This window comes from Bartonella sp. CR84HXZ, from assembly GCF_042194535.1.
In the GTDB taxonomy this organism is placed as follows: domain Bacteria; phylum Pseudomonadota; class Alphaproteobacteria; order Rhizobiales; family Rhizobiaceae; genus Bartonella; species Bartonella grahamii.
In genome coordinates, this window is sequence record NZ_JBHIMY010000007.1 from 1 (window position 1) to 57,671 (window position 57,671).

The 57,671-nt window shown below is 38.9% G+C and carries 38 protein-coding genes and 1 pseudogene; 24 read left to right on the top strand and 15 right to left on the bottom strand.

The genetic code is table 11. The features are described from left to right. The 4 genes from trwL (ACFIKD_RS04575) to ACFIKD_RS04590 form a co-directional block, all read right to left on the bottom strand. A partial coding sequence (trwL, locus tag ACFIKD_RS04575) for a VirB2 family type IV secretion system major pilin TrwL (protein ID WP_375647333.1) occupies window positions 1–296 on the bottom strand: 296 nt, incomplete at its 3' end. Between the two features lie 81 nt (window positions 297–377). After that, window positions 378–701, bottom strand: a complete 324-nt coding sequence (gene trwL, locus ACFIKD_RS04580; RefSeq protein ID WP_375644426.1) for a VirB2 family type IV secretion system major pilin TrwL — start codon at window positions 699–701, stop codon at window positions 378–380. Next, window positions 664–963, bottom strand: coding sequence for a KorA family transcriptional regulator (gene korA, locus ACFIKD_RS04585; protein WP_375647334.1), 300 nt, complete (start codon window positions 961–963; stop codon window positions 664–666). The genes trwL (ACFIKD_RS04580) and korA overlap by 38 nt, the downstream gene beginning before the upstream one ends. Window positions 964–1,087: 124 nt before the next feature. Continuing rightward, window positions 1,088–1,720 (bottom strand): TrwN protein, encoded by a 633-nt coding sequence (locus tag ACFIKD_RS04590; RefSeq protein WP_375647336.1) that lies wholly within the window; start codon window positions 1,718–1,720, stop codon window positions 1,088–1,090. A gap of 742 nt (window positions 1,721–2,462) precedes the next feature. On the opposite strand from ACFIKD_RS04590, the gene ACFIKD_RS04595 reads away from it, so the two are divergent. Further along, window positions 2,463–2,750, top strand: a complete 288-nt coding sequence (locus tag ACFIKD_RS04595) for an H-NS family nucleoid-associated regulatory protein (protein ID WP_375635480.1) — start codon at window positions 2,463–2,465, stop codon at window positions 2,748–2,750. A 1,537-nt stretch (window positions 2,751–4,287) separates the two neighbouring features. Here the strand turns inward: ACFIKD_RS04595 and ACFIKD_RS04600 are convergent. Then, window positions 4,288–5,565 carry a ubiquinone biosynthesis hydroxylase gene (locus ACFIKD_RS04600; RefSeq protein ID WP_375647337.1) on the bottom strand — a complete coding sequence of 426 codons (1,278 nt, stop codon included), beginning with the start codon at window positions 5,563–5,565 and terminating at the stop codon, window positions 4,288–4,290. 733 nt (window positions 5,566–6,298) lie between these two features. Here ACFIKD_RS04600 and ACFIKD_RS04605 point away from each other — a divergent pair. The 9 genes and pseudogenes from ACFIKD_RS04605 (at window position 6,299) to ACFIKD_RS04645 (ending at window position 22,891) form a co-directional block, all read left to right on the top strand. Then, window positions 6,299–8,740, top strand: coding sequence for a DNA translocase FtsK 4TM domain-containing protein (locus tag ACFIKD_RS04605; protein ID WP_375635482.1), 2,442 nt, complete (start codon window positions 6,299–6,301; stop codon window positions 8,738–8,740). A 715-nt stretch (window positions 8,741–9,455) separates the two neighbouring features. Beyond that, window positions 9,456–9,720 (top strand): annotated as a pseudogene (locus tag ACFIKD_RS04610) (DNA translocase FtsK); the annotation flags it as partial. Window positions 9,721–9,842: 122 nt separating this feature from the next. Then, a complete protein-coding gene (locus tag ACFIKD_RS04615; protein ID WP_375635483.1) occupies window positions 9,843–10,451 on the top strand; it encodes an outer membrane lipoprotein carrier protein LolA in 609 nt (202 codons plus the stop codon). 30 nt (window positions 10,452–10,481) lie between these two features. Next, window positions 10,482–11,291 (top strand): exodeoxyribonuclease III, encoded by an 810-nt coding sequence (locus tag ACFIKD_RS04620; protein ID WP_375635484.1) that lies wholly within the window; start codon window positions 10,482–10,484, stop codon window positions 11,289–11,291. A 67-nt stretch (window positions 11,292–11,358) separates the two neighbouring features. Then, on the top strand, window positions 11,359–12,840 hold the full coding sequence (locus ACFIKD_RS04625; RefSeq protein ID WP_375644432.1) for an efflux transporter outer membrane subunit: 1,482 nt from the start codon (window positions 11,359–11,361) through the stop codon (window positions 12,838–12,840). Continuing rightward, entirely contained in the window at window positions 12,837–14,063 is a 1,227-nt protein-coding gene (locus ACFIKD_RS04630; RefSeq protein WP_375647339.1) for an efflux RND transporter periplasmic adaptor subunit, read from the top strand. Before ACFIKD_RS04625 ends, ACFIKD_RS04630 begins: the two co-directional genes overlap by 4 nt. Before the next feature lie 3 nt (window positions 14,064–14,066). After that, on the top strand, window positions 14,067–16,076 hold the full coding sequence (locus ACFIKD_RS04635) for a MacB family efflux pump subunit (RefSeq protein ID WP_375635487.1): 2,010 nt from the start codon (window positions 14,067–14,069) through the stop codon (window positions 16,074–16,076). Window positions 16,077–17,045: 969 nt separating this feature from the next. Then, window positions 17,046–22,004: a DEAD/DEAH box helicase gene (locus tag ACFIKD_RS04640; RefSeq protein ID WP_375647340.1), complete on the top strand. Its 4,959-nt coding sequence runs from the start codon at window positions 17,046–17,048 to the stop codon at window positions 22,002–22,004. Between the two features lie 653 nt (window positions 22,005–22,657). Next, window positions 22,658–22,891, top strand: a complete 234-nt coding sequence (locus ACFIKD_RS04645) for a hypothetical protein (protein ID WP_375647341.1) — start codon at window positions 22,658–22,660, stop codon at window positions 22,889–22,891. A 420-nt stretch (window positions 22,892–23,311) separates the two neighbouring features. Here ACFIKD_RS04645 and ACFIKD_RS04650 read toward each other — a convergent pair whose 3' ends face one another. The 6 genes from ACFIKD_RS04650 to ACFIKD_RS04675 form a co-directional block, all read right to left on the bottom strand. Next, window positions 23,312–24,001, bottom strand: a complete 690-nt coding sequence (locus ACFIKD_RS04650; RefSeq protein ID WP_375647343.1) for a YdcF family protein — start codon at window positions 23,999–24,001, stop codon at window positions 23,312–23,314. Next, window positions 23,988–24,941, bottom strand: a complete 954-nt coding sequence (locus ACFIKD_RS04655) for a cell division protein FtsX (RefSeq protein ID WP_375647345.1) — start codon at window positions 24,939–24,941, stop codon at window positions 23,988–23,990. The genes ACFIKD_RS04650 and ACFIKD_RS04655 overlap by 14 nt, the downstream gene beginning before the upstream one ends. After that, window positions 24,934–25,593: a cell division ATP-binding protein FtsE gene (gene ftsE / locus ACFIKD_RS04660; protein ID WP_015856996.1), complete on the bottom strand. Its 660-nt coding sequence runs from the start codon at window positions 25,591–25,593 to the stop codon at window positions 24,934–24,936. Before ftsE ends, ACFIKD_RS04655 begins: the two co-directional genes overlap by 8 nt. Window positions 25,594–26,151: 558 nt before the next feature. Continuing rightward, a complete protein-coding gene (gene acs, locus ACFIKD_RS04665) occupies window positions 26,152–28,095 on the bottom strand; it encodes an acetate--CoA ligase (protein WP_375635489.1) in 1,944 nt (647 codons plus the stop codon). A 1,767-nt stretch (window positions 28,096–29,862) separates the two neighbouring features. Next, window positions 29,863–30,156 (bottom strand): hypothetical protein, encoded by a 294-nt coding sequence (locus tag ACFIKD_RS04670; protein ID WP_375635490.1) that lies wholly within the window; start codon window positions 30,154–30,156, stop codon window positions 29,863–29,865. A gap of 1,118 nt (window positions 30,157–31,274) precedes the next feature. Continuing rightward, window positions 31,275–31,964 carry a YggS family pyridoxal phosphate-dependent enzyme gene (locus ACFIKD_RS04675; RefSeq protein ID WP_375644436.1) on the bottom strand — a complete coding sequence of 230 codons (690 nt, stop codon included), beginning with the start codon at window positions 31,962–31,964 and terminating at the stop codon, window positions 31,275–31,277. Between the two features lie 165 nt (window positions 31,965–32,129). Here ACFIKD_RS04675 and leuS point away from each other — a divergent pair, with 165 nt between their 5' ends. Both leuS and lptE read left to right on the top strand, forming a co-directional pair. Next, window positions 32,130–34,790, top strand: coding sequence for a leucine--tRNA ligase (gene leuS, locus ACFIKD_RS04680; protein WP_375644536.1), 2,661 nt, complete (start codon window positions 32,130–32,132; stop codon window positions 34,788–34,790). Further along, window positions 34,777–35,373, top strand: coding sequence for an LPS assembly lipoprotein LptE (lptE, locus tag ACFIKD_RS04685; protein ID WP_375635492.1), 597 nt, complete (start codon window positions 34,777–34,779; stop codon window positions 35,371–35,373). The genes leuS and lptE overlap by 14 nt, the downstream gene beginning before the upstream one ends. Here the strand turns inward: lptE and fsa are convergent. Then, window positions 35,370–36,023, bottom strand: a complete 654-nt coding sequence (fsa, locus tag ACFIKD_RS04690) for a fructose-6-phosphate aldolase (protein ID WP_375620026.1) — start codon at window positions 36,021–36,023, stop codon at window positions 35,370–35,372. The genes lptE and fsa overlap by 4 nt on opposite strands. 465 nt (window positions 36,024–36,488) lie before the next feature. Further along, entirely contained in the window at window positions 36,489–36,671 is a 183-nt protein-coding gene (locus ACFIKD_RS04695) for a hypothetical protein (protein WP_375647346.1), read from the bottom strand. A 139-nt stretch (window positions 36,672–36,810) separates the two neighbouring features. Here ACFIKD_RS04695 and ACFIKD_RS04700 point away from each other — a divergent pair, with 139 nt between their 5' ends. The 9 genes from ACFIKD_RS04700 to ACFIKD_RS04740 all read left to right on the top strand — a co-directional run bounded on the left by ACFIKD_RS04700 (window position 36,811) and on the right by ACFIKD_RS04740 (window position 49,291). Further along, window positions 36,811–37,026 (top strand): hypothetical protein, encoded by a 216-nt coding sequence (locus ACFIKD_RS04700; protein ID WP_375644438.1) that lies wholly within the window; start codon window positions 36,811–36,813, stop codon window positions 37,024–37,026. Window positions 37,027–37,161: 135 nt separating this feature from the next. Next, on the top strand, window positions 37,162–39,369 hold the full coding sequence (locus tag ACFIKD_RS04705; RefSeq protein ID WP_375635495.1) for a primosomal protein N': 2,208 nt from the start codon (window positions 37,162–37,164) through the stop codon (window positions 39,367–39,369). A 1,992-nt stretch (window positions 39,370–41,361) separates the two neighbouring features. After that, window positions 41,362–41,946 (top strand): ATP synthase F1 subunit delta, encoded by a 585-nt coding sequence (gene atpH / locus ACFIKD_RS04710; RefSeq protein ID WP_375635496.1) that lies wholly within the window; start codon window positions 41,362–41,364, stop codon window positions 41,944–41,946. After that, a complete protein-coding gene (gene atpA / locus ACFIKD_RS04715) occupies window positions 41,946–43,481 on the top strand; it encodes a F0F1 ATP synthase subunit alpha (protein WP_026500438.1) in 1,536 nt (511 codons plus the stop codon). The genes atpH and atpA overlap by 1 nt, the downstream gene beginning before the upstream one ends. Window positions 43,482–43,501: 20 nt before the next feature. Continuing rightward, on the top strand, window positions 43,502–44,413 hold the full coding sequence (locus ACFIKD_RS04720; protein ID WP_375647347.1) for a F0F1 ATP synthase subunit gamma: 912 nt from the start codon (window positions 43,502–43,504) through the stop codon (window positions 44,411–44,413). Window positions 44,414–44,432: 19 nt separating this feature from the next. Beyond that, window positions 44,433–46,079, top strand: coding sequence for a F0F1 ATP synthase subunit beta (atpD, locus tag ACFIKD_RS04725; RefSeq protein WP_375647348.1), 1,647 nt, complete (start codon window positions 44,433–44,435; stop codon window positions 46,077–46,079). A gap of 105 nt (window positions 46,080–46,184) precedes the next feature. Next, window positions 46,185–46,601, top strand: a complete 417-nt coding sequence (gene atpC, locus ACFIKD_RS04730) for an ATP synthase F1 subunit epsilon (RefSeq protein ID WP_015856985.1) — start codon at window positions 46,185–46,187, stop codon at window positions 46,599–46,601. A 24-nt stretch (window positions 46,602–46,625) separates the two neighbouring features. Then, on the top strand, window positions 46,626–48,254 hold the full coding sequence (locus ACFIKD_RS04735; protein ID WP_375647350.1) for an MFS transporter: 1,629 nt from the start codon (window positions 46,626–46,628) through the stop codon (window positions 48,252–48,254). Between the two features lie 29 nt (window positions 48,255–48,283). Then, window positions 48,284–49,291 carry an HlyD family secretion protein gene (locus tag ACFIKD_RS04740; protein ID WP_375647351.1) on the top strand — a complete coding sequence of 336 codons (1,008 nt, stop codon included), beginning with the start codon at window positions 48,284–48,286 and terminating at the stop codon, window positions 49,289–49,291. 474 nt (window positions 49,292–49,765) lie between these two features. Here ACFIKD_RS04740 and ACFIKD_RS04745 read toward each other — a convergent pair whose 3' ends face one another. Next, window positions 49,766–50,050 (bottom strand): hypothetical protein, encoded by a 285-nt coding sequence (locus ACFIKD_RS04745; RefSeq protein ID WP_375635500.1) that lies wholly within the window; start codon window positions 50,048–50,050, stop codon window positions 49,766–49,768. Window positions 50,051–50,920: 870 nt separating this feature from the next. On the opposite strand from ACFIKD_RS04745, the gene ispG reads away from it, so the two are divergent. From ispG to ACFIKD_RS04760, 3 genes are all read left to right on the top strand, one after another. After that, window positions 50,921–52,162 carry a flavodoxin-dependent (E)-4-hydroxy-3-methylbut-2-enyl-diphosphate synthase gene (ispG, locus tag ACFIKD_RS04750; RefSeq protein WP_375635501.1) on the top strand — a complete coding sequence of 414 codons (1,242 nt, stop codon included), beginning with the start codon at window positions 50,921–50,923 and terminating at the stop codon, window positions 52,160–52,162. Window positions 52,163–52,500: 338 nt separating this feature from the next. Next, window positions 52,501–53,652: an MFS transporter gene (locus ACFIKD_RS04755; RefSeq protein ID WP_375647352.1), complete on the top strand. Its 1,152-nt coding sequence runs from the start codon at window positions 52,501–52,503 to the stop codon at window positions 53,650–53,652. An 806-nt stretch (window positions 53,653–54,458) separates the two neighbouring features. Further along, a complete protein-coding gene (locus ACFIKD_RS04760) occupies window positions 54,459–54,746 on the top strand; it encodes a hypothetical protein (protein WP_375647353.1) in 288 nt (95 codons plus the stop codon). A gap of 1,678 nt (window positions 54,747–56,424) precedes the next feature. Here the strand turns inward: ACFIKD_RS04760 and ACFIKD_RS04765 are convergent. Next, window positions 56,425–57,327, bottom strand: coding sequence for a polyprenyl synthetase family protein (locus tag ACFIKD_RS04765; RefSeq protein ID WP_375635505.1), 903 nt, complete (start codon window positions 57,325–57,327; stop codon window positions 56,425–56,427). Window positions 57,328–57,671: the final 344 nt, after the last annotated feature.

Here is a 57,671-nt window from a genome sequence, read left to right on the forward strand (position 1 = left end):
ACAAGTTGGGTTGCAGAACCTGCGATGACAACCCCGATTGCCCACCGTACAAATGTGTCTTTTCCGATGTAGCGTCCTGCATAACCAATTGCTAAACATAAAAGTATAACGGCAGCAGCGATAGGTATAATCACTTTTAAGTCTGTCTGTAACTCTGTTAGAGCAGTCGATGCATTTTTTAAAACGGCTGCTTGTTGTGCATAAGCAGAACTATTCATAAAGAACGCAGCCATAGCTGCAGAAATTGTGATGATTTTGTTGTTACTTTTCGATTGAACACTAATTAACTTTTGCATATTTCACTCTTATTAAAATCTAGATAATATTTTTATATAAATAAACATATTGTGTTTTATAATTTGTAATTAACGCCATTATTACGTTGTTTTAAATAGCAGTGTAACAAGTTGGGTTGCAGAACCTGCGATGACAACCCCGATTGCCCACCGTACAAATGTGTCTTTTCCGATGTAGCGTCCCGCATAACCAATTGCTAAGCACAAGAGGATAACGGCAGCAGCAACAGGGATAATCACTTTTAAATCTGTCTGTAAATCCGTTAGAGCTTTCGATGCATTTGTTAAAGTGTTTGCTTGGGCTTGTGCATGAGCTGAACTACCCATAAAAAACACAGTTAAAGCTGCAGACAATGCAGCAATTTTATTACGAGCTGTTGTGTGAAGAATATTTAATTGTTTCATGTTCTTTATCCTGATTAAGATTAAAACTCCCACAAATGACCCCTCGTTCATGAAGAAACTTAAAGAGATATTTTGGATCAGCCCAAGTTCTTAGTTTTCCTCTTTGTGTAAGTAACGTATATTTATTTGGCTTTCCGGTGATTGGATCATCGGAAATAAACGTAAAATACCATTCTCTTTCTGAAAGCATCACGACTGTAATCTCACGTGCTGCTTTTTGATTAAATGCTATATCAACGCTGTTTTGTTCTATCATTTTCATTATCTTTGCCCTCAATTAGAAGAGATTTTGTCCAATCTTACTAATTAGAGCTTTAACATTTTCTTATCTACCTTTCATTATAATATCCTATCAAAATTCTAGGGTTTCGTGAAAATATCAGTTGTCACTCTAGCGAGCCTCTCGATGAAGAAGAATTTTCAGCCGAAAAAGCATCGCTGGTGCCACTTTCTTTATGTGTAAATGCATCTTCCTCTCCTCTTGAAGAGGGAGGAAGAGAATCTACGTTAGTTGTCTGTTCTGGTTCTTCTTTTTTAAGCTTTACAGGCTCCTGCAAATCTTCATTTCCTCGTACAGCAGCTTTTACTCCAATATATGAAGTAACTTTCTGTATAGAGGTGTGGTTTGAGTTTTCTGTGTTGTAAAAATTTAGCACAGATTGCAAAGTCGCTTTTTCAAAGATGCACTTTGATGTTGTTCGTTCATAGCAGTAAGTTAAAGCGCTTTGTACAGCTGTAAGATTTCTGCAAAAACCAAATGCATCAAAAAGAGAAAACAATTTCACATTTCCAACACCAATTTGCCCTAAAATTATGTTAAAATTATGTTTGCTCTGTCTAAACTGTTCAGTTGTTGCGATTGTTTCCTTAAGCTGAGATGATTGATAGAAGAAGTTATCTTTATCATCTGTTACATAGACATTGTCTCGCGCTTCTTGTTCGGCGATAACTGAAAATGTTATGGGAGGCGTATTGGATATATATGCAGCAGCAAAAAATGTGAAATCTGGAACAATCATTAGCAATACACCTTATTATGAAAAATTTTATTAATACAAATGCTAATTCTTTGTGGTGCGTTTTTTCGTTGTCTTTTGATTTTATAAATTTGCAGAACGAAATTGTTTAGCGTAGAATATTCCCTGTGATTACTGTTTTGTTCTCTTCTAAGAATATTTCTAATATATGCGAATATCCAACCAACAAGATAAAAGTGTGGAATAAAATAGAGCACATTACGCCAACCAATATTATTGGAATCACGAAAAAATGCGCTGCTTTTAAAAAATAATAATCTTTGATACTGTATTGAAGCTGCTTGTTTTATATAATTTTCTAGTTGCAAAAATCTTTTCAAAAAAAATTTATACGAAGTAAAAATCCGTTGTGTATGAGGGGAGGTTTTATTGTCATAATGAACCACACTATCATTATACAGAGAGGGCTTGTTCTTTGTTGCGTATTGCCATAACTTATAGAGTGACGATTTATATTTACTTTTGACTACTGATTCATGAGAGTCAGAGAGGTGTGATGGTGTTTGAGCACTACATTTAGTAGTTCCAGCGATTGAACTGAAAAAAGATGCAGTGGTGGTAATTGATGTACCAATAAACAGTTCTTTGTGGTCCAAAGCACATCTCCGTCAAAGTGATATATGTATCGTAATTTTAATTTCGATAATAAATAGACAAAAATTGTCTATAATTGTGTTTAAAATATGGCAAGAAAAAATTCTTTTTTGCAAGGGGAGTAATTAAGGTGAATGATCTCAAAAATATGAATTTTGATGAACTACAAGAGATGCGTACACAAATCGATATGGAATTAAAAAAACGGCAAGCAAAGGAAAAGCAAAATGCGCGACGAAAAATTCTTGAAATTGCTAATGCCCATGGAATTGATATCGCTGATCTTGTGAGCAAAGAGCGCCATTATAGAAATCCCAATAACCAATGGGAATTATGGAATGGGCGTGGACGTAGGCCTAAGTGGATTAAAGAGTGGTTGGAGAATGGGTATACACTTGATGAACTTGAAGTAACATAACACGTGTGCGATATTTACAAGATAAGGGAATACCAAGGAATGTAAATGTAAGAAGTATGCTCTTTTGGGTAATTTGATTGTATAGATATACTGAACGAATATATTAAAGTATTGAGTGATCAAATAAAATGATAGGGGGCATGAATAAATGTATTTAAATGAAAAAGGTCTTGTTGTTATAATCTGGCAAGCATAATGATGATGCCAGATTATAATATTGTAATTGCTTTTGGCATTTGAGAGAGGGGGATATTTTACTTCTTTTTATAGTTTTATTGACTCTTTACAAAAGTGGTCGAAATGAGAATAATTTATTGCATGGGGATTTTCACTTAATATGTAAAATGATAATTTTATCAATTAATAAGTTAATAAATTAGCATACTTATATTTTTGAAATATTGTTCTGTAGAACAAGCCTGATGTTATAGATTTTGTTTGGTCTTTTTTCTGTAAGAATATATATGAGGCATTTACTTTATTTATCGTTCGTTTTGTTGAGATGAGTGAGTGTGTAGGAAATGAAAAATTTTTATGGCTGTTATGGGGTTTATAGAATTTATGACATATTTCTGAGCGTTTGTGATTAAAATTCATTTATGAGCATTTATGAATAATGAATAAAGAGCTTATTTGAAAATAAAAGGATTGAGTCATTTCTATTGCGGTTTATCTTCTTTTATGGTGTGAAATAGGGGGGGGGTGATATGCAAGTTTACAATTGTGTGTGATGGTATAGAGTACGGAACACTTTGTTATATATTAGAATATTTTTTCTAAAATCGTGTGGTATTCCACAATAAGTTAAAGGGTTAGTCTGAGGAACAGAATACCTCAAACAGAATACAGTTGTGTTACCAATTTACGTGCTTTTTTTAAAAGAAAAATTTTTCAATGCAACTAAGCTTATTTTATGGTGCTTCTCGTGAATAGTATAACGTAAAAGTCCCTATGATTACATAAAATCCATTTTGTACACCACCATTTTTATTTCAATAAAAAATATAAGCCGGCGCCATTATACACTTTACTCACCTCCAATGTTACTAAAGCCCTTAGTACTTGAGAGGGTAAGGATTTTTATTGCTGTTTTATTTATACGACACTCCTGCTTGTGATGTGCAAGTGAATGATTTTGATTGCTTCAACATGAGAGAGATTTGAATTAAGGGTATTTTATGATCGTTAGATTTATCACTCAATATGAGAACAATGAATTTATTATTATAAATAAAATGTTGTGTGCTAAAAGGTCTTGTTTATTTCGTTATGACGTGAAATGGCTTCTTTTAAGGTGTGGTGATATAAGGCAACCTCTTTGAGACATTAAATGTTTTTTTTCAGTGCGTGGTGAATATTCTTAGAATGTATCTCGCTTGTCGAGTCTTATATTAAGTGAAATATGGCAGGAGGAAGTCAAGAGAAAATTACTCGACAGGAATCTGGTTTGTAAACAGATTGGATGAGATAGGAATTTTTTGTTCTTTGAAGGAGGGAGGCAAAGGTTGTAAAAAAGTGAAATAGGATGAATTTTTGCTTAAAGTGGGAAGCCGTGTAGAAGGCGTGGGGCATTTGGAGTGAGTCCGGCAGCTTCTTGGATGAAGTATTTTTTTATTTTTGGCGCTTGATTAACAATACCAAGGCCGGTATCGCGGAGCATCCGTAAAAGAAGGCTATCATTAGAAAAGAGTTTATTAAGCCAATCATTGCTTAAAGCCATACGGACAACTTCAAAACGTCTCCAGCTTTGATAGCGCTCTAAAGCAGTGAGGGAGCCAATGTCAAGACCTAGTCGTGCTGTTTCAATAATCACTTCAGCGAGGGCAGCGCTATCACGTAATCCTAAATTGAGTCCTTGTCCTGCAATGGGGTGGATGGTATGGGCGGCGTCGCCAACGAGAGCAAAACGTGGTTTAACGCATTGACGTGTTAAAGAAAGACTCAAAGGAAAAGCTTGACGTTCGCCATTCCAAGAGAGTTTGCCTAATCGATGGCCAATGCGTCTTTCGAGTTCTGTTTCAAAAATAAGGGCATTAGCTTTGAGATAATATTGCGCAGTTTTATGATCTTCATTCCACACAATGGCAGATCGGTTGCCTTTGAGAGGGAGTAGAGCAAAAGGACCGGCAGGTAAAAAATGTTGAATTGCTTGACCATTATGGGGTTTTTCATGTTCAACTGTGCAGATGATTGCTGTTTGTTTATAGGGATGAGAAAAGTTTTTAAGACCTGCTTTTTGGCGTAATTTCGAATGGGCTCCGTCGGCTGCAATAAGCAATTTTGTTTGCCAAACCTCTTCATTATTTAAAGTGACGGTTTTATATTGGTCTTCTTGATGAAAATCAATGACACGCGTGTTTGCAATAACAGGGATATTGAGATCTTTGACACGTTTTTTTAAAGTGTTGATGAGTTCTCTCTGCTCTACCATAGCAGCAAAGGGCTCACCAGGGTTAATATCGCCTTCAAAGGTTAAAAGAGTGGGTTTGACAGGATCACTTGTGCTTGTATCTGTGATGATCATTGAATGAATGGGTTGCGCATAGGGTTTTATAGGTTCCCAACATTGTAATTGTTTTAACATACGAATAGAAGCAGCAGCAAGGGCAATGGTTCGTATATTAGAAGCAGGAGTATCTCCTTGTGGAGCAGCATCAACGATTTTTATTTTCAGATTAGGGGCTGTTTGCTTGAGTGCTATCGCTAAGGTTAAACCGACAGCCGCCCCCCCTGCAATGAGCAGATCACATTGTTTCGTTTTATGAGATTTTATTCTTTTATTGGGTTGTACGTCTTTATTGCGATTAGAACACACAATACTTCTTCCATTGTTTACAGTTTGCTTTTTTTAAAAAAGAATATCTTTTTAAATTGCCTAAAATATTTTAACTTTTACTTTTCTTTCTGCTTTACAAAAACGAGGTTCTTTTTTGGCGTCAATCTGATGACAGATTGGTTTTTGAGAGTTCTTCTGCTTCATCATTTATGTGATTCATTTTACAGATTTATCGGATAAGCTTTTTTGAATGTCCTCTTCAATTCTTTTTACACTTGGTTGATAAAAAAGAAAACTAAAAATAAACAAAGATGGTCGTGTATTTTTTAAGTTGTATGAGTGTACTTTAGTATGCCTGTCCTGAAGGGGTATATTTAGTTAGTATGATAGATAAAAAATTGTGTTCATTCGTGATGGTTAAAACAGTATTAATATTTTGCCGTTATCATGATGTAGTGTAAAAAACATCATCTGTTTAGGAAGGTGCCTATAGGACCCATGTAAAACTTTACACATGAGGTGTTTTTTGGTTGATCGTGTGATAAATATCCTAGGAGAGCTTTTTGTGCGCCTTATGAAGGATTGTCTCTTAGGGTGGTGATATATGAATGATATGAAGTGGTTAGCAGGTAGAACGCGCTAGATAAGAAGTCGGATTGTTTACAGGCTATTTTGTTTACAGATCGGCACAGAGTTTAAGCTTCACCCTTTTGTAAGAGAGAGGGAGTTATAACTCTTTAAAATATGAAAGTTTTGTATTTGGAATTGATAGATGCACCGAAGTTCTTCTCCTTATGATTCATTAGAAGTGCGAAATTCTCAAGGTTCGCGTCTTATTGAGATGTTTTTACGTCAGATAGGGGTATTTATTGGGCTTGGGCTTTTGGGCTTTATTATTTTTTGTGTGTTTGCTTTGGCGACGTGGAATGTTGCGGACCCATCTTTAACCCATGCAAGTACAAATGAGGTTACAAACCTTATGGGGTGGATGGGGGCAATTTTTTCAGATTTTATTATGCAGTTTTTTGGCTTGGCAAGTCTTGCTGTTTTGTTGCCGCCATTATTTTGGTCTTTTCTCTTATTGGCGCAAAAGAATATCTACAATTTGACTTTGCGCTTTTTTTTATGGGTGCTATCAACGATTTGTTTTTTAATTGCTTTTGCCCTTATGTCACCTGTTGCTTCTTTTACTTATTGGCCATTGCCAATGGGATTGGGAGGGGTTTTAGGAGATAAAGCTTTAAGTGTTGCTTCTTCAATCTTTCCTCTTTTTCTTTCTCCTCTTTACACGGTGTTTTTCAGTGTTGTTTTTATTCTTTTAGGTTTTTTCACTGCTGCTTTTGCTGGCAATGTGATATGGCGGCGTCGAACAAAGAAAAGAAAAGAAAAAAGCATTCCAAAAGATGCAATCGTTAATCCAGTCTTTGAATTGGAAGAAGACACGGAATATGCTGCAGAGGATGATCGTGAAAATCATGGTTTTTTTGCGACAACTTTTGGCGCTCTTTTACATCTTTTTTATTTTTTACAAGCGCGTTTCTTTCGTTTGTTCTGTTTCAAAAGGCGTTTTCAGAGTAAGGGGCAAGGAAAGTCATTTGATCGGATTGAGCCAACTTTTTTGGGTGAAAAAGTAAAGTGTGAGGAAAATCAAAATAAAGCCTATGTTTCTCCTGTTAAAAATCGAAAGTCTTTAACAGCTTCTTCAAATGGTGGTTTTGTTCTTCCTCTTGTAGATTATCTTTCGGTTCCACCACCGTCTGTTAGGGATGCAAAACTTTCTCCTGCTGTTTTAAGAGCAAATTCTCAGGAACTTGAAGGGGTTTTGTTAGATTTTGGAGTCAAGGGGCAAATTATTGATGCTTGTCCTGGACCGGTGGTAACTTTGTATGAATTTGAACCGGCTGCCGGCATTAAGTCTTCCCGTATTATTGGTTTGGCAGATGATATTGCACGCTCGATGCGTGCGATTTCGGCGCGTGTTGCGGTGGTTCCAGGACGTAATGTGATTGGAATAGAATTGCCCAATGCAAAGCGTGAGATGGTTTATTTACGAGAAATGTTGCAGGCGCAAGAATTTATTGAAAGCAAAGCAAAATTAGGGCTTGCTTTGGGTAAGACAATTGGGGGGGAAGCTGTTATTGCAGATTTAGCAAAAATGCCCCATCTTTTGGTTGCTGGTACAACAGGATCGGGAAAGTCTGTTGCTATCAATACAATGATTTTATCATTGCTTTATCGGATGACACCTGAACAATGTCGTCTCATTATGGTGGACCCGAAAATGCTTGAGCTTTCGGTTTATGATGGCATTCCTCATTTATTAACGCCCGTGGTGACAGATCCTAAAAAAGCCGTGATTGCTTTAAAGTGGGCTGTTCGTGAAATGGAAGAGCGCTATAGTAAAATGTCAAAACTGGGCGTTCGTAATATTGATGGGTTTAATGCACGTCTTAGGGAAGCAGCAAGTCAGGGAGAGACAATGGCGCGGACAATTCAAGTGGGCTTTGATCATGAAACTGGTGAGCCTCTTTATGAAACGGAAACGCTTGATTTTAGTCCTATGCCCTATATTGTTGTTATTATTGATGAAATGGCTGATTTGATGATGGTTGCTGGTAAAGACATTGAAGGCGCGGTTCAACGCTTGGCACAAATGGCACGTGCTGCCGGTATCCATGTAATTATGGCGACACAGCGTCCTTCCGTCGATGTTATTACTGGAACGATCAAAGCCAATTTTCCTACACGTATTTCTTTTTCGGTGAGTTCAAAAATCGATAGCCGAACAATTTTAGGTGAACAGGGGGCTGAGCAATTATTGGGACAAGGAGATATGCTTTTTATGATGGGAGGAGGACGTGTTCAACGTGTGCATGGTCCTTTTGTTGCGGATGATGAAGTGGAGCAGGTTGTTGCGCATCTCAAAGCGCAAGCACGACCTGATTATTTGGAAACAATTACGCAAGAAGTTGAAGAGGATGGTGCTGATGTTTCTTTGGCTTCTCCTTCAGAAGATGATCCCTATAGTCAAGCTGTTGCTATTGTGCTTCGTGATCGTAAGGCTTCGACCTCTTATATTCAACGCCGTTTAGGCATTGGTTATAACCGTGCTGCGACATTGATTGAGAGGATGGAAGAAGAAGGTATCATTAGTCCAGCAAATCACGCAGGGAAACGAGAAATTTTAGTGCCTGCCGAAGAAGAACGCTTTTGAAAAATCTTTATAGTTGTTTTTATAATATCTTATAAAACAAGTGTTTATCCCACTTTATCGTAGAAATTCTGCATTTTCATACACCAGCTCTCGATTTGCGATAACTCCTTGGCACTTGAGACTCTTTATAAGGGGATTCTTTATCTTATATAATTTTTATCCACACACCAACCTTGCTTGTAACGTGCAAGAAAATGATTTCAATTGATTCGATATGAGAAAGTATGTGATGAGAGAACCTTCCTGTATTTGGCGTTATGATTTAAGTTAAAAAGATAAATTATTATAAATCAATATCTTGGTATAAAATAATGTTATTGCGAATGTAGGGGTATAAAAGCATGTAAGGCTTGATATTTAAGTGTTTTTTTAGTGCGCTCTAAATATTGAGGGCAAGGCTTATCTGTCGAGCCTTATATAAATGAATCATATGGGGTGGGAAGCCAAGTGAAATCTGCTAAACTCCAAACTGTTTACAGACTGGTTCGGGTGAAAATTTTTATTCTTTTGGATTGGAAGGAAGTCAAAAAAGCATTTTTGCCACTTAAAAGAGTTTTCAGGTGCGTGAGTAATATGTTTAGTACTTAATCCGTTATGTATTGACTATAATTTATGTTGCTTCACAGATTAGGGGTGGGAAAGAATATATTATGCGTTTAGAAAATCAGCAGAAAAACGGGAAATTTGGATGCTTTCGGAAACTTAAACGCAGACTAATTATTTGGAAACGATACCGCAAGAAATAAAGAAGGATGTTTCTTTAGCTTTTTCTTTAGAAGATGATTCCTATAGTCAAGCTGTGGCAGTTGTACTTCGTGAACAGTAAGGCTTCGACTTCTTATATTCAACGCCGTTTAGGTATTGGTTATAATTGTGCCGCAACATTGATTGAAAGGATGGAAGGAGAAGGCATTATTAGTCCAGCAAATGATATGGGTAAGCGGAAAGTTTTGGGGACGGTCGAAGAAGAATACTTTTAAAAATCTTTTGATAGTTTTTTCAAACAATATCGTTATCTTATAAAGAAGGGTATTTATTCATCGTTGATTACTTAAGTTATAAATTATAAAGTCAATTAGGTATTGCTTGGGAGCATTTTTTTATGAAAACGTCTTTTTTGTCGCAAAGAAGAGTCTTTGGGTTGGTGGGAATTATTATCTTTTGGTGTTTAACTTTTCCTGTTTTTTCGCAAGCGTCTAATAAAGTGATAAAGGCGCAAAATGTTGTAAATCACTTTGCGGCAATCAAAACAATGACAGGTGATTTTATTCAGTTTAGTCCAAAGGGGAAAATGTCTCAGGGGACATTTTACCTAGAGCGTCCAGGGAAAATTCGTTTCATTTACAAAAAAATGCCCTTACAGATTATTGCAGATGGTCAATTTGTAGGTATTAACAATCGGGCTTTGAATACTTGGAACTTTTCACAACTTTCGCAAACGCCAATGAAGTTTCTGTTGGGTGATAAAATTGATGTATCTTCTGGGCGCTTGTTGGCATTTCGCGAAGATCCAGGGGCTGTGACGATTGTTCTGCGTGATAAAACGATTGGGGCAGGGCAAATAAGGATGGTTTTTGATTCTAAAGGCTCTGCTTTGCGCCAGTGGACAATTGTTGACCAACAAAATTTGGAAACTACTGTGCAGATTATGAATGTGCGGACGGACGTCCGCTTCGCTAATGGAATGTTTACACTTCCTTCAAAGAAATAGTGCTGTGTTATTTCATTGGGATTGAAATGGATGTTCTTTCGTATTGCAACTTGGAATATTAATTCTATTCGTTTGCGTCTTGCACAGGTTTTTCAGTATTTGGAACTCTTTTCCGCAGATGTTTTGTGTCTACAGGAAACAAAATGTCCAGATGCTTTATTTCCAGTGGAGGCTTTTGAAGCGGCGGGTTATAAGCATATCGCATTGAGTGGACAAAAATCTTATAACGGGGTGGCTATTGTTTCTCGGTTGCCTTTTAAAAAGGTAGAAAAGCGTTTCTTTTGCCAAAACCAAGATTGTCGCTATATCTCAGTTATTGTGGAAGCCCATGGGAGAAGCTTGCGGATTCATAATTTTTATGTTCCTGCTGGGGGAGATATTCCTGATGCTGATGTGAATGAAAAATTTCGGCATAAGCTTGATTTTTTAGAAGAAATGTCCTCCGTATGTGCGGATCAAGGAGATGGTCTTTCTTCTCTTTTGGTGGGCGATTTAAATATTGCTCCTTTGGCAGAGGATGTTTGGTCTCATCAGAAATTGTTGAAGGTTGTAAGCCATACTCCCATTGAAACCGAGCGTTTAAAAGCTTTATGCTGTCAAGGTGGATGGGTTGATCTGATGCGGTTACATATCCCTGTTCCTACCAAGCTTTACACATGGTGGAGTTATCGTGCACGCGATTGGGCATTTACCGATTATGGGCGGCGGCTTGACCATATTTGGTCTTCTCCTGATTTAGCACCTTTTGTTGTAGATCTTTCGATTTTTCGTGATGCGCGCGGATGGGAACGTCCTTCAGATCATATTCCTGTGCAAACTGTATTTGATTTTTCACGTTAAGTTTGAAATAAGAAGTAAATAAAGTATTAATATTAAATAATGATTCTGAAAGAATGCGGGAGACTAGATGTATATCAGAAATCTCAAAAGGGGCGCTTCTCGTGGATTACTTTCTAGTATCTTTTTGTGTTTGCTTTTGTCAGGATGTATGGTTGGTCCTAATTACCAGAAAACATCTTTTCGTGTTCCAGCAGGTTGGGGAGAAAAATCTGCACAGGCGTCTGGGCAGTCAGTTGCGCTTGCCGGATGGTGGCGGCGTTTGAATGACCCCGTTCTAGATGCGTTAATGGATTATGCGATTTCTGGAAATAATAATGTTGCTGTTGCCAAAGCTCGGGTACGTGAGGCGCGTGCGGGTTTAGGACAGGTTGTAGGAACTCTTTTGCCAAATGTGTCCAATTCAATTTCAGGAACCCGTAGTCATTCTGGACAGTCTGATGCATTGTTAAACCAATATCATAGTGGTTTTGATGCAAGCTGGGAGCTTGATTTTTTTGGTGGGTATAAACGAGCGGTTGAAGCAGCGCGTTATGGTCTTGATGCGGCTGTGGAAGATATGCGCGCTACCATGGTGACACTGTTAGGAGATGTGGCAACAAATTATGTGCAAATGCGTGGTTGGCAACAGAAGTTGTTGATTGTGCGGCAAATTGCTGTATCACAACGTAAAACCTATGAATTGATGCGCGCTAGATTAACAGCTGGTGATGTTTCTGAGCTTGATGTTTCAAATGCGCAAGCACAAATGGCAAATACAGAAGCAGATATATCACAGATGGAAGCGAATTTAGCAATGAGCGTTCATCGCCTTTCTGTCTTAACTGGTCGTGTGCCTACGGCATTGAAGGATCTTTTACAAAAAAATGCTAAACATGCAAAGATTCCACAACCACGCTGGCCGATACCAGCAGGAATTCCAGCCGATATTTTGTTAACACGTCCGGATTTGCGACGGGCAGAGCGTCAATACGCGCAAGCAACAGCGCGGATTGGTCAGCGTGAAGCAGATCGCTATCCATCACTTACTTTAACAGGTAATATTTCGACAGCCGCAACGGCGATTGATCAGTTATGGAAAAATTCAACGATTGGCTGGTCTTTTGGACCTGGTCTTCGTTTACCTCTTTTTAATGGAGGTCAGGTTGAGGCTTCTATTGCTGTTGCGCGTGCACAGCGTGATCAAGCTTTTATTACTTATCGGGCTGCTGTGTTGGGAGCTTTAGAAGATGTAGAAAATGCGCTGGTAAGATTAACTAAAGAACATCAACGCTTAGAAAAGCTAATCGTTGCGAATAAAGCTTCTCTTCATTCCTTAAAACTTTCACGGAGCCTTTTTGAGAATGGAAATACCAGTTTTCTTGAATTGTTAAACGCTGATCGCTCTTATTATTCTGCACAAATGGCACTTAAAGATAGCCGTGTTTCTTTGGTTACGCAATATATCACGTTGATGAAAGCATTGGGGGGGGGCTGGGATGGCGTTGTTGATGTATCACGTCCGGAAGTCGTTGATGGTGCACCTCGTTCGCGTGCAAAGGTAGGGAAATGAAAAAAAGTCTACTCAAAAATTTCATTACAAAACACAAAAAACTTTCCTTCTTTTTAACTGCCATATTCCTTCTTCTCTTGTTTTTATGGTTGCGTTCTGTTGTTTTTGGAACATCTAGCCCAACTTATATAACAGCGGTGGTGAAGCGTGGGGATATTGAGGAAAGTGTTTTAGCTTCTGGTCTTGTACGTCCTTATCGGTTGGTGGCTGTTGGTGCGCGTGCAACAGGGCGTGTGGTATCAATGCGCGTTTCTCCTGGGAGTGTTGTGAAAGAAGGCGATCTCTTGGCAGAAATTGATCCTACAGATCAAGAAAATGATTTAAAAAGAAAAAAAGCAGCATTATCTCACTATTATGCGAGTTTGGTAGAACAAGAAGCCCATCTTTCTCTTGCGCAGAAAAATTTAGCACGTCAGAAAAAAATGATCGAGTCACGTGCGGTTTCACGGGCTAATCTCGATGATGCTGCGACACAAGTAAAAATACGTGAGGCGCAAATTGCTCAACTTCAACAGCAGATTGTGCAAGCACAAATTGATGTGGATAGTGCAGAGGTCAATTTAGGTTATACACGCATAACTGCCCCTTCAGCGGGAACGGTTTTGGCAACAGTTGTGGAAGAAGGGCAGAATGTGAATGCAGTTCAGTCGGCGCCAACAATTGTTATTTTGGGCGATTTGTCAAAGATGACGATCAAGGCGCAAATCTCAGAAGCTGATGTTCTTAAAGTTCAGGCTGGACAACCACTTTATTTTACAGTTTTAGGGAATGCGCAGCGTCGTTATGAGGGCGTTTTAGAAAAGATAGAGCCGGCTCCTGAAGCAATTCGTGCTGATGTGAGTATTAACCCTGGTATGGTAGGGGGGTCTAGTGCTTTAATCTCATCAGCTATTTATTATAACGGAATTTTACATGTTGATAATGCGGACAATTTTTTGCGAACCTATATGACTGCTCAAGTTCATATTATCTTAGGGCGTGCTCAAAATGTCTTGTTGGTTCCAAGCGATGCTTTACGCGATGAGACAAAAGAGCATAAGGCATGGGTTTCTGTTTTGGAGGGGGGGAACAAGGTGGTTACTAAACAGGTGAGCGTTGGGTTGAATAATAAGGTGATGGCAGAGATTGTTTCAGGACTTAATGAGGGCGATGTTGTTATCACCGGCTCGCCTGATGGGGTGATGCCAGAACCTTCTGACGTGCATAGTGAAGACGAGATTTAAACCATGAACACAAACCAAGCAGATGCTGTCCTTGTGTTGGAAAATATTGTACGTAAATTTCCAGCGGGCGAAACATTTGTTACTGTTTTGAAGGATATCAATCTTACCATTAAGCGCGGTGAAATGGTAGCGATTGTGGGAGCTTCTGGTTCAGGAAAATCTACATTGATGAATATTTTAGGTTGTCTTGATCGGGCAACTTCTGGTCGTTATTGGATTGCAGGGAAAGAAACAGCCTCTCTTTCAGCTGATGAATTATCGGCTTTGCGGCGTAATCATTTTGGTTTTATTTTCCAGCGTTATCATTTGTTGAATGAGTTGACAGCTCTTGGGAATGTTGAAATTCCGGCTATTTATGCAGGATGTGCTGTGGAAGCAAGGAAAAAGCGTGCACAAGATCTTTTAACGCGCTTGGGCATGGGTGATCGGGTGAATCATCGTCCAAATCAACTCTCAGGTGGTCAGCAACAACGGGTGTCTATTGCTCGAGCGTTGATGAATAATGCGGAGGTCATTCTTGCCGATGAGCCAACTGGTGCACTAGATAAACAGAGTGGACAGGAAGTGTTGCGTATTTTGGATGAGCTTCATCAAGAAGGTCGTACTATTATCATTGTAACCCACGATATGCAGGTGGCCAAAAGAGCAGAGCGTATTATCGAAATCAGTGATGGAGAAATTATTGCTGACAGTATGACAAAGGTTGCAAAGAAAAGAGCAGCGGGGGCAAAAATAAAAACGGATAGTCAATCTTTTTATGAAAAACAGAAACTAAAAGTTAAACAACAGCTTGGCTCTTTTCGGTCTTTTGTTGAGCGGTTTCGTGAGGCATTTATTATGGCTTTGTTGGCAATGAATGCACATCGAATGCGAACTTTTTTAACAATGCTTGGGGTGATTATCGGTATTGGGGCGATTATTGCTATGGTGGCTTTGGGAAATGGTACACGAGAGAAAATTTTGGAAAATTTTAAAAGCTTGGGTGCTAATACATTAACAATTTTACCTGGCAAAAGTTTTTCTGATCCACAAGCAGAGAAAATAACAACTCTTGTTGAAGCTGATGCAGAAGCCTTGTCTGGGTTACCTTATGTTTCTGGTGTAACGCCTCAGATTTCAACAAGTTCGAAAGTGCGTTTTGGTGCAGTTGAAGTCAATGCCGTCATTGTGGGGGTGGGAGAACAATTCTTTCAGACACAGGGGCTTAAAGTTTTCAAAGGACAGTTTTTTGATCAAAAAAGTGTGCATGATCGGGCGGTTGATCTCGTGATTGAGAAAGAAGCATTGTCTGTTCTTTTTCCCCATAGCCATGAGAGCCCCCTTGGCAAAGTGGTGCTTGTGGGTAATGTTCCAGCGCGCATTATTGGTGTTGTTGATTCGCAAAATAACGCAAATGGAAATACATCAAATACATTACAGCTTTATTTGCCCTATACAACAGTGCAAACGCGTTTTCTTGGCACAACAGAAGTTCGTGCGATTACCGTTAGGATTGCTGATGATGTCGATTCACATTTAGCGGAAAACATGGTGAAACGTTTTCTCATTATGCGGCATGGTGGAGAAGATTTTTTCATTAGAAATTCAGAATTCTTTCGTGAACGTATCATGGAAAGTACACATATCTTAACACTTTTAATTTCTTCAATTGCAGCTATTTCCCTGATTGTGGGTGGTATTGGGGTGATGAATATTATGCTGGTCACCGTTTCTGAGCGGATCAATGAAATTGGTGTGCGTATGGCAGTTGGTGCACGCCAAAGTGATATTTTGCAGCAGTTTCTCATTGAAGCGGTGTTGGTTTGTGTCATTGGTGGTGGTTTGGGGATCTTGCTTGGGCTTTCTATCGGTGGTTTATTTCTTCTGTTTAAGGCGCCTATCCACTTGGTTTATACGATTGATTCGATCATCTTATCCCTTACTTTTTCAACCCTCATTGGAATCTGTTTTGGTTTTTCTCCAGCGCGGCAAGCTTCACGGCTTGACCCTGTTGTCGCTCTTTCACGCGATTAGGCTTTATCAATTGTGGGGCATGTTTGTTGTGATGTTTTCCACTTGGATGAAGCGTTTATAAAGCGAAACATGGATGGGAAAAATTTAGCATTATTCGCTGTTCTATTTTAGAAAACGCTTTGTTCGTTAAGTGGAGCGTGCTTTATATAACGTTAAAGGATGAAGTTTTACGACACAACGTATCATGAATAAATTTCCCTTGTATTTTTATAGCTATACAAAATACAAGGCGCGATAACTTTAGGATTTTAACCTAAAAATAGGCGTGGAAGTGGAGTGTATATCTGTTGATAAACAGGATAAAAAAGAAGCAAGTTTAAACGAAAAGCAGCTTATATCTAAAAAAAACGAACGGGTATACGAGGCGAGTTGGTCTTCTATAGTTTTTCTTTTCCTTTTGTTTATTCGTGGCCCTGTTTTTTGCTCACAAATTGTATGGCAAAGAGAGGGGCGTTGGTATTGGTAACGTTTGGTTTTAAGATTCTTTATGGCTTTATGCGACGGAGATATAGGTTTTTACGAAGCTCCAGTTTTGTAGGGAGAACGAGATGAATACACTTATGGGCTCATGTTGCTGGGAATGTTAATTGCTGTATTCATTATTATGTGTATTGGTATAGCTGGTTGTTAGTTTTACGTTATGCTTTTATTGCGTTTAGCACCTCCTGAATATGAGCTTAAACTATTTTCAATAGATAAATATCAAAAAAAGCTCACCAAAATAATAAAGCAAATCTCTACATTCTTGTAAGTGATTACATGATATTTATCAGAGATGAGGAGGAAGCAGATTCCACTCTTTTGCTGATAAGTAAAACTTTATCAATTTATTTTGCTTAGTACGTATACCATTATAAATATTGGTTCATTCAGTAAATCGAGTTATCTAAAGTCTTTTGGGGGAAATAATAGGCATTGACCAATTTGGCTAGACTCGATAATTGAAAGTATTTTTCATTGGGGGGAAGCATGACGCTGCAATCGCTTTTACAGACATATCGTGACGAAGCGCGTACCGAACGGGACAAAGGTACATATTTTGAGCGTTTTGCTCTTGCTTATCTGACACATGATCCTCTTCAGTTTGGGTGTTATGAAAAGGTTCAAACCTTTAAAGATTGGGCTCGTGAAAATGATTGGGATGGTCATGATACTGGCATCGATCTTGTGGCAAAGATTCGTAATGAAGAGGGTTTTGCAGCAATCCAATGTAAATTTTATGATGCATCATATCGGATTAGAAAAGCAGATATTGATAGTTTTATTTCGGCATCAGGGAAAGCTCCATTTAAGCGGCGTGTTATTATAGATAGCACTGAAAGTGCTTGGAGTGATAACGCTGAAACAATGATACGGGGGCAGGATATTCCTGTTATACGGATTAATCTTTCCGATATACAACAAAGTCCGATCCGTTGGGAAACTTTTGCAGCCCAGGGCAAAATTGTGTTGGAGGATAAAAAGAAAATCCGTCCACATCAGCAGGATGCGTTGCGTGATGTGCGTGCTGGGCTTGCTCAAGCAGATCGGGGTAAGCTTATTATGGCTTGTGGTACTGGTAAGACATTTACCAGTCTTAAAATTGCTGAGGATTTAGCGGGTGAAGGCAAGTTTGTTCTGTTTCTTGTTCCTTCCTTGGCACTGATGTCACAGACGGTCCGTGAATGGACAACGGATGCAGAAATCGGATTGAGATCCTTTGCTGTCTGTTCAGATACACAAGTGGGAAAGCGTCGTAAAAATAGTGATGATGTTGCTGAAATTGATGTGTTTGATCTTGCTTTTCCGGCGACAACCGATGCTGCTAAACTTGCAGAACAGGCGGGTAAGAGTGTTGCAGATAGGATGACCGTTGTGTTTGCAACCTATCAATCCATTCAAGTGGTTGCGGATGCTCAGAAAAAGTATGGTTTGCCAACATTTGATCTTATTATTTGTGATGAAGCGCACCGTACAACAGGGGCAACGCTGGTTGGAGAGGATGAATCCAATTTTGTTAAGGTGCATTCTAATGATGTTATTCGTGCCAAGAAGCGCCTTTATATGACAGCGACACCACGTATTTTTGGTGATAACGCAAAAAGTCGCGCGAATGAAGCCAATGTTGTTCTTGCTTCGATGGATGATGAAAAGCTTTTTGGTAAAACACTTTTTTATCGGGGGTTTTCTTGGGCAGTACAAAATGATCTTTTAACGGATTATAAGGTTATTGTCTTAGCAATGGATGAAAAATTGGTCAGTTCCGCTGTTCAGAAGCGTCTTAGTGATGACCAGTCTTCACTTGTTCTTGATGATGCAACGAAGATTATTGGTTGTTATAAGGCGCTGACAAAACAAGATCTGAAGGCTGATGTTGGTGCGGATCCACACCCCATGCGTCGTGCTTTGGCGTTTTGCAAGACTATTGAAAGTTCTAAACTGGTGTGTGATGAATTTTCTGCGGTTGTTAGAGAATATCTTGATTATACGAAAGAGGATACGGAAAATGAGCACTTTCTGAAGTGTGAAATTGAGCATGTTGATGGCACTTTCAATGCGAAGGATCGTGGTGCATTACTTGATTGGCTGAAAGCTGATAGTGGTGAGGATGTTTGTCGTATTTTGACCAATGCACGGTGTTTGTCTGAGGGGGTGGATGTTCCGGCTCTGGATGCGATCATGTTTTTAAATCCACGTAAGAGCCAGATTGATGTTGTGCAATCCGTTGGGCGGGTGATGCGTCGGTCTGAGGGCAAAAAGATGGGGTATGTCATTTTGCCAATTGGTATTCCCTCTGGGATTCCGGTGGAACAGGCTTTGAACAACAATGATAAATATCGGGTTGTTTGGCAAATTTTAAATGCTTTGCGTGCGCATGATGATCGTTTTGATGCGACGATTAATAAGGCATCGCTGAGCCAAGATATCAGCAATGTGATTGAGATTATTGGTGTCACACAGAGCACTGAGTTACAGGCTGTTACAGCTGTTGTAGACAATCTTCCACTACGCGTACAACCGGCACGAGCGGGAATTGGAACACCGGAATATGATTTAACTCGTACAGATCAGGTAAACAAGGAGTTTTCTTTCCCGGTGGATGAAATTTCTCGTGCGATTTTGGCAAAGATCGTCAAGAAATGTGGGACACGTGATTATTGGGAAGATTGGGCGAGCAACATTGCTGAAATTGCTAAGAATCATATCACGCGCTTAACAGGTATTCTGGCAGAGCCAAATACTGAGGCGCGCCAAGCCTTTGACAAGTTTGTGGCAGAACTGCGTGATGATTTAAATGATGCTGTTACAGAAGCTGATGCGATTGAGATGTTGGCACAGCATATTATCACGCGTCCTGTCTTTCAGGTGTTGTTTGAAGGGTATCAGTTCACACGTGAGAATCCTGTCTCGCGTGCTATGCAACGTATGCTTGATGTGCTTGATGAGGCAAACCTTGATAAGGAATCCAAAGATCTCGAGAAATTTTACGCAAGTGTAAAATTACGCGCCAGTGGAATTACGGATCCAAAAGCAAAACAGAGGTTGATTGTAGAGCTTTACGATAAGTTTTTTCGTTATGCTTTTCCACGTACTGTAGAAAAACTTGGCATTGTTTATACCCCCGTTGAGGTTGTGGATTTTATTTTGCACTCTGTCAATGATGTCTTAGAGCAAGAATTTGGGCAAACGCTTGGCTCATCGGGTGTGCACATCATGGATCCCTTTACTGGAACGGGAACTTTTATCACGCGGCTTTTACAATCGGGTCTGATAAAGCCAGAGGAGATGAAACACAAATTTTGTCATGAAATTCATGCCAATGAAATTGTGCTTTTAGCCTATTATATTGCAGCCATTAATATTGAGACGACCTATCATGGTCTGATGGGGGGCGATTATGTTCCCTTTGAGGGAATTTGTTTAACCGATACCTTTCAGCTTTATGAGCAAGAAAAAGACCTGATCAGTGATTTGCTGGTGGATAACAGCACACGCCGATCACGCCAGAAGGAACTGGATATTCGTGTTATTGTTGGCAACCCTCCTTATTCTTCGGGGCAAAAAAGTGAAAACGACAATGCGAAAAATATTGGCTATCCTAAATTGGATCGTCGCATTCGTGAAACTTATGCTGCTCAATCCAAAGCGAGTAATGTTAATGGACTTTATGACAGTTATATTCGTGCTATTCGCTGGGCAAGTGATCGCATAAAAGACTGTGGTGTTATTGGTTTTGTGACAAATTCAGGTTTTATCAATGGATATTCTACGAGTGGATTACGAAAAGAATTGAATGAAGAATTTTCAAGCATTTATGTTCTCAATTTGCGTGGTGATATTCGCAAAAATATGATGAGCAAAGGACGTGCTCAAGAAGGGCAAAATGTTTTCGGAAGTGGAAGTATGGCAGGAATTGCTGTGACACTATTTATTAAAAATCCAAATGTCATGGAGCATTGCAAAATTCACTATTACGATATTGGTGATAATCTCACGACAAAAGAGAAATTATCTCAACTTCAGCGGTTGAATAGTGTTGGTGGGATCAAGCGTGCACAAGGCTGGCAGATGATTACACCAGATGAGCATGGCGATTGGTTGAATCAGCGCAACAGTGATTTTGAAAAATTTCTGGCCTTAGGTGATAAGAAGGGCAGTGATAAAAAACTCTTTGAAACGTTTTCTCGTGGGATTATAACTACTCGCGATGCTTGGGCATATAATTCAAGCCGTGGAGCTTTAGCGAAGAATATGCGTAACACGATAACTTTTTATAACAATGAAGTGAAACGTTTTAATAATGTTTATGCGCATTCTGACCGCAAAGTGCGTGCAAATGCTGTGAATGATTTCGTAAATTTAGATGCAAGGAAAATCAGCTGGAGTAGTAGCCTTAAAGAAGAATTGGTAAGAGGAAAGTTTTCTGACTTTGAAAGTAATTGCTTAGTGCAAAGTCTTTATCGTCCTTTTACACGACAGTGGCTTTATTATAGTCGCACCTTTAATGAGAGAGTTTATCAAATGCCGCGTATATTCCCTATGGAAACAGCGGTTGAAAACAGGGTAATACAAGTTACGGGAGTTGGAGCAAGTAGTGGTTTTTCTGTTCTGATGACTAATTATTTATCCAATCTTCATACAATGGATACTGGTCAGTGTTTTCCAAGATATATTTATGAAGATGCTGAGTCCTTAGGAGATAAAGAGAAGGATCAGGTTCATTTGTTTGCAAATTTTGCAGAGGAAAGCAAAGAAACTGGTTTGCAGCGGCGTGATGCTCTCACGGATGAAGGGTTGGTATATTTTAAGGCAGCATATCCTGGTGAAATGATAACAAAGGATGATTTGTTTTATTATGCTTATGGGATTTTGCATTCTGAGGATTATCGTGCACGTTATGCGCATAACTTGTCTAAACAATTGCCACGTATCCCAACAGTTAAAAAAGTAGAGGATTTTTGGGCTTTTGTAAAAGCGGGGCGAAAACTTGGTGATTTGCATATGAATTATGAAGAGGTTGAGCCCTATCCTGTTACTTATAAACAGGGTGATCCAAGAACTTGGATGATTTCTGATGAGAAGAGTTTCTACTGTGTTGAAGCAATGAAATTTGCTGGTAAGCGTGGCGCTATTGACAAGAGCACAGTGGTTTATAATGCGAATATCACGATGCAGAATATTCCTCTTGAAGCTTATGATTATGTGGTCAATGGCAGGTCTGCTCTTGAATGGGTTATGGAGCGCCAGATTGTCAAAACGGATAAAGCGAGCGGTCTTGTGAATGATGCTAATCGCTATGCTGTTGAAACGGTGGGTAATCCGGCCTATCCTCTGGAATTGTTTCAGCGGGTTATTACTGTAAGCTTGGAAACAATGAAAATTGTGCGCAGTCTTCCAAAATTGGAAGTGAGAGAAACTGAAAAGGTTAAGTTATCCATTGTGACGTAAAACAGCGCTGTGTCGTAACAAACTGGCACTATCATACACTTTGCCAGCTCGTGGGTATTGCGACAGTTTTTGGCACTTGAGACAAGTCCATAAGAGGCATGCCTTTCTTGTACAGTTTTACGCCACGCAAGCTCTCTTCCCTTGTGATGTGCAAGTCCTTTGTGATGTGCAAGAAAATGGTTTTGATTGATTCAACAGAGAATAGGTTTAAAATGAGAGAATCTGATGATATTGAGAGATCTCATTCAAGTTGTAGCGTATAAACTTTCCTTATAAATCAATATGTTGTATGTGATAAAACATCTTAGGTAGTAGACGGATAAAATGATGACGCATGCGCTTTAGCGACCGTGATGAATAGCTTTAAGCAGAGCTTGTTCGTTGAGTCTTATGTGAGTAAACCATATAAATGGGGAAGCTGAGAGGAACTTTCCCAGAGAAGTAGGATTGTTTACAAACCGTTGCTGATGGGAATCATCGTCCTTTGAGCGGGGGTGATTGGAAGTGAGCAGGGAGAACGCATTAGACAAGAAGCTGGATTGTTATTGTTTACAGATCGCTAGAGTTTAAAAATTTTCGTTCTTTTTTGGGGAGGCAGCCAAACAAAAAGTGTTTTTAGTGGGAAATGATTTCAAAAAAGATTGCGATAAAAAGTGTGGGATGTTCGTGGCGGTGTGCGTTTTGAGCTTATTCCTATCTGTGATCTAAAATGCCCTTATGAAGATGCTTTGTTGAATGAAGAGATTATTACTAATATATTGGTTTATAATGATAGTTTAACCTTCTCTCTGTTGAATGAGAAATCTAAGTATCATAAATTTTCTTATTTTAAATCTATTAAAATTACTTCTTTTCATGTCATACGAGGTTGGTATGCTCGTGTTTAAAAAAGGCGAAAGCATGTCTCTTACCAATCATTCCAAGTGGTGTAAGAGCTATCGTAATATTGGGGGCGGTAAAATATAGGATGGGGTGGTTTGTCTTTTTTATGAAGCGTAAAGACGGTGGTATAAATAGATCTCTATAACAAGTCGGGAGATCTTATAGTTGGCTGGGCGCTCTATTTACAAGAGCTTATATATTGAGATGGCATGTACAGATCCCGTGCTGTGAGATATGTTTGGGATGTGAGAGATGTCTTGGGTGAATGTGCAATACAGTGATACGTGTATTGGGGTATTCTGTGTTATATGAGGGTAGCTCTGTCGAGCTTTTATAGAAGCAACCTCGTGTGGAAGGCTATGGAAAGAACGGTATGAAGCGGTCAGAAGATGGCAAGGTTTTTAAAAAAGTCAGAAGGATAAAGATTAGAATGCGGTTCTGATATAGACTTGGAGCGTTTTAATATATTGGAATATGAGAATGCGGATTTGATTGATCTGTTGTATTGCGCTTTCAGCATTGCTCTTTTTAACAGGATAAGCAATGAAATGGATATCAGGCATTAAATACTTAAGTTCTCGCATTGAGCGCCACATATGGTAATCATGGGTGACGATATAAAGGGTTTTATAGTGGTGTTTTTTGATCCAAGCAGCACTTTCTTTGGCGTTCCCTTGGGTGTTAATCGCTTGATGCCCAATGTCAATACAACATGAGACAAGCCGTGGGGTAATATGCCTGTTATGCATGAAACCTTTCAGATTGGTTGTGGTGTTTACGCCACTGATAAGGAGTCGTGAACCAAGCCCCTTTTGTAAGAGATGGATTCCTGTCTCTATTCGGTTTTCTCCGCCTGTAAGCACAATGATGGCATCAGCTTTGGGGAGAGGCTTTGGGGGAGAAAGTCGTTCAGTTTTTTCAGAAAAAACAATAAAACCGCCCCAGAAAATGAAAACAATGATTGCAAGAGTAAGTGTTGTCGGTGGAAAATAGCGAAATAAAAAGCACACAGACCAACGATAGTGGGGTGGTTTTGGAAGAGGACGTTCTAAATTGTTTTGCCTCAACGAGTTGGAATGGTAGGAGTGGTAAGTCATAAAATTAAAATAAACCATTTTCACATTGATCGATTTTTTTCAGTTGCGCTAAAATAGTCATGCGGTTTGTAAGAGTGGTAAGAAAAGAAACGAAAATAATAAGAAAAATGATTTTTCCGTAAGGAATGGAACTTATGGAAATATGTCCAAACAAAGCTGTTACTTGGCTAGCTTCCACTCTTCCCAAGTTATAATTCGTCCAGAGACAAAAGGCTAAAAACAGAAATATGCTTGTGAGACCACCATATAAAGCACCACGCAGCGCAGTTTTAAAAAAATGCCAGTCAAATTGGCGGGCAATGAAAAGAGTTTCAGTACCAAGGAAATATAAGACATTGATAATATGCGCATTTTCTGCCAATGCATTGCGGGTGGTAAAAATGATGGTAAGAATAAGAGAGCCTAGAACCAATGCTAAAATTGAAAAACCGATGAAAACAGTGGTGTGTGCCATGGTTGCAAAACGATGGACCCAAACACGGTGATCATCAAATTGACCTCCTGGAATTTGGGTTTTAATGGCGTGATTAATGGCTGCAAAATTGATTTTCTCATCCTCTTTCAGGGTCACAATGATAAGACGGGGAAGGGGCAGTTCATTGACATTAAAGCCTGTTCCAAGCCATGGTTCCAGTAATTTTTCTGTAGCTTTTTGGTCAACAATTTTTGCATCTTGTACACCAGAAAATGTTTTAACCAATTGTACGGCATCACGGAGTGCTTTATTGATATCAACATTGTCCATGGGGCGTATTTGTATTGTTGCTTCATAGCTAATCTGATTACTCCAATTTTGGGCGGCACGTTGGACTAAATCAACACCGATTAAGGTGAGGCTTGAAAGAAATGTCATAATAGCAATCACGGCAACCAGTGCTTTTCCAGAAATATTACCACTGGGAATAATCGCTGTTGTATTTTTTTTATTGCTTGTAAAAATGGGGAAAGACTTATTCATGAATCGTCATCCGTCCGTTATGGAGAAGCATACGCCGTGCTGCAACTTGTTCCATTAAGGCAATATCATGGGTAGCAATGATAACAGCTGTTCCAAAACGATTTAATTCAATAAACAAACGGAGTAGGCGTTTTGCCAAGGGCGGATCGACATTTCCGGTAGGTTCATCGGCAAGTAGAATTTCAGGTTGATCAATGAGCGCGCGTGCAATGGCTACCCTTTGTTTTTCTCCGCCGGAAAGAACTGGTGGTAAAACATGAATATGATCTCCAAGACCTACCCAACAGAGAAGATCTTCCACTTCACTGCGATAGGTTGCCTCTTCTTGTCCTTTAATGCGTAAAGGTAAGGAGACATTTTCATAAGTGGTCATGTGGTCGAGTAAACGAAAATCTTGAAAAACAACACCGATACGTTGTCGCAGCGCAGGGAGCTCTTGTCGTTTGAGTAACGCTGTGTCTGTTCCAAATAAATCAATATGACCGCGGGTGGGTTTGATTGCCAAAAACATAAGACGCATCAACGACGTCTTCCCTGCTCCAGAGGCGCCAGTGAGAAATTGAAATGATCCAGGAGGAATATGAAAGCTAATATCACGAAGGACCTCAGGTCCCATTCCATAGCGTAGACCGACATTTTCAAAATGAATCACTTTTTATTATTACTCCTGATTTTATATTGCATCATTTATTCTAAGAACTCTTACTTTCATTACTTTAGATTTTTGTTGTAAGCTTGGTTATTTTAGATTTCATGGTTTTCAATATTTTTTACACACCCTCGTTATAGATAAATATTTTTGCTCAAAAATATTATCACTTATACTTTCTCTTTTTAGCTTTATCTATGATTTTAGCAGGAATTTCAAAGTGATTCTAGCATAAACATCAGAACTATTTTTCCTTCTTTCTCAGAGGCTTTTTTGCATTGAGTGGGTACTGGGTGATTTTAAAAAGCTATGTTGCTCTTTTTATCTCACTTTCTTATTCTTATTCGCATTTATATTCCAATCTTAGCATCTTCCAACCGTGAAGTTTTTTCTTCTATTGTTTCTTATTTGTTATGAAGAAAGGCGTTTGTTGTTAGAGTTGTTGAGCTTCCCATGAATTGTTTTGTTTTTTTATTCTCATGGGTGGTTTTCGTAACAATGCTAGGATAATTTTAGCAGAAAAACAAAAACCACCGTATGTTGTGTTTCTTCGTGGTTTCTTTAATTTTGTCGGTTGGCAATAAGATCTTCAACAACTTGTGGTTCGGCAAGAGTTGAGATATCTCCGAGAGTATCAAAATCGTTTTCGGCGATTTTTCGTAAAATACGTCTCATAATTTTTCCTGATCGCGTTTTGGGAAGCTGTGGGGAAAATTGAATTTTATCCAATATGGCAATGGAGCCTATTTCCTTTCTCACATGTTTAATAAGCTCTTCTTGTAACTCTTCATTTGGAGCCGTCCCTTCCATTAAGGTGATAAAACTATAAATTCCTTGTCCTTTAATGGGATGCGGGTAACCCACAATGGCTGCTTCTGATACAGCGGGATGAGAAACGAGGGCTGATTCAATTTCAGCAGTTCCTAACCTGTGCCCCGAGACATTGAGAATGTCATCAACCCGCCCTGTAATCCAGTAATAGCCGTCACTATCACGCCTACAACCATCGCCTGTAAAATATCTTCCTTTATAGGAGGAAAAATAAGTTTGAATAAAGCGCTCATGATCTTTATAAAGCGTGCGCATTTGTCCTGGCCATGAATCACTGATACAAAGATTGCCTTCTGCTTCACCTTCTAAAATATTGCCTTGAGCATCAACAATTTGGGGTTGAACACCAAAAAAAGGACGTGTGGCTGATCCTGCTTTGAGGGGGGTTGCACCAGGCAAGGGCGTGATCATATGCCCTCCTGTTTCTGTTTGCCACCATGTATCGAGAATCGGACAACGGTCATTTCCAACTGTATGATAAAACCATTCCCATGCTTCTGGGTTAATCGGTTCTCCTACCGTGCCTAAAAGACGCAACGATGTCCTGTTTGAGTGTTCAACAAACGAATTTCCTGCTCCCATTAAGGTGCGGATAGCTGTTGGTGCGGTATAGAGTGTATTGACTTGATGCTTGTCGACAATTTCCCAAAATCTTCCTTTATCAGGAAAGGTTGGTGTGCCTTCAAACATTAAAGTGGTTGCACCATTGCATAAAGGTCCATAAACCAAGTAAGAATGACCGGTAATCCAACCAATATCAGCTGTACACCAGTAAATTTCATCAGGGTGATAATCAAAAACGTATTGATGTGTCATTGCGGCATAAACAAGATAGCCCGCTGTAGTATGCAAAACACCTTTGGGTTTGCCGGTGGAGCCTGAAGTATAAAGAATAAAAAGCGGATCTTCAGCGTTCATTGGTTCTGGTGGGCAGTCTGTTTTGGCATGAGCTATCTCTTCGTGGTACCAAAAATCACGTCCCTCTATCCATTGAATGGGTCCACAAGTCCGCCGTATAACCATGACTTGGTCCACATGCACGTTTTGGCGCGCTGCTATCTCAATAGCATGATCAACATTGTCTTTTAAGTTGATTCGTTTGCTGCCACGCAAGCCTTGATCAGCTGTAATAATGAAGGTTGATTCGCAGTCAACAAGGCGTCCTACTATTGCCTCAGCAGAAAAGCCAGCAAAGATAACCGAATGAACAGCACCAATGCGGGCGCAGGCGAGCATAGCATAGGCTGCTTCGGGAATCATGGGAAGATAAATGGTTACTTTATCGCCTTTCTTAATGCCACGACTTTTCAAAAGATTGGCAAAACGACAAACATGTTCATAAAGCTCGTTATAGGTTATTTTTTTATCATGATAAGGATTATCTCCTTCCCAAATAAGCGCGATTTTTTCTCCATGGGTTTTCAGGTGGCGATCAATGCAGTTATAGGCAACATTTGTTATTCCATCTTCGTACCATTTTATTGATACATCTCCATTAAAGGAAGTGTTTTTTACTTTTGTATAAGGTTTAAACCATTCAATGCATTTTCCATGTTTTGCCCAGAAGCTTTCTGGATCATTGACGCTTTCTTGATACCATTGTTGATAGGTCTCCTCATTGATAAGCGCATTTTTTTTGATTTCTTCTGATATTGGATAAATTTTTTCAGTCATGTGTCCCTCTTTTAATTTATTGTTTGGAAAAATTTGCCTCTATACTTTCGTATGTTTATATTTTTGGCAGAGTTTTCCAAAAGCTTTTCATTGCGAGGTTAGACTAAATGACAAAGATTAGAATAGTCAATTTTTAAAATCATCTGTGTTTGTCTTTACGTTTATATTTTAAGAGAGCTTTTTTATGCTGTTTTAGGGGGTAACGTGTGACAAAGTATATCGTCATAAAGAGCTGTAAATTGTATAGAAATACAAAAAGATCGTATTGTTGTAGAGAGAGCTCTTTATGTGCCGATAAGAAATTAAATTTTAAAAACAAATTCATATAAAAGTTAAAAGGAGATGGGGATTCGTAGATTATCGGCATTATTTATAAAGTCATTTTCGAAGGGCGAATATTGCCACACTACAGATTTATTACTTCCATAAATGTAAAATACTGACACTTAGTGTTTTGCGTTATGCCATTCACTGATTGTACTAGGAAATGGTATTGGGAGCAAGGACAAATGTTCCTTCAAGATCCACCTAAGGCTAGGAACGCATTGAAAATCTAAAATTAATTCTTGCTTGTTTTTTAGGGAAAGGAAAAAATCAAGTTAACTATCCGATTGTGCACGCCCTTAAAAATATCATCCTTTAAAGCAGTGTTATAAACATGCTGGGTAATTTATCGATTTGACTGTTTTTTAATTAATATAAACACAAATATATAAATAAGTTATTAGAAATAAAGAACATAATAACTGACTATAATGCCGTTATGATATTTTCTAAATGTAACAAAATTTTTTCTAAAAAAATAAATATAGTAATAGATATAATTAATACGGCGAATAATTTCGCAATCATATATTGTATTTGTATAAAATACAATATAAAAAATTATTATGTATAAATAATAATTTTAGTGTAATGCTTTTAATATTATATCTTTTAAATTATCAACGTTATATTTACAAAATACACCAAACAGAAATGAAACCAAAAAAATAAATAAGAAGAAGAGTATCACTAATAGTCATAAGATCCATAAGATCCATTATAAGTACCTTCATAAAAGTTGCGATTGTAACATACAGCGTTGAATGCTACCTTAAATATACATATTTGTAAATATGTATCTATATAATATTAATATTTAAAAATATACATTATAAAATATTACTTATAATTTGATATAAACCAATATAGTTAAATAAAAGACTAATAAGAAAGAATATACAGCTTATTAATAATGATTTTTTAGAGAATCTTTCCAACTATAAGAAATAAAATTATAATAAAAAAGATATATTAAACCAAAAAAATGTTGCTATAAGCGATTCAATAATTTTATGAGTAAAATCTGTCATTATAAATCATAATTTCTCATTAATAGCACCATCGCTACTTTATTCAGTGTACTTGGAACTCATCCGATAAAGATTAATATAAACCAAAATATCTACATAAACTATCAGAAATAATGAACAGAATTACTGTATATAATGTTGTTTTTATAGATACTTTCCAACTGTAACCACCAATTTTTTTAAAACCAATAGCATATATAGGGATGAATACAATGAGAATGCAAAACAGTCTTATGATTTCATAAAGAATATTCATTATAACAAAATCCTGATTATGTGATGTGATTCACAATAGATATCTCCGAAAACTATTTTATCCACAGATGTAGATATTTAATTTTGGTATATTCTTTCGAATATATTTACAGAATTATTTATCTTCAGAGATATCTTTGTAGCTATTCTCTATAAATTAGAACCAACACTCACGACCTTTTTCTATAAAGCCCCAAGCAGCACCTCCTATGTATCCCAATGACAAAGCTCCCATTCCACCTGTAAATGCACCCACTGGTCCCCCAGTTATACCACCTTGAATTGCACCAACTACTCCTGCCGGAACTCCTACTTCGCTGCCACGTGCATTCATGTGAGACATAAAAGCACCAGGACTAAATGCATTTCCATGAGTAGGTCTTGAATTGTGCGAATGACCAAAAGAATGCTTTGTCGCCATATGACCGAATGTGTTGAATGAACCAAACATATTAATTCTTCTTAATTATCTACAGTAAAAGTAGCATCACAATGATACATTTCAAATGGCTATCACGTATTTTTAGAGAAATGTCAAAGATAAACTTTAAAAATAACAATAAAAATACTGTATAAATAATATATAAATTATGTATATATGAATTTTTTTCTTAAAAAGATAATAATATTAATTATAAGTTTTTAAAATATAAGAAATGACACCATATTTTTTCTTAATTAAAGTTTAAATTTAGAAAAATTGCGTATATTAAAAGTTGAAGTTTTTCTCTTTGTTTAAGAAATCCACAAAGGAATAATGATAAAGAAATATCGTTATTGGGATCGGTTTCATTGCCATTGTTTTGCATGCATGTATTATGCGCATATGCACGGGATTCGTTCTTTTATTTTTCAGGCGGATATTGACTGTATTTACGCTTTGTAGAGCATAGAAAGTCTCTATGCTATCGTTGTGATCTTATAGGATTGCTATTCATGTTGTTTAGCGCGGCTCTTGGTGCTCTATTGAGCATTTGAGATGTTTATTTTGCTCAAGTGACTTACATGAAAGAGTTTTGTTACTGTATTATGCAGCCATAAGCCTCTTTTTGCCTGCTTTACGCCATTGGCATGTGGGGAAATTGTTTACGCGTGTTGGAGAAGTTAAGAGAATTCGTGGTTTTTAATGGAAATCATTGCGATAATCGTATTGAATATTCTTTTGCAATTGGTGATTTTGCGACAGTTTTTTCATTCATGCGCAACGCCCCTCTTATCATTTTGCCTTTATATAAGGATTTATTTTTTACGTTGCTTTTGCTGGAGAGGCGGTCAGAGGGGAGGTGAAGTAGAGCCAATGTGCGAGAATATGAGAGCCAAATTGCAATGCTATCTTGAAGCTATTGTATGTGTTGTGGATGTGCCGGTGAGAAATTTGAGAAGACCAGCTTTTTTGCTTATTTTGCTAACAGGATGAAAGAGGGACTGGAATCTTTTTTGCTAGAATTGCTTTTTTATTAATATTGAAGGAAATATTTTTTCTCATTTCTGCTGTTTTTGGCTTGTTCGTAGAATTTTCAATGGGAGTTTATATGAAGGGGGAATGAGTTTATATGAGGGGAAATTGCTTTACACAGGGCGTTTTCCAAATAAAGCAGAGCCAATGCGAAGGACGTTAGAGCCAAACTGTAGAGCGGTTTTGAAGTCACTGGACATACCCATGGAAAGCTTTGGAAGACCTGCTTGTTTTGCTAATTTTGCTAAGAGCGCGAAATAGGGTCCGGGGTTTTCATCGACAGGGGGGATGCCCATAAGACCGATGATATCAAGTCCATAGTTGTTTTTGCATTGGTTGACAAAAGGGATTACTTCTTGCGGTGCAACACCACTTTTTTGCGGTTCTAAGCCAATGTTAACCTGAACATAGCAAGGAAGATGCCTTTTTTGTTTTTGCATTTCTTCGGATAAAATTTTGGCTATTTTTTCACGATCAACCGTTTGAATGACATCAAAAATTTTGATAGCTTCGGCGGCTTTATTTGATTGTAAGGGACCGATGAGATGAAGTTTAATATTTTCAAATTGTTGACGTAAAGCAGGCCATTTTTGTGCTGCTTCTTGTACGCGGTTTTCTGCAAACAAAGATTGGCCTGCTTGTAAAAGGGGACGTATATCAGTGGCAGGAACAGTTTTTGAAACAGCGATAAGTTCAATTTCTTCTACAGGGCGTTGTAACTCTTGGCATGTTTCAGCAATGTCTTTTTGAAGGTTTTGCCATGCTTCAATGGAAGGGGCATCGAGGGGCGTTTGTGTATTCATATTTTTGTGTTTTACCTTTTTTGTTCAAGAGTTGGTCGTTTTTTTAAAAGTTTTATAAAATACTTAGGGAAATATTTCACGAAAATGTTGACGATGAGGTTAATCCATGGTCAAGCATAATAAAACAAGTTTTTGGTTCTGTTTTATTAAAAGAGTATAATGGGAATGACGATTGAACATTATAATATAGGCGAACGCTATAATCCACGTGCGAGAGAAAAAAAATGGCAAGAAATTTGGGATGAAAAGAAAATTTTTCAGACTGTTCAAGAAGATGCTCGTGAAAAATATTATGTTTTAGAAATGTTTCCTTATCCGTCAGGCCGCATTCACATGGGGCATGTGCGCAATTATGCCATGGGGGATGTGGTGGCACGCTATAAAAGGGCAAAGGGTTTTAATGTGCTTCATCCTATGGGCTGGGATGCTTTTGGTATGCCGGCTGAAAATGCTGCTCTGCAAAGTAAAGTGCATCCTAAAACTTGGACCTATCAGAATATTGCTGTGATGCGCGGGCAATTAAAGCAATTAGGGCTCTCACTAGATTGGACGCGTGAATTTGCGACTTGTGATGTGGAATATTACCATCGTCAACAAATGTTGTTCCTTGATTTCTATCAAAAGGGGTTGGTTGCGCGTAAAGTGGCTAAGGTGAATTGGGATCCTGTTGACCACACCGTTTTGGCAAATGAGCAGGTTGTTGATGGGCGGGGATGGCGTTCTGGTGCGTTGGTGGAACAGCGTGAATTGACACAGTGGTTTTTCAAAATTAGCGACTTTAGTGAAGAGCTCTTGGCTGGGCTTGAAGAGCTGGAGCAGTGGCCTGAAAAAGTTCGCACTATGCAAAAAAATTGGATTGGAAAATCGCAAGGTTTACTGATTCGTTGGGCTTTAAAGGCAACAAGTGGTGTTGATGATGCAAGTGGTGTTGATGATGTTTGTGAGATGTTTAATGAGGTTGTTTGTTATTCAACACGTCCTGATACACTTTTTGGCGCCTCTTTTTTAGCTCTGTCTGTTGACCATCCCATTGCACAAGCTTTGGCAAAGAAAGATAAAGCGTTGAGTGCTTTTATCGAAAACTGTCGGTGTGGTGGAACGACAACGGCAGCACTTGAAACAGCTGAAAAACAAGGATTTCTTACGCCCCTTTTGGCAGTTCATCCTTTTGATTCAACAGTACATATTCCTGTTTATATCGCGAATTTTGTGCTTATGGATTATGGAACAGGGGTTGTTTTTGGTTGTCCGGCTCATGATCAGAGAGATTTCGATTTTGCGCGTAAATATGATCTTCCAATAAAACCAGTGGTTTTGCCAAAAGGAGAGCAAGAAGAAGATCTTGTCATTGCTGAAACAGCTTATACGGGTGATGGTGTGATGATCAATTCCAGCTTTTTGGATGGTTTGACACCTAAACAAGCTTTTGAAGAAGCAGCCAAAAGGCTTGAGAAACAAATGCTCAATGGGCAACCGCAAGGGAAAAAAACAGTGCAATTTCGTTTGCGTGATTGGGGGATTTCGCGGCAGCGTTATTGGGGGTGCCCCATTCCGATGATCCATTGTACATCTTGTGGAGTGATTCCTGTGCCGCGCACCGATTTACCGGTTGTGTTGCCTGATGATGTTACTTTTGATCAACCTGGAAATCCTCTTGCACGGCATGGAACCTGGCAGAATGTTACTTGTCCTTCCTGTGGTCAACCTGCCAAACGTGAAACCGATACCATGGATACATTTGTTGACTCTTCTTGGTATTATGCACGCTTTACGGCCCCTTTTGCGCAGGAACCTGTCGACAAACAAGCAATCTCTGAATGGTTGCCTGTGCAACAATATATTGGTGGAATTGAGCATGCCATTTTGCATCTTCTTTATGCACGCTTTTTTATGCGTGCCATGAAATTGATCGGTCATGTGACTGTTGATGAGCCTTTTAAGGGGCTTTTTACCCAAGGTATGGTGGTTCATGAAACCTATCGGGATGATCAAGGGTGGGTTTCTCCAGCAGAAATTTCCATTGTTGAAAAGGATGGAAAACGACAGGCTTATAAATTGACTGATCAAAGTGAAGTGATGATTGGTTCGATTGAAAAAATGTCGAAATCCAAAAAGAATGTCGTTGATCCTGATGATATTATCGCATCCTATGGCGCTGATACTGTGCGTTGGTTTGTGTTGTCAGATTCTCCCCCTGATCGGGATGTCATCTGGACAGAATCTGGTGTTGAAGGAGCTCATCGCTTTGTACAGCGTGTCTGGCGTTGTGTGGCTTTGAGCGCTTCTGTTTTAAAGGATGTGGCGCCTTGTGCAGGGCATCAGGGGGCGGCTTTGGAACTCTCAAAGGCTGCACATCGTACGCTTTGCGCTGTAGAAGATGATTTGGAAAAATTTGCTTTTAATCGGGCTATTGCACGCCTTTATGAATTCTTGAATATTATGGCACCGTTGCTCAACAAAATAGCAAGTGTTGACGATGAAATGAAAGCTTCTTTACGTCAAGCCATGGATTTTTTTCTTGCCATGATTGCACCGATGATGCCTCATTTAGCAGAAGAATGTCATGCTGCTTTAGGGGGGGAAACTTTAATGTCTGCGCTTGCTTGGCCTGTTTATGACAGTGCGTTAACCGTTGCGGAATGCTATACTTTGCCAGTACAAATTAATGGTAAAAAACGCGGTGAGGTGAGCGTTGCAGCAACAGCAAATGAAACGATGATTAAAGAAGCGGTTTTGGCTTTAGATTTTGTAAAGGCACAGCTGGTTGAAAAGCCTGTGAAAAAAATCATTATTGTTCCACAAAGGATTGTAAATGTCGTTTTTTAAAAGTTTGATTCTTGTCGTTTTAGCTGGTGTATTCACACTGTTGTGTGGATGCAAAGTTGAACCGCTTTATCGTCAAGAGTTGCAGAGTGCAATGACAATGAATTCTGCTTCCTATAGGAATCCTGTTTCTGGGCAAGCTTCTTTGGGGCTTGCGCAAAAGCTTGCCTCTATTGTTGTGGAAGAGCCTTCGGATCGTTTTGGTCAAATGGTGCGCAATCATCTGCTGTTTCTTTTGTATGGAAATGGTGGTAAACCTTCTCTACCTGCTTATCGATTGGCATTGCAGATATCCGTATCTACAAGAGAATCTATGCAGATAGAGGTTGATTTCGAGAAAAAACGAAAAGGACGACCTTCTGTTGGAACTGTTATGAGCAGAGCTTCTTACACTTTGCAGGATATGAAAAATACTCTTGTTGCAAAAGGAACAGCAATGATGAATGCATCTTTTGACCGACTTCGTCAAGAATATGCAACGATGCAAGCAGAAGAAGATGCAAAAAAACGTGTTGCTGAAGAGTTGGCTGAACAGATTTTTTTGTTACTTTCAAAAGATCTTTCCAATAAAAATTCTAGATATTAAGCAATATTTTGTCCTGTTTTTTTCCAGTCGTTGAGAAATATTTGCAACCCTTTATCAGTGAGAGGGTGTTTGACCAGTGCTTTTAAGATTGCTGGTGGAACTGTTGCAACGTCAGCACCACTGAGTGCTGCTTCTTTGACATGATTAACGGTGCGGATTGAAGCGGCTAGGATTTGTGTTTCAAAGTTATAGTTATCATAAATTGTGCGAATTTCATGAAGCAGTTCACTTCCATCATTTCCGCAATCATCAAGTCTACCAATAAAAGGCGAAACAAATGTCGCGCCTGCTTTGGCTGCAAGTAAGGCTTGATTGGCAGAAAAGCAAAGTGTGAGATTTGTTTTTAGTCCTTCTTTTGTGAGGGCTTTACAGGCTTTTAATCCATCGAGTGTTAAAGGAAGCTTGATACAAATATTGTCGGCAATCTTTGCTAAAACAGCCGCTTCTTTCATGATGTTTTCAAATTCCGTTGCTGCAACTTCAGCAGAAACAGGCCCGCTAATGAGAGCACAAATTTCTTTTGTAACATCAAGAATATTGCGTCCTGATTTTAGGATAAGAGAGGGATTGGTGGTGACACCATCAACAAGGCTTAAATTCTGTAACTCTTGGATTTCTTCGATATTGGCGCTATCCACAAAAAATTTCATATCTAACCTCTTCTTTTTAGCTTTTATCCTATTTTTTGTTATGTGCTATTGTTGACTGCAAAAGCAAGAGAAAGAATTAATCTCTGTGTAAAGAACAAGAATGCTATGATGTTAACCATGTACTCGTTTTCAGTAAAGAAATATTACTTATTGTTTCTATACCTATTTTATATCGTTGCTCGTGATAAGGCATAGAGTTCATTGCGTACCAACATTTTTGCGTATTGGCATCTTTGCGTAGCGGTATTTTTATACTTATGAAAATAAGCTAGCATTATCACACACTTTGCTCATTTCCTATTTGCGATTGCTCTTGATATTTGAGAGTGCATCATAAGATACCTCCCTTTTTCAGGGGGTAGGTTTAACCTCATTTTTAATAGAAGCGAATGGATTTATTTTATCGTAAAACACCATTGAAGAAGGCATGTAAAATTTTACACATGAAGGGTTTTTTATGGTCAATTACATTGATTTATTCTGTGTTACCCATTCTTCAACAATACGCTTTTGTGCTACTTGTATTGTTGCTTGATTCTCAATCAAGCTGAAAGATGTACGCACGTGTTTCCACGTTTTGGCACAAAGCCAAGGTGAATATTGTAACGGTTCCATTTGCAATATTATTCTCCCTGTAATTAAAATCATGGGAGACTCTCTCATCAATAAGGATTTACAAATGTTCCTCGATGGGTTTGAAATGAGAAAAATTCATCGTATTGAGGGTTTTTATTACAATAGGTAAAATGATGATTATATCTTTATAAATCAGTTTGTTGAAGATAAATTGAGATATGAGACGGTAAAAAATAAACGTGTGTGTTGGGAAGAAGTTACACTATGGGATAGCTTTGTTGAAGAGCGCACTTACAATATCATGTTGAATGCTTATAGTGATGAGCTTTATTTGCACAGAAGAATGGCGCTGGTTTTTTTTGCTATAGAGTTTTTTATTATAGACGATGAGATTGGTTCTTTTATTGGCACTTTGGTGATGAAATGAGTGTTAAAAAGAATTTTTGTGAGAAAAGTGTTGTGATAGGGGGAGAGATTGAATCCCGCAATGAATTTTATAAGAGTGTTTAAAGATAAGGTGTAGACCTGTTGGTGCTCAAGAGGTCGTAGATTGGTTTAAAAGATGCATTCAAATGTGATAGAGGAAGAGATTGTATCCGTATTGGTTCCTCTTCCTGTTGCTCACGCTTATAGTTATAAAGTTCCATCTTCTATGGAGGTGAACGTTGGTTCCTTTGTTCGGGTTCCGGTGATGGGGCGTGAGCTTTGCGGTTTTGTTGTGGATGTCGGAGAGAAGACAGCAGATGGGCAAAGGTCTGGTTTGGTGGCGTGTGAAAAATTACGCTCTCTGCTTCATGTTTTTGATTGTCCCCCATTAAAGGCAGAAATGATCACATTTTTGCGTTTTGTCAGTCGCTATACAATGGCGCCTTTCGGTCTTGTGGCGCGATTGGTTTTGTCTGTACCGGCTGCTTTAGAGCCGGAAGCACAGATGTTGGGTTTGCGATATTGTGGTGGAAATGTAGAACGTCTCACACCAGCGCGATTACGGGTTTTGGAATTGGTGCGTAATGAGAAGATATGGACACGTTCTGGTCTTGCGCATGCGGCTGGAACTTCGGTTTCTGTTGTTGAAGGTTTAAAAGCGTTAGGGGTTTTTGAAGATGTTATAGTTCCTGCTCCTGATCTTGTGGCAATGCCTGATCCTGACTTTTGTCCCCCTCAGTTGCAGGGAGCGCAAAATGAAGCAGCAACAATGTTGCGAGAAGGTGTTTTATCTTCTCAGTTTCAAGTTTTTTTGCTTGATGGTGTTACGGGATCAGGAAAGACAGAGGTTTATTTTGAAGCGGTTGCTCAAGCCTTCAAAGGGGGCAAGCAGGTTTTAATTTTATTGCCGGAAATTGCTTTAACACAGCAGTTTTTAGATCGTTTTTATGCACGCTTTGGAGCTGCGGCAGCGGAATGGCATTCTGATTTGACGCCACGTCGTAGAGAACGTGTCTGGCGGCAAGTTGCAGAAGGGCGGGTGCGTGTCGTTGCGGGGGCTCGTTCAGCGCTTTTTCTTCCCTTTCATGAGCTTGGCTTGATTGTTGTCGATGAAGAACATGATAGCGCTTATAAACAAGAAGAGCGCATTTTTTACCATGCGCGTGATATGGCTGTTGCACGGGGTTCTTTTGAGCATTTTCCTGTTATTTTATCTTCAGCTACACCGTCGATTGAAAGCCAAGCCAATGTTTTAAAAGGGCGTTATCAAAAGGTGCATTTACCTTCCCGTTTTAAAGAAGTAGCACTTCCACAGTTGCGGGTGGTTGATATGCGCCAAGGAGGGGTGCAAAAGGGGCGCTTTATTTCCTTTGCTCTTGAAAGGGCTTTAAAACAAACGCTTGATAAGGGCGAACAAGCTCTTCTTTTTCTTAATCGTCGTGGTTATGCACCTTTAACTTTATGCCGAATTTGCGGACATCGTTTTCATTGTACTGATTGTTCAAGTTGGTTGGTCGAACATCGTGCGCAAGGGCAATTGAAATGTCATCATTGTGGATATCATGAACCACTTCCTCAAGCCTGTCCTGAATGCGGGACATTAGATCATCTCGTGGCTTGTGGACCGGGTGTGGAAAGAATTGCAGAAGAAACACAAATGCTTTTTCCTCAAGCGCGATCATTGATTCTTTCAACAGATCTCAAAGGAGGGATTGGGCAATTGCGAAGCGAATTACAAGCCATTGCAAATGGCGATGTGGACATTATTATTGGAACACAGTTGGTCGCTAAAGGACATCATTTTCCCAAGCTCTCTTTGGTTGGCGTTATTGATGCTGATCTTGGTCTTGCCAATGGCGATTTACGCGCAAGTGAACGTACCTACCAGCTGCTTTCTCAAGTTACCGGAAGAGCAGGGCGTGTGGGATTGGAAAGTTTAGGATTATTGCAAACTTATCAACCAGATCATCCGGTCATCAAAGCCTTACTTTCATGCCAGCCAGAAGATTTTTACACACGTGAGATTGCAGCGCGTCAGCATTATCATTTGCCTCCCTATGGGCGGCTTGCCTCTTTGATTGTATCTGCACAACAGCGCCAAGCAGCAGAACATTATGCGCGCGCATTACGCCAAGCAGCGCCACGGGAGAAAAATATCTCGGTTATGGGACCAGCAGAAGCGCCTTTAGCTCTGGTTCGGGGGCGTTATCGCTTTCGGCTTTTGCTGCAAGGACAGCGCTCTTTTGATATACAAGGGTTTATACGTGCAATGCTTAGCGGTATACCCAAAATGCCCAGTTCCGTTCGGGTTCAAATTGATATTGATCCGCAAAGTTTTTTCTAAAACCAGTCTCGCATAAAGTGAAGGTCCCTTTAGCTTAAGGTGCTTTACTTTAATACTATCTATTCAGAATAAGCATCCAAGCAGCAGAATATGATACATGTGCATTGCATTAAGCAGAGCCACGGGAAAAAATATCTTTGTTATGGAACCAGCAGAAGCGTCTCTTTTATTTGAGGGCGCTATCATTTTGGCTTTTACTCCTTTTTTGTTTTAGGGACAGTATCCTTTTGATAGGCGGATTTTTTTATAATGGCTGATTATAGGGGCTGAAAATGCTTGTAAATACACCAAAAATATCCAAATTTATACGGGTTCAAATTGATATTGATCTATGCTTTTTCTAAAATCAGTGCAATATAGTGCCATATAAAGTGAAGCTATGTAGGCTTAATGAAGGTCGTGTTTTTGATGTTGTTTGACCTTAAAAACTTATGAAGCAGCATTCATAAGATGTATTAGTGCTATACGAGTCGTATCTGCTTTTGTATGCTAGATTAGGGCGAGAGTATTGCATATATCTATTTTATTTATCTTTGACGAGAACATAGACTCATTTGGGAGCGTAAAGGTTAAAATGAGCATTTATCGTTGTCGTCCTTATTTATGGCTCTAGAATTTTCAAAAGCGCCCATAATTATAATTTTATAAATAATAACATATTGATTTATAGTGATAATATGCCGTTATTCGCTTTAGAATTTCAACTATTGTAGGATTCTCTTATTTCAAATCTGTTTATATTGATCAATCAAAACCATTCGTTTGCATGTTACAGATGGGGGAGCTTGTGTCGGGTGAAACTATATAAGAAAGGACTGAAATACCTCATCATTTCAAGTGTTAAGGGCTGTCGTAAAATTGGGAGATGGCAAAGTATGTGATGGTGCCGGCTTGTTCTTTCATAAGTGTAAAGATGAGGCTGCTCAATGGAGTTATCATTATAGCATTTATGGACGCTGTCGTGAAATGGAGATTATCCATTGCTTCACGCTTTTGTTACTTTCGTTCTCTAATGGGGGCACATTCTTCATGTAAAGCTTCATGTAAAGCAGAACGCCCAAAACGGAATATTACAGAACATCTATTGTATTACTGTATTCATATGCTTGTTTAAGCAAATGTTTCTCAGCATGCTCGGATTCATTTTACGATGTTTTTCGAGTGTAGAATGTAAAAGCTTTCATGAATGAAAAAAACGCATTAAGGCTCCCTATCTTTATTTCATAAAGGTATAAAATGGCGCCATTTATTATTTAGCTTTTAGGATTACGAAAGCTCTTGGTACTTGAGAGCGTTTATACGAGGTGTTTTTTCTTTAATCATTTCCTCTTTTGTTTGTGATGGAGCAAGGGAGTGATTTTGATAGAAAGATTTGAAATAAGAGAATCTTTCGATGTTTGGGGCTCATCTGGTATGAAAAATGATACATTATCATTATAAATCAATGCATTGTATGCTTAAAGAGTGTGTTTACAAGAAAATATACTTGGTGAATTTTTTTAAAAGGTGTGGGTATTTGAAGAAAAAAGATCAATTTTTTCTTTAGTTTTTAGGAGGATATTCATTATTTTTTCTTTCTTATCAGTTTAAAAGAATAGACTTTTTTAGTCGCAGTCGCATCTTGTTGAAGGTCTTGAGGTGATAAAGGGAGTGATTTTTAGAGAAGAAGTATTTTGTTATAGTGGCAAGAGCATTTGAAGCAAAATCAAAGAGAGTGAAAAAATCGCTCAGAGAATGTCAAAAAGAGGCATAAAAAAACTGTGATGCCATCCTGTATATCTAAAAAAAATTCTTTTCAAAAATATTTTGAATATTTTATTAAAATTTTTAAAAAGCAGCGATTTGTGGTGTTGCGAGTCGGCTATGTCTATGCTAGAAACCAAGAGGTTTTTGTTCTAGGTTTTAAGAAGAAGATTCTTAAGATTGAGAATGTCTGTTTCATTTCATCTGATAACTATCAGAGAGTCGCTCAAGGGAAAGAGGCGGTATTTCGTGTCGGATTCATTTTCTCTCATACCGCTGCCGTTGGTAGATCAACGCTATGCGCAAGCGCTTTTTGATTGCGTTCAAGAAGCTGGAAACGTTGAAAAGGTTGAAAAGGCAGTGGAAGATCTTTTGCTTGTTTTGGAGCAAAATAAAGATTTAAAACGCTTTGTGCTTAGTCCATTCTTTTCAGTTAAAGAGCAAATTAAGGTGATGCAATCTGTTTGTGCAAACATCCAATTTGCTGATAAAAACGCAGGTCAGATTATTGGTAATTTTTTACGCGTTATTGCAACAAACCGTAGGCTTAGTGCCGTATTTGGTATTTTACATGCTTTTCAGCGTTGTGTTGCGCGCGCTCGTAGGCAGGTGACTGCGCAAATTATTTCTGCGCGCCCCTTAAGTTCTCAACAAAGACAAGAGTTGTGTGAGGCTTTGGAAGGTGTCGTTGGAGGAAAAGTTTTGCTACACAGCATTGTGGATCCAACAATTCTTGGTGGATTAATCGTTCGTGTGGGGTCGTCTCAAATTGATACGTCTCTTCTCACAAAATTGTCTTCGCTTAAGCTTTCATTGAAAAAAGAGGTCAGCTGATGGATATTAGACCATCTGAAATTTCAAAAATTCTAAAAGAGCAAATCAAAAACTTTGACCAAAAGGCTGAGGTTTCAGAAATTGGTTGGGTTCTCTCTGTAGGGGATGGTATCGCTCGCGTTTATGGTTTGGATAATGTCCAAGCAGGGGAAATGGTTGCTTTTCCAAACGGTGTGCGTGGTATGGCCCTCAATTTGGAAGTTGATAATGTTGGTGTGGTCATTTTTGGCTCAGATCGCGATATTCGTGAAGGTGATTGTGTAAAGCGGTTAGGCGCTATCGTCGATGTTCCTGTGGGGCCCGCTTTGCTGGGGCGTGTGGTTGATGCGTTGGGAAACCCTATAGATGGTAAGGGGCCCATTAAAGCAACGGAGCGTCGTCGTGTCGATGTTAAGGCTCCTGGAATTATTCCGCGTCAGTCAGTGCATGAACCGATGTCGACCGGATTGAAAGCGATTGACGCACTTATTCCTATTGGACGGGGGCAGCGTGAATTGGTGATTGGTGATCGCCAAACAGGAAAAACAGCAATTTTGCTCGATACATTTTTAAACCAAAAACCTTTTCATGAAAAAGGGGCTGGACGAGAGCAAGACAAAGTTTATTGTATTTATGTGGCTATCGGTCAAAAACGTTCGACGGTGGCACAATTTGTTAAAGTTTTAGAAGAACGTGGAGCGTTGGAATATTCTATTATTGTTGCAGCGACCGCTTCTGATCCAGCACCACTGCAATTTATTGCACCTCTTGCTGGATGTGCTATGGGTGAGTATTTCCGTGATAATGGGCAACATGCTTTGATCGGTTATGATGACTTGTCAAAACAGGCGGTGGCGTATCGTCAGATGTCTCTTTTGTTGCGTCGTCCTCCAGGTCGTGAAGCTTATCCGGGAGACGTTTTCTATCTTCATTCGCGTCTTTTAGAGCGGGCTGCGAAGTTGAATGCGGAAAATGGATCTGGGTCACTGACAGCTTTGCCGGTTATTGAAACGCAAGCAAATGATGTTTCTGCCTATATTCCTACAAATGTGATTTCGATTACTGATGGGCAAATTTTTCTAGAGACTAATTTATTTTATCAAGGAATTCGTCCTGCTGTAAATGTTGGTCTTTCTGTGTCTCGTGTTGGTTCTGCCGCACAAATTAAGGCGATGAAGCAAGTTGCTGGCTCGATTAAAGGTGAATTGGCGCAATATCGTGAAATGGCAGCTTTTGCGCAGTTTGGCTCTGATTTGGATGCGTCAACCCAGCGTCTGTTGAATCGGGGTGCGCGCTTGACAGAGTTGTTGAAGCAGCCACAATTTTCTCCACTCAAAACAGAAGAACAAGTGGTGGTTATTTTTGCGGGTGTGAATGGCTATCTTGATGCTTTGGCGGTTTCTGATGTTGCGCGGTTTGAGCAGGGACTTTTGGTGCTTTTGCGTAGTGATTATCAAGATCTCTTAAAGGCAATTGCTGAGCAAAAGCAAATAACAGACGAGCTGAAAGACAAGTTGATAACTGTTCTTAATACTTATGCGAAAAATTTCTCGTGATGAATTGATGGAATGCTTGAATGGCCTCACTAAAAGATCTTAGAGACCGTATCGCTTCGGTTAAAGCAACACAAAAGATCACCAAAGCTATGCAGATGGTTGCAGCGGCAAGGTTGCATCGTGCTCAAGAGGCAGCGCAGTCTGCGCGTCCTTATGCGAAGAAGATGGCTGATATTTTGACCAGTGTTGCTGCTGATGTAGATGGTGTTGATGCGCCTGCTCTTATGCGTGGTACGGGGCGAGATGATGTGCATCTCTTGGTGGTGTGTACTGCTGAGCGCGGTTTGTGTGGTGCTTTTAATGTGCAAATCGTTCGTCGTGCACGTGAACAGATTAAGGCATTGTTGGCAGCTGGTAAAATAGTGAAAATTATCACTGTGGGCAAAAAAGGTGCAGATATTTTATCGCGTGATTACAAAGGCTTGATAATTGATCATATCGATTTGCATGCTGTAAAGCGCATTGGTTTTGCAGAGGCGGTGATGATTAGTCAACGGATTGTTGATTTATTCAATGAAGGCGCTTTCGATGTCTGTACGCTGTTTTATTCTGAATTTATTTCTGTGATTAATCAGCGTCCAACAGCTTTTGGCTTGATTCCGATGATTGCTCCAAAAGCAGCTATTGAGGCAATAGATGTTGAGGAGCAAACCGATCATAGCAAAGGTTCACAATCAATTGTTTATGAGTATGAACCTGATGCGGCTTCTCTTTTAGAGGCGCTTGTGCCACGCAATCTTTCAGTGCAAATCTTTCGGGCTTTGCTAGAAAATGTTGCTGGTGAGATGGGTGCCAAGATGACAGCTATGGACAATGCATCGCGCAATGCGGGTGAAATGATTAATAAATTGACGGTAGCTTATAATCGTCAACGTCAGGCACAGATTACGACAGAACTGATCGAAATTATTGCGGGCGCTGAAGCGCTTTAAATGGAAAAGGTAAGGATTGATGGTAAAAGCAGTAACCTCAAGCAAAGGAATAGAAAAAGGTGAAAAAAAGAAATCAGCTGCTCGTTCCGGCGTGAAAAAAGCCGCTTCGAAGTCTCAAGCGGATGTAAAGGCTTCAGCGGATGTAAAGGCTTCCTCTGCGCCTGCGCGTAGTGCAGCTAAAGAGACACCTGTAAAAAAAGATGCATCCGCAAAAAAAGAAGAGCGTGCAAAAGGCGCTGTTGGTGAGATCAAGCAGGTTATTGGTGCTGTCGTTGATGTGCAATTTGAAGGTGAATTGCCAAATATTCTTAATGCATTAGAAACAGACAATTTAGGCAATCGCTTGGTATTAGAAGTTGCGCAGCATTTGGGTGAAAATACTGTGCGTACGATTGCTATGGATACAACCGATGGGTTGGCGCGTGGCCAAAAGGTTGTGGATACAGGCATGCAAATTAGCGTTCCTGTAGGAGAAGCAACATTGGGACGTATTATGAATGTGATTGGAGAGCCGGTGGATAATGTGGGACCAATTCCTGCAACCAAAACGCGTTCGATTCACCAAGAGGCACCTGCATATGTTGAGCAATCAACCATTTCAGAAATTCTCGTCACCGGTATTAAAGTTGTGGATTTGTTAGCTCCTTATTCTAAAGGAGGTAAAATTGGCTTGTTTGGTGGTGCTGGTGTTGGAAAAACCGTTCTCATTATGGAGCTTATAAACAATATTGCAAAGGCACATGGTGGCTATTCTGTATTTGCTGGTGTGGGAGAACGTACACGTGAAGGAAATGATCTTTATTATGAAATGATCGAAAGCCGCGTGAATGTGAATCCAAAAGAGAATAATGGTTCAACGGAAGGGTCAAAGTGTGCCCTTGTTTACGGGCAAATGAATGAACCACCAGGAGCGCGTGCGCGTGTGGCTCTTTCAGGATTGACAATTGCAGAAAGTTTCCGTGATGAAGGACAAGACGTTCTTTTCTTCGTGGATAATATTTTCCGTTTCACGCAAGCTGGTGCTGAAGTGTCAGCGCTTTTAGGACGTATCCCTTCTGCTGTGGGCTATCAACCAACTTTGGCAACAGATATGGGGGCTTTGCAAGAGCGTATTACCAGTACGAAAACAGGCTCTATTACCTCTGTGCAGGCTATTTATGTTCCGGCTGATGACTTGACTGATCCGGCACCTGCGGCATCTTTTACCCATTTGGATGCAACAACTGTTCTTTCGCGCTCTATTGCGGAAAAGGGAATTTATCCGGCGGTTGATCCGCTTGACTCTTTCTCGCGTATGTTAGATCCATTGATTGTAGGGGAAGAGCATTACACTGTTGCTTGTCAAGTGCAAACCATTTTACAACGTTATAGAGCGCTTCAGGATATTATTGCTATTCTTGGAATGGATGAACTTTCTGAAGATGACAAATTGCTGGTGGGACGGGCGCGTAAAATTGAACGTTTTCTTTCGCAACCTTTCCATGTTGCGGAGGCCTTTACTGGTTCGCCAGGGAAACTCGTTCCTTTAGAAGAGACAATCAAAGGCTTTAAAGGTCTTTGTGCTGGCGATTATGATGATTTGCCAGAAGCTGCTTTTTATATGGTTGGTTCGATTGATGAAGCACTTGAAAAAGGAAAGCGTCTCATGGCAGAGGCTTCTAAGTAAGAAGCTTCTTGTTCAAGAGAAAACTGTCATGAATATTTTTCGTTAAAAAGGACAAGTCGTTGAAGAAAACAGAGAGTCCTTATATCGGGTATTGTGGAGACTTTTGTGGAAAACAATAGAGAAGAGCATTTTTTATTTGAGCTTGTATCGCCTGAAAAAATTGTGTTTTCAGAGCAGGTAGTGTCTGTTGTTCTTCCTTCAGCCTCAGGTTCTTTGACAGTTATGGCGCATCATGCGCCATTAGTGGCAAGCATTGTGTTGGGTAGTGTGCGTGTTCGCACCTCTTTGGGTGAAAAATTATTTGCTGTATGCGGGGGCGTTGCAAATATTACCTTTTCGGGCTGCTCTTTATTGGTAGAGCACGTTGTGGCTGTAGAGCATCTTTCTTTTGATGTATTGGAACAGCGGATTTTGCAGGTCCAAGCGACATTAGAAGGGGGGACAAGAGATGAGGATAATCATAAAATAGAGGCTTTTTTCCAGCAATTGTCAGCTGATGGTGCTGTGTTGATAGAAGCGTAGCAGCGTATACAGGAAAAAGGTGACATGAGCGGAAAAAAGAGTACGGTTGTGTTTGCTAAAAGGGGTGGAAAACCTTTTCCTCGTCCTGGTCGTATTTTTGCAGGACCTTTGCCAAAATGTTTTGTTTATATTTTTGCTTCTCTTATTTTGCAATGGGCTTATGGTTTAGGGGCTAATATTGTTCAGTCTAACATTGTCCATCTTACGGGTGATTTTCACGCAACTTTAACCGAGACAACATGGTTGGTAGCGGCTTATATGGCGCCAAATGTGAGTGTAGCGATTATGTTGATCAAAATCCGCTATCAATTTGGGTTGCGTGCTTTTGCTGAATTATCAATCCTTGGCTTCGTTTTGGTTTGCGTGTTGCAACTCTTTGTTACGGATTTGCGTTCTGCATTGATTATTCGCTTTTTTGCTGGGATTGCTGCTGCTCCTTTGGCTTCGCTTGCGCTGCTTTATATGATGGAGGCTTTTGCTCCAGCAAAGAAGTTTACTGTTGGTCTTAGTTTGAATTATATGAATGCGGCTTTAGCGGCACCTTTATCACGTTTAATTTCTCCTGATTTGCTGGAAAATGGTGGCTTTTCCAGTCTTTCCGCTCTGGAAATGGGGGTGGTTCTCATCAGCTTGGTCTGTATCTATACTTTGCCTCTTACTCCTGTTGTGCGTAGTAAGGTTATTCAAAAATTAGATTGGATAAGCTATGGTTTGATTGCTCTTGGTCTTGGATTAAATGCTGTGATCATGTCTGTTGGCATATTGTATTGGTGGTATGAAGCACCATGGATTGGTTGGGGGCTCGCACTTGCTATTTTCTCGTTGGCTATTGCTATTATTATTGAGCTTAATAGAGAAAAACCGTTGATTGATTTACGTTGGATTTTCAGTAAAGAAATGGTCCAATCTGTTTTTATTTTATTTATTTTTCATGTTTTTTTATTGGAGCGGTCAAATTTGCCTGTAGGGTTTTTTAATCTTTTTGGTTTGCTCAATCGTGAGATGGCGCCCATGTATCTTGCGGTGACATTAGGGATTCTGTTAGGGGGGGCTGTTTGTGTCTTTTTTTTACGGGCAGGGCGTGAGGATTATTTTTATTTGTTGTCTTTGGGTTGTTTGGCGTTGGGAGCTTATTTAGATAGTCATGTAAACCATTTAACGCGCCCACAAGATATGATGTTGAGCCAAGGGTTGGTGAGTTTTAGTTATGCACTTTTTTTGCCTCCTGCTCTTTTCAAAGGGTTTGTGATCGCTGGTGAGCGAGGACCGCGTTACGTTTTAAGTTTTATTGCTGTTTTTTTGCTAACGCAAGTGACAGGGGGATTGATGGGGTCGGCTTTTTTTGGCAGCCTTCAGTTTTATTTTGCCCATAAGAACTTTGAGTCCTTAACACAAAATATTATTATTACTGATCCGCTTATTTCTGGTGAGATGAATACTTTATTTTCGCCTTCTTATGGTGTTTCTGTTCCCAATGGCTTGAGAAGTGAGCAGGGTACTTCTATGTTGATAGAGAAATTTAAGTTAACAGCAAATATTTTTGCTTATGATGACGTTTTTCGGCTTTATTTTTATATTTCAATGGTTGTATTCGTTATTTTTCTTGCCACAATGATTGTTAAGTCATGCTCTTTGCGTGCATTAGAAAAGTAGAGTAATGTCATAGAAGAGGGGTGCAAAAAATGATAAAAACATTACGGTCAAAAGCTACGATTGTTGCATTCCTATCGGGTATTACGGGGGTTTTGCTGATTTTGTGGGCTTGGAGACTTCCTCCTTTTGTGAGTAACATTCAAATAACGGATAATGCTTCCATTAAGGGAAATGTTACTCTGGTTAGTTCACAGATCTCTGGGGTGATCGCACGGATTTATGTGCAAGATTATCAACGCGTTGAAAAGGGAATGCTGCTCTTTGAGCTCGATGATTCTCTTTTTCGGCAGCAGCTTGCACGGGCACAGGCTGTTCTCGATTCAAAAAATGCAAAACTGGCAAGTATTGAATTGCAAGCACAGCTTTTGCAGGGCGAAATTAATACAGCAGAGGTGGAATTGGCGCGGTCACGAGCATTTTCCAATGTTGTTCCAGATAGTAAAAAGTTAGGCTTTGGTGATGCGGCAAGTTCTGTTTCTCGCCCTCTTTCACAACTCTTGACAGCTCTCGAAACAAAACGCCAATTGCAAAAACAATTGGATCTTGAACGGCAAAGTTTACAGTCAGAAGTTGCGGGAGCGAAGGTGAGTGTTGAGTTGGCAAAACTTAATCTCGATCACACAAAGATTTTATCTCCTCGAACAGGCTATATTGGATTGGTTGGAGCGCGGGTAGGGCAATATGTTATGCCGGGGACACAATTGGTCTCTGTTATTTCTGATGATATTTGGATTATTGCTAATTATAAGGAAACGCAACTTTCTCAGATGCGTGTGGGACAACCGGTTGTTTTTTCTGTTGATGCATTGAACAACAAAAAGTTAACAGGGCGTGTGGTTCGTTTTGCACCTGCTACAGGTTCAGAATTTTCATTGTTAAAAACGGATACGACAATTGGTAATTTTATCAAAATTGCGCAACGTATTTCAGTACGGATTGCTTTAGATCCTGGGCAGGAAGGGATTGAAAAACTCATTCCTGGGATGTCTGTGGTTACGTATGTGGATACTTCGCAGCGGGTCGATTCTGGAGGATAAATTTTGGGTTTTTTCAGTTTAATTCTTGTGTCATTTACTTATAGCAAATGGGTATTCACATTGGAAGATTTCGTTTGGTTTTTTATAATACATCTTTTAAAGCTCTTAGGCTTCTTATACTTCTATATCATGATGTCAATTAATGTTCCTTAGAATATTAAAGCGCATGCATGTTTACTCACTTCCATTTCTTTTGAACTAACTCAGTAGCGGGATGGATGCAATGTTGAAAAATTTTCTTATAATTTCTCACAACACTGTCCTTTGAAGTGTGGTGTCACCGCGTGTTTTGAGGACAGGGGTAGGGGACTGCCAGATAGAAAATTGGATAATAGACTGGCGGGATGGATGAAAACTTATCTTTTGGAGGAAAGTGTAAAGTTAGGGGGAAAGACGTAAATTTTATATTTTGTAAACTATAAAAAATGCCCGCTTTGAGTCGGGCATTAAAAGGGAAGGTTGTTGGTTGTGTTGTTAATTTTTACGGATCAGCAAGAAGCTTACTAAAACGACTCCTGCTGCTAGTGCGAGGGTTTTTTTAGGATTTTCTTTCGCTTTTTTCTTTAATTCTGTAGCATGTTCGTTGAGGTGATAAAGCGCGTGACGGCCTTTTTGTTTCCATGTGTTAAACAGCTCAGAAATGTTTTCAAAGCTATCATTTTGAGAACTCCAATGATTTACGGGGACCAGCTCTCTTTTTAATTGTGCTATACGTTTTTTAATTTTAGCATTTTTGGCGTTGGGTGAAAATAGACACATTTATTGACTCCTTCATGTGTTAAATTGTTGCGTGACAGTTGGAATTGTGTTTGGGGTTTTGCTATAACGGCTTGAAAATTGAAAGGTTGCATTGATAATGCCGCGCGTGGGTGAGATGAGAATTAAGAGTTTGGGTTTAATGAGGAATTTCTTAATGTGCTCGAGTTCATTTCATGATGGTGTTTGTTAAGGATGTGAGGTAAAAAATTTTACAAAATGGTGTAGAATTCATTCTATCATCTTTATTTCATAAAGATGTAAGTCGGTGTCTTCATTTTTTTGTTTGTTTAAAGTGTTGGGATAGCTTTTAGCACTTGAAATAGTTTATAAAGAATTTTTATCTACATGTTCTCTTGCGGCTTTAGGAGAAGTGGTATTGATTGATTCAATTAAGAAGATTTAAAATGAGAAAATCTTACGATATTTGGGTTTTCTATTCAAATTTGTAAAAAATAGATTATTATAAATCAATGTGTTGGATTAATTTGGCGGTGTCTTTCATGCAATTTTTAAAAATTGCGCTTTGATAGGCGTTATCTGTTGTGTTGTAAAACACGTTTTGCGATGACGTGGATGTACGGTATAGGCATGCAACTTAAAAATACAGTATTGTCTCTGTTTGGTTTCGGTTTCTTTTTGAATCACCCAAGTGTAGAAGTATAAACTTGAACAGAAGTAGTAAAACTTATCCGGTGCGTCTATAGGATGAATCGCACCTATGAGTTGAATTGCATCAGTGGTTAGTAGGTGGAACCTTTTGAGAGTAATCTGTTAAGATTGGGGGGCGGTGTAATTTTCGTCCTTTGAAGCGCGGAGGAAGTCAATGTAAATGATGATTGATAGCGCAGGTTTTAAAAATTTGAGGACTTGATGAGTACGACCTATTTTTTATCTAAACCACTTGAGCGTCGTCGGTCTATTGGTGTTGCTGTTGGTGATGTGATCGTTGGGGGGCAGAGCCCGATAGTTGTACAGTCAATGACCAATACGGATACGGCTGATGTTGATGCAACTGTTGCTCAAGTGGCTGCTCTTTGGCAAGCTGGTTCACAATTGGTTCGGATTACTGTTGATCGTGATGAAGCGGCGGCAGCTGTACCAAAAATACGGGAGCGATTGGAGAGGTTAGGATTTTTTGTACCATTGGTTGGGGATTTTCATTATATTGGACACAAGCTTTTATCTGAGCATCCTGCGTGTGCTGAGGCGCTTGCAAAATATCGCATCAATCCTGGAAATGTTGGTTTTGGCGCAAAAAAAGATCGTCAATTTGCAGAAATTATTGAGATTGCTTGTCGGTATCATAAACCTATTCGCATTGGCGTGAATTGGGGCTCTCTTGATAATGCGTTGTTAACACGGCTTATGAATGAAAATGCACAGCAAGAAAATCCTTTATCGGTTGCTGAAGTGATGCGGGAAACTGTTGTGCAGTCTGCTCTGCAATCGGCTCTTTGGGCTGAAGAGATGGGATTGGGACGTGATAAAATTATTCTTTCTGCTAAAGTGAGTGATGTTCAAGATCTTATTGCTGTCTATACCACCTTGGCGGCACGTTGTGATTATGCTCTTCATTTGGGATTAACGGAAGCTGGGATGGGAACAAAGGGCGTTGTTGCTTCTTCGGTGGCTTTGGGTATTTTATTACAGCAAGGTATTGGCGATACGATAAGAATTTCCTTAACACCAAAACCTGGTGGTGATCGGACACGAGAAGTAAAGGTGGGGCAAGAACTTTTGCAAGTGATGGGTTTTCGGCAATTTTTGCCCGTGGTTGCGGCTTGTCCTGGTTGTGGGCGCACAACCTCAACGGTCTTTCAACAATTGGCGCAAAAAATTGAAGCAGATTTATACAAAAATATGCCTATTTGGCGTGAAAAATACCCTGGCGTTGAAAGTTTGAAGGTTGCCGTGATGGGATGTATCGTCAATGGGCCGGGGGAGTCAAAACATGCGGATATTGGAATCTCTTTGCCTGGAGTGGGGGAAAGTCCTGCGGCACCTGTTTTTATTGAGGGACAAAAGGTAAAAACTTTGCGGGGTGATCACATTGCTGAAGAATTTGAAGCGCTTTTGAGTGATTATATTCATACACGCTTTGGACAGGGTTGAAATAAATTCTTGGAGTGCATTTTTTCTTCATTAAAGGCTGTGTTTTTGCTTGTAAATCAATATCAGTCTTCATTGTGGTTGCATGTTGAGAACAAGATGATCGTTTATAAATTGATGCGCTTCTTCATTGTTTTCAAGCATTTTTCCTTGATAATACTGTCTTCAAACAGATCCAATAGCAAACTAAACGTGACATTATTTCCAGCAATTTTCAGGATATCAAATTGATAGGATTGGAGATCCTATAGCGGCTATTGCCATATTTGTCATAAAATTTAAGCTTTTATCTTTATATAAAAGGATGTATTGACACCTTTCGTGGCGTTATTGGGGAATAGATGACAAATATATTAGCATTTGGATTTTTGTTTAACGGTATAAGAATTTTAACAGGTGCCTTTATTGTATTTTATATGCTTGAAAAAGGGCTAACTCTTATTGATATCGGGATCATTAAGTCGTTTCAGGCTTTTATTATGATGGTTACAGATATTCCTCTGGGATATTTTGCCGATAGAAAAAGTTATAAAATATCGATCGTTTTGGCAGCGGCTTTTGCTGCTACATGGCTATGTCTCATGGGATTTTCTACAAGCTTTTATGGATTTCTTTTGGCAGAATCTTTTAATGCCTTATCGCTGACATTGATTGCTGGCGCCTATAATGCTTTACTTGTTCAATATGCAAAAGAAAAATTGACATCGACTAAAAAAGTGCTTGGTTCCAGCTCTCAATATAATTACATCGGCATGTTTATATTCAGTTTAATTGGCGCATATTTTGCTGATTATTCTAGCCAATATATATGGTATATTGCGGCGTTTTTAATGTTGATGACAACACTATTTGGTTTGTTTTTTCTTGATGACCTGAAGGGAGAGAAAAAAACAAATAAAGCGAATTCTCTCATTTATGATGCTAAAGAGATGTTGTCTATTTTTATTAAAGTTCCTTATATCTCTTTATGCTTTTATTTTTCACTGATCTTTTTCAATATATTCTCGCAGTATTGGCAGTGGATATTTAAAGATCATAATATTAATGTCACTTATTTTGATCTTGGTGTGACATTTTCACTGATATTGCTCTCTCAGCTCTTGGCTAGTTTTCTCTTTACAAAACTAAGTGAAAGAGTGAATTTTATTTTATTGCTGTTTCTTTTGGGTTCACTGATTTTTACAGTGGTTTTCTTTGAGCCGAAAAAAGAAATTGCTGTTATTTTAGTCTGTATGATTTTTTACTTAATTAAGTATACATATCTGCGTGTAGAAGTTGTTTTGCACGATAGTATTAGTGATCATTTCAGGGCTACATATGAATCTTTCTTGTCAACTGTTGGGAGATTTAGCTTATTGGTATTTTTTTACATGAGTGCGTATATGGTTGATATATTTGGCTTTTTCTCTCTCGTTTATGTTTTTGGTATCTATTTATTGGTTTATCTGTTGGCAATGTTTTTTTTAGAAGGAGCCCTAAAGAAATCTCAGTGAAAATAGTAACGTATTTCACGTGTGTTTCATGGGGTTTATAGTGGATCAAGGCTTTTATTTATTAAGGCGCATCATTGTTTTTACATGTTGAATGGGAAAGCAGAATGTTATCCGTTATTCTTATTTCAAATCTATGTATGTTGAAGCAATCAAAGTCATCTGCTTGTACGTTATAAATGGGCGTGGCATCACAATCATTAAAAAAATAAAAATGCTTCTCATGAATATTGCACCAAGAGTTGCTGACAAGATTGGACGCTGATAAAGAAAATGATTGTGCTGGATTATATGCTTATTAAGGAATGGTGATGGAGCAGTTTTCCCATTTTCATTGGTTACTTGCTGGTAACACTTTATCTCATTAGAGCTCATTAAGCAGTCGGACAATTTTAGCCTGTTCAAAAAGGCTTTCCTCATGACCGATTTTATTGTTGATATATCTAACGCGTTTTATTTCTGTTTCCTTTAAAATATGAATTATCTTGTTGAGATAACGGTATCTTTCATTCTTATTTTTGAGTATTTTCTCTTTGGTTGTGGTCTCTGTATTGGTATTGTTGGGATGTACTCGCGTGGATAGTCTAGAGCAGTACAATAAACTTTACGAAGAATACATAAATGGAAAATACGAGGCTTTTGAACATTTTCAAAAACAAGAGCAAGCAAGAAACTTCGTATATAGCCGTGGTATCAGAATATAGCGCCCAAATTTGATATTATATGGCATCATTACATACTTATTGTTTTATGTGGACGCTTTGTTAATTTCTTGCGCGGTGGATTATAATGAGGAGATGTCATGGGCAATGTTCCCTAATGTCATAAGCAGTTTGCGTTATGACTATAATTGGAGAGAAAACAATTCTATTTGGGCATATAATATGTCTATGAACTCTACGGGTCCCATGATTGATTACGCGAAAAAATTTCTTAATTCTTCAAGCGGAAATGGCATTAGCCCAACAACACAGGTTATTGACCTTGTGTCTAGTATGGAAGCTTGTCATAATGAAAACACTAAACAAATAGCGCGTTTTTGTATAGAGCTCAATACGATATATGACATGATGAAACCAAGAAAAACTTACAAATGACATTTAATGGGTAATGGGCAAAACTCTCTCGAAAGATATTAAATGGCTATGATACTTTATTGATCATCACGATATTTTCTTAGCTATGTTGCGTGTTTTTTATTATGCCTTCAAAAGGTAGGCATATTTTCCAGCTTTGGCAATAGGCATAGGTTCACTTACAATGATGCTCTTCATCTTAATAAGAAAATTTCACTTAAAGGAGGAAATTTACACTTAGCTTGAAAAAAGTACTTATCATAAATTAAATTGCGCTATTATATTAATAATAAGGACTTTTTTATCTTTCTGTTTCAATGATCATTTTCTGTTTAATCTTATCAATTCTCTTTTTATGCGATGAATTGAATAAACGAGATAAAGAGCGTGACGAATTAAAGTTCTACAGTGATCGTGATTATTATTAAATTGAAATTATTCCATAGTTTTGTAAAAATGTTTCTACTTTTGAAGGAGCGCGCCGACACTATCATTCACTTTGCTGTCCCCTAATGTTGCTACAGCTCTTGGCTCTTGAGACGATTCATAAGAGGTATTTTTTAATCCGTTCTTTGATGTTTTTCCCCACGCGGCTTTCTCCGTTTGTGAGGTGCAAGCAAATGATTTTGATTGATTCAACATACACAGATTGAAATGAAAAAATCCTACGGTATTCAGAGTTCTAATTCAATATGAATAACGCTGAATTATCATTATAAATAAATTATTTGTAGCTTTTTTGCGAAGAAAAGAGAGATTAGTAATAATACTGCTTTGGTCTTTCGTTCTATTGAAATTGATGACTTTATTTATCCTATTATGCCGTAATACACTGTCATTTGAGGGGAGGTGAAGGTTGTCTGTTTGACACATTAAATATTTTAAAAATTGCATGGTGAATATTCTTAAGTCTTGTTTATCGAGTCTTTAGTTTAAGTGAATCGCATGCGTGGAAAGCTAGAGGAACTTACTCGGTTAAGAATCTAGACTGTTTACAGAGCAGATTGGGTTAAAAAACTTTGTTCTTTGAGGGTGGCATAAAAATCAAAATAGCCATTGTGTTCATTTTTTTCTGATATTTTAAATACGGGCTTCAAAAAAATGATGCTTGAACTAAACAACGAGTACTTTTGTAAAAGTGTTTTTAGAGATCAAGCAATACACGAGTGAATTTACAGAATGTAACCATATTTGATCTTCTATAACAAGATAGCGTGGAAAGGCATAAAAATTACGATTCTCTACTGAGGGCATTTACTTAGGGCATTGTACTTCTTTTGTTGTTTTTTACGGGTTTATAAAATGCCTTGTTTGATACTTATCCTGTTTATTTTTTGCCTTATCGTTAGAAGATTAAAGACATGAAGGAGAAAACGAGTTTTCTTCTTTCCGGTCGTTTTTATTCGGCTTTAAAGCATCCACGGTAATATCTTTTAAAGCATGGTGATTGCGCATTGTTTCACATTTTCTTTCGTTCATTCTTTAATGGAAGGTATTTTTCATGCAAAATGGGATACCCAGAATGCACTTGTGTTATAAATTCACGCGGTTTGTTTTAATGAAATCCCTCTCAAGATTTGTCGCACCCATTTCATGATAAGGACTATAATGGAGATTAATGGTAACGTTTCTTTGAAAAGTCTATTATGCATTCAACAAAGGTGATGTTTTACACTATGTGCAATGGAGCAGATGAAGTTTAATTTTTGCGTCTTGCACTAAAGTGTGCTGCTTGTTGGAGGGGGAGTGCTTTAGCGCCAAAAGGATGTAAGAATGCTTCTGCTTTACTGATAAGTGTATCTCGCTTTTTTTGGGTTTCTTCAATGCCATAAAGATGAACAAAAGTTGCTTTTTGTGCCGTTTCATCTTTCCCAGCAGTTTTTCCTAGGGTTTGCGTGTTGGCGGTGACATCAAGAAGGTCATCGGTTAATTGAAAGGCTAAACCAAGATAGGTACCAAAATCAGTAAGCTTTTCGGTTAATTCTTTAGATGCATTGCCAATGATGGCGCCTGCTTGGCAAGCAAAGCTTATCAAGGCTGCTGTTTTCATGTGTTGTAGAGTGATGATGTCACTACTTCCTTGCGGTTTTTTTTCAGCTGCAAGGTCCAGCATTTGTCCACCTAACATACCGCCAAGTCCTGCCGATTGTGCAAGAGACGTGATCAGTTTGATTCTAATGTCTGTAGATAAAGTACTGGCTTTATGGGCAATGATTTCAAAGGCAAATGTTAAGAGAGCATTGCCTGCTAGAATTGCTGTTGCTTCGTCAAATGCTATATGGACGGTGGGTTTTCCACGCCGGAGTATATCGTTATCCATAGCGGGAAGATCATCATGAATGAGCGAATAACAATGGATACATTCTAAGGCACATGCAACATCAAGAGAATGTTCTACAGGGATATCAAAAAGTGCAGCACTTTGAATCACAAGAAAAGGACGCAGGCGTTTTCCACCGTTCAGCACGCCATAGCGCATGGCTTTGATTAAGTTTTTAGGGCGTGAAATTTCACCATTTTGGATTTGATCACTTAACAGGGTATCAAGCCGCTTTTCAACGGTGTGTCCATGTTTTGCAAGAAGGGTAGTAAATTCGTGCATTCTTGCTTCCTTTGTTTTTACAAAAATGAAATTACGAAGTTTTAAAGAGAAATGTTGTCGCTTTTTCTTGTTTTCATAAATTGGCGTCGTTTTTTATTAAAAATCAATTTCTCTTTTTATCCGTATCTCTATTGTATGTGCAAATCCCTTTTTAAGCCAAATAAAAATTGAATGAAGGTCTTATGAGAATGCTTTCATTGGCGTATAAAATTTTCAAATTTTGCGGTGTTTTTGATATTCATTTGATCATTTTGACATCATTTTTGATAAAAAGAAGGTCATTTTTGGTAAGAGGAGGAGCATTTTGACATTGCCTCTTCTTGTTTATCAGTGTATAACATCTT

What these genes read in the sequence shown, in the direction of transcription:
- trwL (WP_375644426.1), bottom strand. Translation starts at nt 701, where the DNA reads ATGAAACAATTAAATATTCTTCACACAACAGCTCGTAATAAAATTGCT.
- korA (WP_375647334.1), bottom strand. Translation starts at nt 963, where the DNA reads ATGAAAATGATAGAACAAAACAGCGTTGATATAGCATTTAATCAAAAA.
- ACFIKD_RS04590 (WP_375647336.1), bottom strand. Translation starts at nt 1,720, where the DNA reads ATGATTGTTCCAGATTTCACATTTTTTGCTGCTGCATATATATCCAAT.
- ACFIKD_RS04605 (WP_375635482.1), top strand. Translation starts at nt 6,299, where the DNA reads ATGCACCGAAGTTCTTCTCCTTATGATTCATTAGAAGTGCGAAATTCT.
- ACFIKD_RS04615 (WP_375635483.1), top strand. Translation starts at nt 9,843, where the DNA reads ATGAAAACGTCTTTTTTGTCGCAAAGAAGAGTCTTTGGGTTGGTGGGA.
- ACFIKD_RS04620 (WP_375635484.1), top strand. Translation starts at nt 10,482, where the DNA reads ATGTTCTTTCGTATTGCAACTTGGAATATTAATTCTATTCGTTTGCGT.
- ACFIKD_RS04625 (WP_375644432.1), top strand. Translation starts at nt 11,359, where the DNA reads ATGTATATCAGAAATCTCAAAAGGGGCGCTTCTCGTGGATTACTTTCT.
- ACFIKD_RS04630 (WP_375647339.1), top strand. Translation starts at nt 12,837, where the DNA reads ATGAAAAAAAGTCTACTCAAAAATTTCATTACAAAACACAAAAAACTT.
- ACFIKD_RS04635 (WP_375635487.1), top strand. Translation starts at nt 14,067, where the DNA reads ATGAACACAAACCAAGCAGATGCTGTCCTTGTGTTGGAAAATATTGTA.
- ACFIKD_RS04640 (WP_375647340.1), top strand. Translation starts at nt 17,046, where the DNA reads ATGACGCTGCAATCGCTTTTACAGACATATCGTGACGAAGCGCGTACC.
- ACFIKD_RS04650 (WP_375647343.1), bottom strand. Translation starts at nt 24,001, where the DNA reads ATGGTTTATTTTAATTTTATGACTTACCACTCCTACCATTCCAACTCG.
- ACFIKD_RS04655 (WP_375647345.1), bottom strand. Translation starts at nt 24,941, where the DNA reads ATGAATAAGTCTTTCCCCATTTTTACAAGCAATAAAAAAAATACAACA.
- acs (WP_375635489.1), bottom strand. Translation starts at nt 28,095, where the DNA reads ATGACTGAAAAAATTTATCCAATATCAGAAGAAATCAAAAAAAATGCG.
- ACFIKD_RS04670 (WP_375635490.1), bottom strand. Translation starts at nt 30,156, where the DNA reads ATGTTTGGTTCATTCAACACATTCGGTCATATGGCGACAAAGCATTCT.
- ACFIKD_RS04675 (WP_375644436.1), bottom strand. Translation starts at nt 31,964, where the DNA reads ATGAATACACAAACGCCCCTCGATGCCCCTTCCATTGAAGCATGGCAA.
- leuS (WP_375644536.1), top strand. Translation starts at nt 32,130, where the DNA reads ATGACGATTGAACATTATAATATAGGCGAACGCTATAATCCACGTGCG.
- lptE (WP_375635492.1), top strand. Translation starts at nt 34,777, where the DNA reads ATGTCGTTTTTTAAAAGTTTGATTCTTGTCGTTTTAGCTGGTGTATTC.
- fsa (WP_375620026.1), bottom strand. Translation starts at nt 36,023, where the DNA reads ATGAAATTTTTTGTGGATAGCGCCAATATCGAAGAAATCCAAGAGTTA.
- ACFIKD_RS04695 (WP_375647346.1), bottom strand. Translation starts at nt 36,671, where the DNA reads ATGATTTTAATTACAGGGAGAATAATATTGCAAATGGAACCGTTACAA.
- ACFIKD_RS04705 (WP_375635495.1), top strand. Translation starts at nt 37,162, where the DNA reads ATGCATTCAAATGTGATAGAGGAAGAGATTGTATCCGTATTGGTTCCT.
- atpA (WP_026500438.1), top strand. Translation starts at nt 41,946, where the DNA reads ATGGATATTAGACCATCTGAAATTTCAAAAATTCTAAAAGAGCAAATC.
- ACFIKD_RS04720 (WP_375647347.1), top strand. Translation starts at nt 43,502, where the DNA reads ATGGCCTCACTAAAAGATCTTAGAGACCGTATCGCTTCGGTTAAAGCA.
- atpD (WP_375647348.1), top strand. Translation starts at nt 44,433, where the DNA reads ATGGTAAAAGCAGTAACCTCAAGCAAAGGAATAGAAAAAGGTGAAAAA.
- ACFIKD_RS04735 (WP_375647350.1), top strand. Translation starts at nt 46,626, where the DNA reads ATGAGCGGAAAAAAGAGTACGGTTGTGTTTGCTAAAAGGGGTGGAAAA.
- ACFIKD_RS04740 (WP_375647351.1), top strand. Translation starts at nt 48,284, where the DNA reads ATGATAAAAACATTACGGTCAAAAGCTACGATTGTTGCATTCCTATCG.
- ACFIKD_RS04745 (WP_375635500.1), bottom strand. Translation starts at nt 50,050, where the DNA reads ATGTGTCTATTTTCACCCAACGCCAAAAATGCTAAAATTAAAAAACGT.
- ispG (WP_375635501.1), top strand. Translation starts at nt 50,921, where the DNA reads ATGAGTACGACCTATTTTTTATCTAAACCACTTGAGCGTCGTCGGTCT.
- ACFIKD_RS04755 (WP_375647352.1), top strand. Translation starts at nt 52,501, where the DNA reads ATGACAAATATATTAGCATTTGGATTTTTGTTTAACGGTATAAGAATT.
- ACFIKD_RS04760 (WP_375647353.1), top strand. Translation starts at nt 54,459, where the DNA reads ATGTTCCCTAATGTCATAAGCAGTTTGCGTTATGACTATAATTGGAGA.
- ACFIKD_RS04765 (WP_375635505.1), bottom strand. Translation starts at nt 57,327, where the DNA reads ATGCACGAATTTACTACCCTTCTTGCAAAACATGGACACACCGTTGAA.